Source organism: Paenibacillus doosanensis (genome assembly GCF_025060755.1).
GTDB classification, from domain to species: domain Bacteria; phylum Bacillota; class Bacilli; order Paenibacillales; family NBRC-103111; genus Paenibacillus_S; species Paenibacillus_S doosanensis.
In genome coordinates this window covers 57672-115342 of sequence record NZ_JANYUY010000019.1, presented here as the reverse complement: position 1 = coordinate 115342, position 57671 = coordinate 57672, and the positions used below count along the sequence as shown (strand labels likewise).

46 protein-coding genes (1 of these 46 only partly in view) are annotated in these 57671 nt (G+C 53.2%); 32 read left to right on the top strand and 14 right to left on the bottom strand.

Annotated features, from left to right (window positions below; genetic code table 11):
• The first annotated feature begins 10 nt into the window (after positions 1-10).
• The 7 genes from N0M98_RS15495 (at position 11) to N0M98_RS15465 (ending at position 9315) form a co-directional block, all read left to right on the top strand.
• Complete coding sequence (locus N0M98_RS15495) at positions 11-1021, top strand: response regulator transcription factor (RefSeq protein WP_259618474.1); 1011 nt, start codon at positions 11-13, stop codon at positions 1019-1021.
• Positions 1018-2802, top strand: a complete 1785-nt coding sequence (locus tag N0M98_RS15490) for a sensor histidine kinase (protein ID WP_259618473.1) — start codon at positions 1018-1020, stop codon at positions 2800-2802. Before N0M98_RS15495 ends, N0M98_RS15490 begins: the two co-directional genes overlap by 4 nt.
• A 93-nt stretch (positions 2803-2895) precedes the next feature.
• Entirely contained in the window at positions 2896-4392 is a 1497-nt protein-coding gene (locus N0M98_RS15485; protein WP_259618472.1) for an extracellular solute-binding protein, read from the top strand.
• Positions 4393-4463: 71 nt separating this feature from the next.
• A complete protein-coding gene (locus N0M98_RS15480; protein ID WP_259618471.1) occupies positions 4464-5360 on the top strand; it encodes an ABC transporter permease in 897 nt (298 codons plus the stop codon).
• Position 5361: 1 nt separating this feature from the next.
• Positions 5362-6231 (top strand): carbohydrate ABC transporter permease, encoded by an 870-nt coding sequence (locus N0M98_RS15475; RefSeq protein WP_259618470.1) that lies wholly within the window; start codon positions 5362-5364, stop codon positions 6229-6231.
• 29 nt (positions 6232-6260) lie between these two features.
• Entirely contained in the window at positions 6261-7745 is a 1485-nt protein-coding gene (locus N0M98_RS15470) for a sulfatase (RefSeq protein WP_259618469.1), read from the top strand.
• A gap of 25 nt (positions 7746-7770) precedes the next feature.
• Positions 7771-9315, top strand: coding sequence for a sulfatase family protein (locus N0M98_RS15465; protein ID WP_259618468.1), 1545 nt, complete (start codon positions 7771-7773; stop codon positions 9313-9315).
• Between the two features lie 115 nt (positions 9316-9430).
• Here N0M98_RS15465 and N0M98_RS15460 read toward each other — a convergent pair whose 3' ends face one another.
• Entirely contained in the window at positions 9431-10432 is a 1002-nt protein-coding gene (locus N0M98_RS15460) for a hydroxyacid dehydrogenase (protein ID WP_259618467.1), read from the bottom strand.
• Positions 10433-10836: 404 nt separating this feature from the next.
• Complete coding sequence (locus tag N0M98_RS15455) at positions 10837-11127, bottom strand: hypothetical protein (protein ID WP_259618466.1); 291 nt, start codon at positions 11125-11127, stop codon at positions 10837-10839.
• A gap of 148 nt (positions 11128-11275) precedes the next feature.
• On the opposite strand from N0M98_RS15455, the gene N0M98_RS15450 reads away from it, so the two are divergent.
• Positions 11276-12967: a M3 family oligoendopeptidase gene (locus N0M98_RS15450; protein WP_259618465.1), complete on the top strand. Its 1692-nt coding sequence runs from the start codon at positions 11276-11278 to the stop codon at positions 12965-12967.
• Between the two features lie 87 nt (positions 12968-13054).
• Here N0M98_RS15450 and N0M98_RS15445 read toward each other — a convergent pair whose 3' ends face one another.
• A complete protein-coding gene (locus N0M98_RS15445; protein WP_259618464.1) occupies positions 13055-13552 on the bottom strand; it encodes a metal-dependent hydrolase in 498 nt (165 codons plus the stop codon).
• A 503-nt stretch (positions 13553-14055) separates the two neighbouring features.
• On the opposite strand from N0M98_RS15445, the gene N0M98_RS15440 reads away from it, so the two are divergent.
• The 3 genes from N0M98_RS15440 (at position 14056) to N0M98_RS15430 (ending at position 18195) form a co-directional block, all read left to right on the top strand.
• Positions 14056-15819 carry an ABC transporter ATP-binding protein gene (locus N0M98_RS15440; RefSeq protein ID WP_259618463.1) on the top strand — a complete coding sequence of 588 codons (1764 nt, stop codon included), beginning with the start codon at positions 14056-14058 and terminating at the stop codon, positions 15817-15819.
• 128 nt (positions 15820-15947) lie between these two features.
• Entirely contained in the window at positions 15948-17900 is a 1953-nt protein-coding gene (locus N0M98_RS15435; RefSeq protein ID WP_375295490.1) for an ABC transporter ATP-binding protein, read from the top strand.
• A gap of 85 nt (positions 17901-17985) precedes the next feature.
• Entirely contained in the window at positions 17986-18195 is a 210-nt protein-coding gene (locus N0M98_RS15430; protein WP_259618461.1) for a CLC_0170 family protein, read from the top strand.
• Here the strand turns inward: N0M98_RS15430 and N0M98_RS15425 are convergent.
• The 5 genes from N0M98_RS15425 to N0M98_RS15405 all read right to left on the bottom strand — a co-directional run bounded on the left by N0M98_RS15425 (position 18188) and on the right by N0M98_RS15405 (position 23520).
• Positions 18188-19333, bottom strand: coding sequence for a Ger(x)C family spore germination protein (locus N0M98_RS15425; protein WP_259618478.1), 1146 nt, complete (start codon positions 19331-19333; stop codon positions 18188-18190). The two genes, N0M98_RS15430 and N0M98_RS15425, sit on opposite strands and share 8 nt — an antisense overlap.
• A gap of 5 nt (positions 19334-19338) precedes the next feature.
• Entirely contained in the window at positions 19339-20427 is a 1089-nt protein-coding gene (locus N0M98_RS15420) for a GerAB/ArcD/ProY family transporter (RefSeq protein WP_259618460.1), read from the bottom strand.
• Between the two features lie 6 nt (positions 20428-20433).
• Positions 20434-21843 (bottom strand): spore germination protein, encoded by a 1410-nt coding sequence (locus N0M98_RS15415; protein WP_259618459.1) that lies wholly within the window; start codon positions 21841-21843, stop codon positions 20434-20436.
• A 591-nt stretch (positions 21844-22434) separates the two neighbouring features.
• Positions 22435-23133, bottom strand: a complete 699-nt coding sequence (locus tag N0M98_RS15410; RefSeq protein ID WP_259618458.1) for a class I SAM-dependent methyltransferase — start codon at positions 23131-23133, stop codon at positions 22435-22437.
• A gap of 165 nt (positions 23134-23298) precedes the next feature.
• Positions 23299-23520 carry a hypothetical protein gene (locus N0M98_RS15405; protein ID WP_259618457.1) on the bottom strand — a complete coding sequence of 74 codons (222 nt, stop codon included), beginning with the start codon at positions 23518-23520 and terminating at the stop codon, positions 23299-23301.
• A 201-nt stretch (positions 23521-23721) separates the two neighbouring features.
• Here N0M98_RS15405 and N0M98_RS15400 point away from each other — a divergent pair, with 201 nt between their 5' ends.
• From N0M98_RS15400 to N0M98_RS15390, 3 genes are all read left to right on the top strand, one after another.
• Positions 23722-24783, top strand: coding sequence for an FUSC family protein (locus N0M98_RS15400; RefSeq protein ID WP_249863224.1), 1062 nt, complete (start codon positions 23722-23724; stop codon positions 24781-24783).
• Between the two features lie 82 nt (positions 24784-24865).
• Positions 24866-25678 carry an adenosylmethionine decarboxylase gene (gene speD, locus N0M98_RS15395; RefSeq protein WP_249863225.1) on the top strand — a complete coding sequence of 271 codons (813 nt, stop codon included), beginning with the start codon at positions 24866-24868 and terminating at the stop codon, positions 25676-25678.
• A gap of 171 nt (positions 25679-25849) precedes the next feature.
• Positions 25850-26653: an AAC(3) family N-acetyltransferase gene (locus N0M98_RS15390; protein ID WP_249863226.1), complete on the top strand. Its 804-nt coding sequence runs from the start codon at positions 25850-25852 to the stop codon at positions 26651-26653.
• A gap of 85 nt (positions 26654-26738) precedes the next feature.
• Here the strand turns inward: N0M98_RS15390 and N0M98_RS15385 are convergent, their stop codons facing one another.
• Positions 26739-26915 carry a YjfB family protein gene (locus N0M98_RS15385; RefSeq protein ID WP_249863227.1) on the bottom strand — a complete coding sequence of 59 codons (177 nt, stop codon included), beginning with the start codon at positions 26913-26915 and terminating at the stop codon, positions 26739-26741.
• A gap of 282 nt (positions 26916-27197) precedes the next feature.
• Here N0M98_RS15385 and N0M98_RS15380 point away from each other — a divergent pair, with 282 nt between their 5' ends.
• The 5 genes from N0M98_RS15380 to N0M98_RS15360 all read left to right on the top strand — a co-directional run bounded on the left by N0M98_RS15380 (position 27198) and on the right by N0M98_RS15360 (position 34868).
• Positions 27198-29546 (top strand): ATP-dependent DNA helicase, encoded by a 2349-nt coding sequence (locus N0M98_RS15380; protein ID WP_249866134.1) that lies wholly within the window; start codon positions 27198-27200, stop codon positions 29544-29546.
• 174 nt (positions 29547-29720) lie between these two features.
• Positions 29721-31196: an amidase family protein gene (locus tag N0M98_RS15375; RefSeq protein WP_259618456.1), complete on the top strand. Its 1476-nt coding sequence runs from the start codon at positions 29721-29723 to the stop codon at positions 31194-31196.
• Positions 31197-31322: 126 nt separating this feature from the next.
• Positions 31323-32633: a stage II sporulation protein P gene (spoIIP, locus tag N0M98_RS15370; RefSeq protein WP_259618455.1), complete on the top strand. Its 1311-nt coding sequence runs from the start codon at positions 31323-31325 to the stop codon at positions 32631-32633.
• An 18-nt stretch (positions 32634-32651) separates the two neighbouring features.
• Entirely contained in the window at positions 32652-33368 is a 717-nt protein-coding gene (locus tag N0M98_RS15365; RefSeq protein WP_259618454.1) for a GNAT family N-acetyltransferase, read from the top strand.
• Positions 33369-33944: 576 nt separating this feature from the next.
• Complete coding sequence (locus N0M98_RS15360; RefSeq protein WP_259618453.1) at positions 33945-34868, top strand: tyrosine-type recombinase/integrase; 924 nt, start codon at positions 33945-33947, stop codon at positions 34866-34868.
• Positions 34869-35057: 189 nt separating this feature from the next.
• Here N0M98_RS15360 and N0M98_RS15355 read toward each other — a convergent pair whose 3' ends face one another.
• The gene (locus N0M98_RS15355; RefSeq protein WP_259618452.1) at positions 35058-36653 is read right to left on the bottom strand and encodes a sensor domain-containing diguanylate cyclase; all 1596 of its coding nucleotides are present in this window, start codon (positions 36651-36653) and stop codon (positions 35058-35060) included.
• A gap of 303 nt (positions 36654-36956) precedes the next feature.
• On the opposite strand from N0M98_RS15355, the gene N0M98_RS15350 reads away from it, so the two are divergent.
• Positions 36957-37205 carry a hypothetical protein gene (locus tag N0M98_RS15350; protein WP_249863233.1) on the top strand — a complete coding sequence of 83 codons (249 nt, stop codon included), beginning with the start codon at positions 36957-36959 and terminating at the stop codon, positions 37203-37205.
• A gap of 219 nt (positions 37206-37424) precedes the next feature.
• On the opposite strand, the gene N0M98_RS15345 is transcribed toward N0M98_RS15350, so the two are convergent.
• Positions 37425-37718: a hypothetical protein gene (locus N0M98_RS15345; RefSeq protein ID WP_259618451.1), complete on the bottom strand. Its 294-nt coding sequence runs from the start codon at positions 37716-37718 to the stop codon at positions 37425-37427.
• A gap of 322 nt (positions 37719-38040) precedes the next feature.
• Entirely contained in the window at positions 38041-39684 is a 1644-nt protein-coding gene (locus N0M98_RS15340; RefSeq protein ID WP_259618450.1) for an S-layer homology domain-containing protein, read from the bottom strand.
• Between the two features lie 265 nt (positions 39685-39949).
• Here N0M98_RS15340 and N0M98_RS15335 point away from each other — a divergent pair, with 265 nt between their 5' ends.
• The gene (locus tag N0M98_RS15335; protein ID WP_259618449.1) at positions 39950-43261 is read left to right on the top strand and encodes a DEAD/DEAH box helicase; all 3312 of its coding nucleotides are present in this window, start codon (positions 39950-39952) and stop codon (positions 43259-43261) included.
• An 8-nt stretch (positions 43262-43269) separates the two neighbouring features.
• Here the strand turns inward: N0M98_RS15335 and N0M98_RS15330 are convergent, their stop codons facing one another.
• Complete coding sequence (locus N0M98_RS15330) at positions 43270-44163, bottom strand: cation diffusion facilitator family transporter (protein WP_375295489.1); 894 nt, start codon at positions 44161-44163, stop codon at positions 43270-43272.
• A gap of 281 nt (positions 44164-44444) precedes the next feature.
• On the opposite strand from N0M98_RS15330, the gene N0M98_RS15325 reads away from it, so the two are divergent.
• From N0M98_RS15325 to N0M98_RS15295, 7 genes are all read left to right on the top strand, one after another.
• Positions 44445-46016: an FMN-binding glutamate synthase family protein gene (locus tag N0M98_RS15325; protein ID WP_259618448.1), complete on the top strand. Its 1572-nt coding sequence runs from the start codon at positions 44445-44447 to the stop codon at positions 46014-46016.
• 235 nt (positions 46017-46251) lie between these two features.
• Complete coding sequence (locus tag N0M98_RS15320) at positions 46252-47682, top strand: S1C family serine protease (RefSeq protein WP_259618447.1); 1431 nt, start codon at positions 46252-46254, stop codon at positions 47680-47682.
• Positions 47683-47881: 199 nt separating this feature from the next.
• On the top strand, positions 47882-48457 hold the full coding sequence (locus N0M98_RS15315) for a PadR family transcriptional regulator (RefSeq protein WP_249863240.1): 576 nt from the start codon (positions 47882-47884) through the stop codon (positions 48455-48457).
• Positions 48458-48533: 76 nt separating this feature from the next.
• Positions 48534-49745, top strand: a complete 1212-nt coding sequence (locus N0M98_RS15310) for a macrolide family glycosyltransferase (RefSeq protein ID WP_259618446.1) — start codon at positions 48534-48536, stop codon at positions 49743-49745.
• A gap of 29 nt (positions 49746-49774) precedes the next feature.
• A complete protein-coding gene (locus N0M98_RS15305) occupies positions 49775-50032 on the top strand; it encodes a VOC family protein (protein WP_249863242.1) in 258 nt (85 codons plus the stop codon).
• 283 nt (positions 50033-50315) lie between these two features.
• Complete coding sequence (locus N0M98_RS15300) at positions 50316-51632, top strand: glycosyltransferase (RefSeq protein WP_259618445.1); 1317 nt, start codon at positions 50316-50318, stop codon at positions 51630-51632.
• A gap of 196 nt (positions 51633-51828) precedes the next feature.
• Positions 51829-52476: a hypothetical protein gene (locus N0M98_RS15295; RefSeq protein WP_249863245.1), complete on the top strand. Its 648-nt coding sequence runs from the start codon at positions 51829-51831 to the stop codon at positions 52474-52476.
• Positions 52477-52580: 104 nt separating this feature from the next.
• Here the strand turns inward: N0M98_RS15295 and N0M98_RS15290 are convergent, their stop codons facing one another.
• Complete coding sequence (locus tag N0M98_RS15290; protein ID WP_259618444.1) at positions 52581-53270, bottom strand: glycosyltransferase family 2 protein; 690 nt, start codon at positions 53268-53270, stop codon at positions 52581-52583.
• Positions 53271-53473: 203 nt separating this feature from the next.
• On the opposite strand from N0M98_RS15290, the gene N0M98_RS15285 reads away from it, so the two are divergent.
• The 4 genes from N0M98_RS15285 to moaA all read left to right on the top strand — a co-directional run.
• Positions 53474-54469, top strand: coding sequence for a CgeB family protein (locus tag N0M98_RS15285; protein ID WP_259618443.1), 996 nt, complete (start codon positions 53474-53476; stop codon positions 54467-54469).
• A 154-nt stretch (positions 54470-54623) separates the two neighbouring features.
• On the top strand, positions 54624-55601 hold the full coding sequence (locus N0M98_RS15280) for a phosphotransferase family protein (RefSeq protein ID WP_259618442.1): 978 nt from the start codon (positions 54624-54626) through the stop codon (positions 55599-55601).
• 328 nt (positions 55602-55929) lie between these two features.
• Complete coding sequence (locus N0M98_RS15275) at positions 55930-56955, top strand: molybdopterin-binding protein (protein WP_259618441.1); 1026 nt, start codon at positions 55930-55932, stop codon at positions 56953-56955.
• Positions 56921-57671 carry the 5' portion of a GTP 3',8-cyclase MoaA gene (moaA, locus tag N0M98_RS15270; protein ID WP_259618440.1) on the top strand. Its footprint extends 275 nt past the window's final position, so the window shows 751 of its 1026 coding nt (coding positions 1-751); the start codon lies at positions 56921-56923; its stop codon lies off the right edge, out of view. Before N0M98_RS15275 ends, moaA begins: the two co-directional genes overlap by 35 nt.

Sequence of the window (57671 nt, the reverse complement as noted above, 5' to 3'; positions counted from 1 at the left end):
GGGTGAATCCATGTACCATGTGCTGGTAGCGGAAGACGAAGTTTGGATTCGGAACGCGATTGTGGAGATGATCGAGCGTTTCGATCTCGGCTTTAAGGTGGTAGCTCAAGCGAGCGACGGTATGGAGGCTTGGAACTTGATTAACCAGTGTTGGCCGAACGTTGTCATTACGGACATCGTGATGCCGCAATTGGACGGGTTGTCGCTGCTGCAAAAATGCGATGAATATCATATATCCATGGTTCCGATCGTGATCAGCGGCTATGAAAATTTCAAATACGCTCAGCAAGCGATGCGGTACGGCGCGACGGAATACTTGCTGAAGCCGGTGCCGGCCGAAGATTTGAAGCGGGCGCTGACGCGTTCCGTGGAACGGCTGCAGCAGTTTCATTCCAATCATGAGCGTCTGCATAAAATTCAGCATTTTATAGAAACGATGGAGGTTATGGATCATCAGCAGCTGGTGAAGGATGCGGTGCAGCTGATCTTTTATATCTCCAAAATGAAAGCGGATACAGGGGTGAAGTCGGGGCTATATTGCATTTTTGCTAACAAATTGAACGATCAGCTCGACAGCGTCATCCCGAATTACCGGAAATTGCCGCTGGAAAACGATAAGGACGTAGAGGCGATTCAAAGCTACTTTGTAAAGCTGCTGGAAGAGTGGTCGCGTCACCAGCATCGGGATGAGCAGAAAAACCGCTCGCTGCTGAAAAAAGTAAACGAATACGTGCAGAAAAATTATCATAAGGACATTACTTTGTCGCAAATTGCCGACTATACCGATCTGAGTATTTCCAGATTTTGTGTGCTTTTTAAAATGAACAGCGGCGATTCCTTTATCAATTATTTGAATATGTTCCGCATTGAGAAGGCCAAGCATTTGCTGCTGGATTCGGATCTTAAAGTATACGAAGTCGCGGATATGGTCGGATTTTCTTCGCTGCCGTATTTCAACCGCCTCTTCAAAAGCGTCGCGAATCAAACGCCGAATGAATACAGAAGGAGCTTAGGGCTATGAAGCTTCCGAGGTTGCAGGTCAACTCCATCAAGCACAGAATGATTTTTTTATTTTTGGCGCTAAGCTTATTGTCTATCGGATTAATTACCTTATTTTCCCATCATTACTATAGCAAGGCGGTCAAGGAAGATTTCAATCTGATCACGACGGAAGCGACGAACCGGTTGAACCATCATATGGAGTTTTATTTTAAACAAATGAAAAATTCGACGAATACGCTGATCAACACCGCTTTGACGCAGCAATGGCTCAGGCAGGAATACGTCCCCGGACCGGAGGACATCAACGAAATCGAGATGGAGATGAAGACGTACGTTTCCTTCAATTTCCCGGAAATCGTCAATATGTATTTGGTGTCCAACGACAAGCGGGTCCTTCCTTTATTTAACAATAAAAGCCGCAATCAGACGTATGCCAACGAGTCATGGTATTCGGCCGTGCCGTTGTCCGAGGTCACCGTTCTGCCGACACAGAGGCTGGACGACACCGGGCCTCTCGTATTAAGCATGGTCATCCCCATCTACAGTACGATCAATCTGGAGATGATAGGCAACCTGGTCGTTCAGTTCTCGTTATCGGAGATCGAAGCGACGTTCGCCAAGTCGAAACTCGGCAAGACGGGCTTCTTCTTCATCCTCTCCGGCGATAACACATTCGTCTATCATCCAAACAAAGAGTGGATCGGCAAGCGGATCGCGGATACGCCTCTTAAGGAGCTGGCTGGGGAGGAGGACAACGGGAAAAATATGTACGACGTGAACGGCACCGCGTATCTGGTCTTTTATGGCGTATCCGGCTATACGGGCTGGAAGATCGTTTCGATCGTTCCGTATGCGGAGATGGCCCACAGCCTGCAATCGGCCGTTCAATCGACGCTCATTACGTTCGCCGTCATATCGCTCCTCATCATGATCTTGATTCCGCTGCTGCTGCGCCAATTTATTCATCCGATCAAGCAGCTCAAATCGCTGATGGAGGCGGTGTCGATGGGGAACTTGAGCGTCAGAGCGCATAAAGTATCGACCATTAACGAATTTCAAATATTGAATAACAGCTTCAATAAAATGGTCAAGCAGTTAATCATCTTAATGGACGAGGTATCGTATTACAAGGTCAAGGAAGTGGAGCTGCAATTGAAGCAGAGCGAAGCGACGATACGCGCGCTGCAAAACCAGATTAATCCGCATTTGCTCTACAACACGCTGGATATTATCAAGAGCATCGCTTTCCTGGAGGATGTCCCTCTGATCGAGAAAATTACCCAAAATTTGGCCGACGTCTACCGCTATGCGTCGAAGTGGTCTTACGATGAAGTAACGCTGGAGGAAGAATTAAGCTCGCTGACCAAATATTTGGACATCATTCATATCCGTTATCCGAAGAAATTCGAAAGCGGCGTCCGCGTCAACGAAAAACTGCTGAGCTGCCCGATCATCAAGCTGAGCATTCAACCCGTCGTCGAAAATGCGGTCAAATACGCCGTCGAACCGAAGGGAGGCGAAGCGGCGATCATCGTAACGGCCTATAAGGAGGGACAAGATTTAATTATCGAGATTGCCGACAACGGACCCGGCATATCGGACGAGAAGCTGGCCAGTCTGGAGGAGCAGTTCTCCAGCCAATCGTCGAATGAAGAATCGCTGATGAGCGGGGCGATCGGCCTGGCCAACGTACACGCGCGCCTATCGCTGAAATACGGGCAAGGCTACGGCGTCTTCGTGCATACCTTCCCCGGACGCGGCAGCGTTATCAGCATCCGCATTCCTTATCGCAGCCCGTAAAAAAATCCGATTATAAATAAAAAGATTGTGTAAGGAAAAAAAGTCCGGCTGGCTGTATTGTTATTGGTGAAAGAAGACAAAGGGGGATTAGCCATGAAGACATGGACGCCATTATTGCTTGCCGGGGCGCTTGCGGCGGGAGCGGCCGGCTGCTCGCAAGGAAACAGCGCATCCGGCGATGCGCCGAGCGGAAGCAAAGAACCGCTGACGATCAATATGATGACGACGAGCTACGCCGGGGGCGGCTGGCCGGAAGATCATCCGATTATTAAGGAAATCGACAAGAAGCTGAATATTAATTTGAAGGTGCAGTGGGTTCCTTCAGACACCTACTCCCAGAAGCTGAACGTGATGGCGGCTTCCAACGATTTTCCCGACGTATTCTACGTTCCGGAGGCGGAGTTCAACAAGTGGCGGGATAAGGGCGTCTTTATGGACGTGAAGCCTGAGCTCGGCAACTATGCGAATTTGACGAAGTACATTCCGGCCGACGCGATGGCTAAGATGAATCCGAAAGACAAATATTACGGGTTTCCTTATTATGTAACCGATACGCGGGACACACTCGCCATCCGCAAAGACTGGCTCGATAAGCTGGGGCTGAAGATGCCGACGACGACGGAAGAATTTTACGAGGTGGCCAAGGCGTTCGCGACGAAAGATCCGGACGGCAACGGCCAGGCGGATACGCCTGGATTCTCGTTCGGCATCGTCAATAACAAGTTCTCGCAAATCGAACCGATTATGGGCGCCTTCGGGCTGGGCAATGATTGGGCCGAGATCAACGGCCAACTGGTGCCGATGCAGGTGCAGACGGAGGAATTGAAGCAGTTCGCCGCTTTCATGCAAAAAGCTTACGCCGAAGGCGTCATGGACAAGGATTTTCCGGCCAATAAGCTGAAGGACAGCGTAGCCAAGCTGGAAGCGGGCAAAACGGGCATCGCCATGATCGTCACCAACGAATTTTTTAACGGGACGCTGCCGACGCTGAAGAAGCTGACCCCGAGCGCCGAGCTCGTGCAGCTGCTTCCTCCCAAAGGCCCGGCCGGAAAGCAGACGAGCCAGACGCTGCAGATGACCAATAAGATCGTCGTCAACGCCAAAATCGATGCAGCTAAGAAGCAGCGTATTTTGCAAATGCTGGACTATATGCTGTCCGACGAGGGCTATGATTTGATCAAGAACGGGATCGAAGGCGTGCATTATACGAAAAGCGGCGACGGCAAGTTCCAGAAGCTGGAGGCGTTCGATAAAGACCGTCCGCAGCTGTTGTCCACCTGGTTTTTCCGCAGATTCGACCCCGGCATTCAAATTCGCAAATGGGACGATCAGGAAGTCGCGCAAAAAATCAATGCGATTATCGACGCCAACGCGAAATTCCGCTGGACCAATCCCGCCGAAGGGCTCTTTAGCGATACGATGACCAAAAAAGGCGCCGGTCTGCAGCAAAAGTGGATGGAAACGATGACCAAGGTCATTGTCGGCCAAGCTCCGCTCACGGCGATCGACGATGCGGCGGCAGCCTGGAAGCGGGACGGCGGCGATGAGATTATTAAGGAAATCAACGCGCAATACCAGACGCTGAAATAACCGGTTGCGCGATGCGAAGGGCAGGCGGCGTGCCAAACCCGCCGGCCCTTATGAATGAGGGAGTGATCGACATGCAGAAGGCCATCAAACAGGGAATCCCTTTATATATTATGATTTTGCCCGGCCTGCTCTACTTTCTTCTGTTCCGTTATGCGCCGATGGGGGGCATCATTCTGGCCTTTAAGGACTTTGATCCTTTCGAAGGCATATGGGCGAGCCCATGGGTAGGCTTCAAGCATTTCCACGTTTTGTTTACCGAGCCCGACTTTTGGCGGCTGCTTACCAATACGCTGATGTTAAGCGCTCTCAATTTATTTCTGTATTTTCCCGTGCCGATTCTTATTGCGGTGTTATTGAACGAAGCTAGGGTCAAATGGTTTGCCAAAACCGTTCAGACGGTCGTCTACATCCCGCATTTCGTATCATGGGTGGTCGTCGTCGGCATTACGGTCGTGCTATTCGCTTCGCAAGACGGCGGTGTCAACAAGCTGCTCGCCGAATACGGATGGTCCCGCATCGATCTGCTGACCGATCCGGGCTACTTCAGAGCTCTGTATGTGCTGCAAAGCATCTGGAAAGAGACGGGCTGGGGAACGATCATCTTCCTGGCGGCGCTGGCTTCCGTAGACCCTACCTTGTATGAAGCGGCCGTTATGGACGGAGCGGGAAGATGGAGGCAGATGTGGCATATCACGCTGCCTGCACTCAGGACGATAGCCGTACTGCTGTTCATTCTCAGGCTCGGACAGGTGATGGATTCCGGCTTCGAGCATATTTATTTGCTGCAAAATTCGTTGAACCTGGCCGTTTCGGACGTTTTCGACACATATGTATACCGCCAAGGCGTTCTACAGGGGGAATACAGCTTCACTACGGCGATCGGGTTGTTCAAATCGATTGTCGGGTTAATCTTCGTACTTGCGGCCAACAAGCTGGCCAAACGATTCGGCGAGGAGGGCGTCTACTGACATGAATAAACTAGTGGCCGGAAAACGCGACATATTGTTCAATCTGCTCATCTACGGGCTGCTTGCCTTTTCGCTGCTTGTTGTCCTTTTACCGTTTCTTTACGTGCTGTTCAGCTCGTTTTCCACGAAGGCGGAATATTTATCGCGAGGATTTTATTTGTTCCCCCGGGAATGGACGTTCAACTCGTATGGGTATTTGGCCAATAATAAAGGCTTCTTATCGTCCTATGCGAATACGCTGTACATTACGGTCGTAGGCACCGCGATCAATGTTTTCGTCACTTGCTTAATGGCCTACGGCTTGTCCAAAAGCTGGCTGAGAGGAAGAAGCTGGCTCAACTTTATGGTGCTGTTCACGATGATTTTTAACGGAGGGATGATTCCTACGTACCTGGTATTGAAGGAGCTTTCGCTGATCAACACCTACTGGGCTCTGTTTCTGAGCGGGGCGGTCGCTCCGTTCGTGCTCATCATCATGAGAAGCTTCTTCTCCACCATCCCGGCGGAGCTGGAAGAGTCGGCGCGCATCGACGGATGCAGCGAATGGCGGCTGTTATTCAGCATCGTCATCCCGCTGTCGCTTCCATCGATCGTCACGGTGACGCTGCTCTACGGGGTCGCCCATTGGAACGCTTATTTCCAGGCGATCTTATACTTGAACGATTCCGCCAAATGGCCGGTGCAGGTGTTTTTGCGCCAGCTGCTGCTGGAAACCGACTCTTCGATGGAGCTGAATATCGGCGACTACGAGTACGGACCTCCCGTCCGCATGGCCGCCGTGATTGCTACGGCATTGCCGCTGCTGCTATGTTACCCGTTTCTGCAGAAATATTTTAACAAAGGCATGTTCGTCGGTTCGGTCAAAGGATAAAGCTTGGGGGAGAAAGGGGCGCATTAGCGATGAAAGCGATCGTTATATTAATGGATACGTTAAACCGGCAATTGCTTGAGATGTATGACCCGGCGAGTTGGGTACGGACGCCGAACTTGTCGAGACTGGCGGAGAAATGCGCGGTCTTCGACCAGCATTGGTCCGGCTCTCTGCCGTGCATGCCGGCGCGTAGGGATATGTTCACAGGGCGGCTCGGGTTTCTGGAACGCGGCTGGGGCGGTCTGGAGCCGTTCGATGTGACGCTGCCGCAGGTGCTGAAGCGCCATCGCATATTCTCTCATATAGTGACTGATCACTATCATTATTTTAAAACGGGCGGGGAAAATTACTGCCAAGCCTTCAGCAGCTGGGATTTGCACCGGGGGCAGGAAAGCGATCCCTGGGTTTCCCGGGTTGGCGATCCGGCATCCCTGCAAGAGCCGCACTATGGCAGAGTGGAGCCGCAATACGAGAAAAACCGCGCCGCCTTCCGGCGCGAGGAGGATTATCCGGGGCCGAGAACGATGAGCGCGGCATGCCGCTGGCTGGAAGATAATAAAGAGGCGGAGTCGTTCTTCCTGATGGTGGAAGCCTTCGATCCGCACGAGCCGTTCGATTGCCCGCAGCATTATTTGGCTATGTACGGCGACGGCTATACGGGTCCGAGGATGGAGTGGCCCAAGTATTCCAGAGTAAGCGAGCCGCCGGAAGCGATAGAGCATCTGCGGAAGCGTTATGCGGCCAATCTGACGATGATCGATCATTGGCTCGGGAAACTGCTCGACACGATGGATCAGAACGGCCTGTGGGACGATACGCTGCTGATTATGACGACGGATCACGGCTTTCTGTTAGGCGAACATGACTGGACGGGCAAAAATGTCATGCATGTGTACAACGAAATCGCCCATCTGCCGCTGATGGTTCACGTGCCGGGAACGGCTGTCGCCGGCACGCGGATTTCGGCGATAACGCAAAACATCGATATAATGCCGACGATCCTCGATTACTTCGGCATCGAGATTCCGCCGGAGGTCAGAGGCAAGTCCTGGCTGCCGCTGCTTGACGGAACCGCGCGGACGCTGCGCGATTGCGCGCTCTACGGCATGTTCGGCATGACGGTGAATATAACGGACGGAGCCTACACCTACCTGCGCGCTCCCGTCCGCGAGGATAACGTCCCGTGCTATGCGTATACGGCCATGCCGACGACGTTCGGTTCCTTTCTCGGCGCTTCCGTCCCTGAGCAGATCGAGACCGGCAGATTTCTATCTTACACGGCGTTTCCGGTTTACCGGATTCCCGTCAGCCAAGCCGGGTCGCCCTTCAAGATCGCGCAGCACGGGCAGCGTTCTCTGCTGTATCATATCGAAGCCGATTACCGGCAAGCCGCGCCCGTCGAGGACGAAGAACGAATCCGCTCGTATACGGAGCTGCTGATTCGCGCCATGGAGCTCGAACAAGCTCCCGAAGAGCAGTATGAGCGACTCGGATTGAAGCCGGATAACCGGTAAAAACGATGAATACGGAGGATGAACGATGAGAATGTTATTTCTGGATTTGGATTCCACCAGCCCCGACCATTTGGGATGTTACGGTTATCACCGCAATACGTCGCCTAACATTGACAAAATTGCGGCCGAGGGTATCCGCTTTACGAATTATTACACTTCCGACGCGCCCTGCGCTCCGTCGAGAACGGCGCTGATGACCGGCCAGTTCGGCATCCGCAACGGTCTGGTCGGCCACGGCGGCACCGCCGGCGACATGAAGCTGGAAGGGGAGAAGCGCGAGCTGATGGGCAGACTGACGCGAGGCGGCGCCCTGCCTTCGTATTTGAATTTGGCCGGCAATCTGAACACGGTGCTGATCAGCCCGTTCGCCCAGCGCCATTCGACCTTCAACTTCTATGCGGGTTTTAACGAGATTCTCAATACCGGCAAATATGGCAATGAATCCGCCGAGCATGTAACGCCTGTGGCGCTGGACTGGATCGAGCGCAACGCGAAGAAGGACGATTGGTTTCTCTACATCAACTATTGGGACCCGCATACGCCTTACCGTGTGCCAATGGAGTACGGCAATCCGTTCGAGAACGAACCGCTGCCGGAATGGCTGACCGAGGAGGTGCTGGCAAGCCATCAGGAAATGGTCGGCTCGCACTGCGTGCATGAGCTAAATATCGATTTCGTCAATAAAACGTACGATAACCGGACGCATCCGAACTTCCCGCGCCATCCCGGCGACATTCGGGATATGGACGGGCTCCGGACGATGATAGACGGCTACGACTGCGGAATCCGCTATATGGACGAGCATCTCGGACGATTGTTCGCCTCGTTGGAGCGGCAGGGCGTGATGGACGAGCTGATCATTATTATTTCGGCGGATCACGGCGAAAATATGGGGCAGCTCGGCATCTACGGCGAGCATGCGACCGCCGATCAAGGCACTTGCCGCCTGCCGATGATTATCCGCTGGCCGGGAATGAAGCAGGGCGTCGTTAACGACGATCTCCATCTGCATCTGGATTTGCTGCCGACGCTGGCCGAGATGATCGGCGGACCGTTGCTGCCGGACTGGGACGGCGTGAGCTATGCGCCGGTTCTCAAGGAAGGAGCGAGCTGCGGGCGCGATTACGTCGTCGTATCGCAATGCGCTCACGTCGCCCAGCGAAGCGTCCGCTTCGGCGACTGGTTGTATATCCGCACGTACCATGACGGGTTCCATTTGTTTGACGAGGAGATGCTCTTTAACCTGATCTCCGATCCCAAGGAGCAGCGTAACGTCGCCGCCGACAACCGCGCCGTTTGCATGGAGGCCGTCTATTACTTGAATCAGTGGCATGACGAGATGATGCGCCGGTCCGGCGACGACCGCGACCCGCTCTGGACCGTCATGAAGGAGGGAGGCCCGTTCCATGCGAGGGGCTACCTGAAGGAATACAGCAAGCGGCTGGAGGAAACGGGCAGAGGCGAGTCCGCGAAGGAGCTGGTTCGCAGACATCCGCGCGAGTTTCCGCAGCAGCCGCATCCGGCCGCCGTCATGCTTCAGCAGCGGCTGTCGAAGAACATGCAAGGATAAGCCGGCGTCTCGCATTTCGCCGCTTCTCCAAGAAGAAGGACGGAGCGGGCCGGCTCCGTCCATGAAGACAGGCCGCCCTCAGGCGGCCTGTTTGTCTGTCGTTATCCGTGGCGGGTTACGCCATCGTCTCCAGCATCTTTAACGATACCTGATACTGCAAAGCTTCCTCGCGCAGGTAGCGGCGAAATTCATCGACGACGTACCCGGCCATTCGCGCCGCCTCAACCGGATTGCTTCCGGCGATATGCGGTGTCAGAATGACGTTATCGAGCTGCAGCAGCTCGCTGTCTTCCGGGACCGGCTCGGGGTAAGTCACGTCGAGAACCGCCGTTCTCGTAGGTACGGCGCGCAGCGCTTCGACCAAATCCCGCTCCACGAACTGCCGGCCCCGGCCGGTGTTAATGAGAGTCGCATAAGGAAGCATCCGGCTGAAATGCTCCTTGTTCACTAATCCCACCGTTGCCGGGAGATTGGCCAAATGGTTCGAGATGGTGTGGCATTGGGAGAAAATGTCGACCAGACCGGCTTTCTTCACCTGCATTTGTTCGGCGGCAGCATCGGGCAAAAAGGGATCGAACACATAGATGTCCAGCTGATACGGCTTCAACAGCTCAATCACCTTCTTACCGATCATGCCGGCTCCGAGAATGCCGACCTTGGCGTTGTAATTGCCGGGAAACGCCCTTGCGTGCTGCACGGCCTCATTGCGCCGCTCCTTGCACAGCAGCGCGCTCTGATAGAAGCCTTTGTTCGCCAGCACAATCTGGGCTGCGGTATACTCCGCCACCGGAACCGCGTTGGCCGCCCAGGCGCTCACCACGATGACATTGTTGTACAAGAACGGCTTGGCGAAGTTCTGCACGCTGCCGGCAGCATAAAAAAGCGCTCTCAAATTGGGAAAAAAGCGCTTAATTTCCTCTTCCGTCAGCGCAGGCATTCCCCAAGTAGAGAAGATAATTTCGGCGGTCTGAAGGAAGGGGGCGTGCTGCTGCATACGGTCTTTGTTCACAATTTCCGGATACATATCGGCAAGCGTTTGCAATTCCTGACGAAGATGAGGCTGGTACACATTGCGGACCCGCTGCGGATCTCCCAAAAATACGGCTCGTTTTTTCATTTAACCCATCACCCCGGCGATTGTTAGGTTCACAGAGCATCGTCTCAGCTGTCTCGTTCCCATCCATTATACGACAGATTTTCTGGCGGCGGGTGTAAAAAATGAGACGATCGGGGCGACGCTTGAACGACGTTTTCATCATACTTAAAAACAATGATGAAAACGCGGCCGTAGGGCCGATAGAGAGTCGGCACGGCGAGCGACACTTCTATCCTTCTATCTGCAGACGCAGGCCGCGGAGCAAGTCTGAAGAAGCCTTGTGCCCGGATTTCCGTTATTCTACGGGCAAACCATTCAAGAAATCCGGGAACAAGAGCGAGCGGAAGATGTTTGCGAAACGGCGCCGGCGCTCTTTCAATGGGAACGCTAAACGCGGCCGATCGTTACGGTTCGGACAAACAGCTTCAGGAGGAGCTCATTTCCTGAGAGGAGTCGCCGCCTTGCCCGCCTCCGGATTGCGACTGGCTGGTCGACTGCTCGGCTTGCTTCACCAAATCCTGCGCCTGCTGAAGCTGCTGCTGAGCGTCCTGAAGCTGGTTGGCGGCGGCAGTCGTCTGAACCTGCTGAGCGATTTGCTTCGTTTCTTCCGCCGTCTTTTGCGCTTCTTGCGCCGCCTGTTGAACCTGCTGCAGCAGATCCTCCTGATTGCCGCTTTGATCACCGTTATGATTTCCGTTTTGGTTTTGTTGTGCCAAAGGTGAAACCTCCCTGGGTAATAAGTTAATTCCTTCCTCAGTATGCCCCGATCCCCATCGATTATGAACTGAAAATGATAGGACTTCCTGCGCCCGTTTCCTGATATACTATTACAGAACCCCAATCCATAGAGAGAGAAGGCTGCCGATGAAGTTTCCAGATTATGTTTACGAACGCCCCGATATGGAGCAATTCCGGCGCGATTTCACCGCGCTGCTGGACCGTTTCGTTTCCGCGGCCACGCTGGAGGAGCAGGACGCCGCGATGGAAGCGATCAATGCGGCCCGGACGAAGGTTTCGTCGATGTTCACCATAGCCCGTATCCGTTACTCGATCAATACGGCGGATGCAGGCTGCAAAGCGGAGCAGGATTATATCGACGAGCAATCGCCCGTCTATCAAGGGCTTATTACGGATTATTACAAGGCGCTGGCCGGATCGCCGTTCCGCAAGGAGCTGGAAGCCAAGTGGGGGCGGCAGCTATTCGCTGGGGCAGAGCTGTCCGTCAAAACCTTCTCGCCGGATATCGTCGGCGATCTGAAGGAAGAGAACAAAAAAACAAGCGAATACATAAAGCTCGTAGCGTCGGCCAAAATCGAATTTGACGGGCAGGAGAGGACGCTGTCCCAGCTCGCTCCTTATATGCAGTCGACCGACCGGGAGACCCGCAAGCGGGCGACGGATGCGCGCTATTCCTTTTTCGAAGCGAACGAGCATACGATCGACGCCATCTACGATCATCTCGTTCATCTGCGCACGCGCATCGCCCGGAAGCTCGGCTACCGCAGCTTCGTCGAGCTCGCGTACGACCGGATGGACCGCACCGATTACGGCCCGAGCCAAGTCGCCGAATTCCGCAAGCAGGTGATTGAGCATATCGTTCCGGCGGCCTCGGAGCTGAGCGAGCGGAGGCGAGCTCGTCTCGGCCTCGACTCGCTCAAATATTACGATAATTTGTCGTATTTGACCGGCAATCCGAAACCGAAGGGAGGACCGGAGTGGATCGTCGGCAAAGCGAAGACGATGTACGCGGAGATGTCGCCGGAGACGGATGCATTTTTCCGGTTTATGCTGGATAACGGCTTGATGGATTTGGAGAGCAAGCCGGGCAAGCGCGTGGGCGGGTACTGCTCTTATATTTCGGCGTATAAAGCCCCGTTCATCTTTTCCAATTTCAACGGCACCTCGCATGATGTCGACGTGCTGACCCACGAGGCGGGGCATGCGTTCCAAGCTTATATGAGCCGGGATTTCGCGGTACCGGAATACATTCATCCGACGCTTGACGCCTGTGAGATTCATTCGATGAGCATGGAGTTTTTCGCTTGGCCCTGGATCGATTCGTTCTTCGAGGAGGATGCGGATAAATATAAATTTTCGCATCTTAGCGGAGCGATTACGTTCATTCCGTACGGCGTGGCCGTCGACGAATTCCAGCACCGGATTTATGAAGAGCCCGACATGACTCCGTCCGAGCGCAAGCAAGTATGGCGAGACATCGAACGCAAATATATACCGACCCGCGTGTACGACGATATGCCGTTCCTGGAACGGGGCGGCTTCTGGCATCAGCAGCAGCATATTTTCAAAAGCCCGTTCTACTATATCGACTACACGCTTGCGCAGATTTGCGCGCTGCAGTATTGGAAGTACGCCCGGGACGACCGCGCGGCCGCTTGGGCGAGCTATCTGAAGCTGTGCCGGGCCGGGGGCAGCGGATCGTTCACCGAGCTTGTGAAGCTGGCGGGGCTGCGCTCTCCGTTCGAGGACGGCTGCGTCTCCGCCATTATCGGGGATATTCGCGGCTGGCTTAACGCCATCGACGATACCAAGCTGTAACCATAGGCTGCACGCAAACAAGCACCGCGTTCGCAGGGAATGTCCCGGGAATGCGGTGCTTGTCCTGCCGTCCGATCCTCTTATGCATCATCCGGCCAGCGCGTATCGAACGAGCAGCCATACGCCTATAACGACAAGCGCAATGTGAAAGGCGTCTTCGGCTCGTGAGCCCGTATCGATCGCAAGAAATTTGGGCAGCAGCCGGAATTTCCTGCGGATCGGCCACAGCAGCGCGACACCCTGCTCATTAAGCAGGTCGATCAGCGGATGCGAGGCGTACGCCCATACAAACGTCCACCCGTATAACGGGGGAAGCGGACTTAACGCTCCCGCGATCAGAGCGGTGAATACGATGGAATGCGTCATCGTGCGATGATGAATGCCCAGCAGCTTCAGCAAAGCCGATAACGGAAAAAACAATTTGGCCATCACCGAGCCCGGCTTGTCGATATCCGCAAGCGGTCCGGCAAAGCAGCCGAGCAGAATAGCCCCGGCCGTCTCCCAGGACCAAACGGGCACTTGAAAATGCTGCAGCACGAGCTCCGCCGCCACGACTCCCGCCAGCCCATGCGTTCGTTGGAGCATAATCCTCTAACCTCCGATTGTTCTAAGATGCCTTCGCTATAACAACGCACATATGTTCGTGTTCGGGCGATTTCATCAGATTACCATAAATCCGGGCTTGGCGCATCGTTCTAAAGGCTTAAATTTTACTAGGCGGAGGGGGAATTTGATTATAACCAAATAATCGACTGTAATTCATTGACAGCGCGGGCGGAGGCGTGCTAACGTTCTGATGTACCCTCATCGACCGGACCGGAAAGGAGAGCAAACTTATGCCTAATATGGAAAGCGAATTCGTCCAAGCGCCGCAGCTTGACATACGTTTTTCGAAAAAGCATCCCGTTTGTCTTTGCTCCTGCCCCCGGATAACGGATGGGAGAGCGCGTTAGGCGCTTCCGGGCCGCCGTATATCGTGGCGCAGGACACTTGCCCCCCAGGTGGCGTGCGCTTATAGAGACCCTATAGAAGCACATTGCCTTCGGGCTGTGTGTTTTTTTGTGTATACAGAGAGGAGTGAAGAAACCGTGTTAACCGTTATGCGCAAGCTGAGCTGGTTTTTCCGCGAGGAATGGAAGCGGTATTCGCTCGCCGTCGTTTTACTTGTCGCGGCGGGCATTCTGGAAATATTCCCGCCGATGCTGGTAGGCCGTTCTATCGATGCGATCGCCTTGGGACATTTAACCTTCGGTTACGTGGCGAAAACGATTGCCGCTCTGGCCGCGATTACCGTGACCGTCTATTTTATTTCGTACTTGTGGGGGTATAGACTGTTCGGGGGCGCTTTCGTTATGGAGCGCACGATGCGCAGCCGGCTGATGCGCCATTTTTTGAACATGACGCCGTCTTTTTACGAGAAAAACCGGACCGGAGATTTGATGGCGAGGGCAACGAACGATTTGCAGGCCGTGGCGCAAACCGCCGGCTTCGGCATATTGACGCTGCTCGATTCCACCTTGTGGATGGCGACGCTGCTCGTTACGATGATTTTCTTCGTCTCGTGGAAGCTGACGCTTGCGGCGATCCTGCCGCTGCCGGTGATGGCGGTGCTGGTCAGCTGCTACGGCAAATGGATTCACAAGCGATATATGGCTGCTCAGGACGCATTCGGCGATATGAACGAGGGGGTGCTGGAGACGATCTCCGGCATCCGGGTCATTCGCGCCTATACTCAGGAGCGGTCCGCCGAGCGCCAGTTCGCCGCGGTGACTCAGGATGTGCTGGATAAAAATCTGGCGGTCGTGCGAATCGACTCGCTGTTCGAGCCGACGATCAAAATTTTGGTAGGGCTCAGCTACATCATCGGTCTGAGCTACGGCGCTTATCTCGTATTTCATAACGAATTGACCATCGGCGGGCTCGTATCGTTCAACGTCTATCTCGGGATGATGATTTGGCCGATGTTCGCGATCGGGGAGCTCATCAATATCATGCAGCGGGGCAACGCCTCGCTGGATCGGGTCAACGAGACGCTGCAGCACGCCCCGGACGTTCCTGACCCCGAGGATGCCGTAAGCCCCGCGCTGCCGGGCGGCATTGAGTTCAGGAACGTGACGTTCCGCTACCCGTCTTCGGCGGTAGACAATCTTAAGGAAGTGACGTTCAGGCTCGAATCCGGCCAAACGCTGGGTATCGTCGGCCGGACGGGATCGGGCAAGTCGACGCTGATCAAGCAGCTGCTGCGCGAGTATCCGGCAGGCCGGGGAGAGGTGACGCTGTCCGGCGTTCCCGTCGGGGAGATCGATATGGACCGGCTGAAATCATGGCTCGGCTATGTGCCGCAGGAAGCGTTCCTGTTCTCCCAGACGATTCGCGACAATATCCGTTTCGGCAATGAACGCGCCTCGGACGAAGAGCTGGATCAAGCGGTGCGCTTAGCCGCATTTCACAAAGATTTGCCGATGCTGCCGGACGGCATGAAGACGCTGGTCGGCGAAAAGGGAGTCGCCCTCTCGGGAGGGCAGAAGCAGCGCGTATCGATGGCGCGGGCGCTGATCGCCGATCCGCACATCCTGCTGCTTGACGATTCCATGTCCGCCGTCGACGCCCGTACGGAGGCCGAGATTATCGCCAACATCTATAAGGCGCGCGCCGGCAAAACCACCGTGATCGCCACGCATCGTCTGTCGGCCGTGCAGCATGCCGATCTGATTCTCGTACTGGACGAAGGGGCCGTAACGGAGCGGGGAACTCATGAAGAGCTGCTGCGCTCCGGCGGTTGGTACCGGGAGCAGTTCGACCGCCAGCAGCTGGAGGCGCAGCGAACGGAAGGAGATGTGCAGAACCGATGAGCGAATATGAAGAAGAATACGGCAATGAGCTCGGCCTCGATCAGGCTCCGGGGAGCAAGGAACGGATTATTAAGCGGCTGATCGGCTACGCGGCCCGGTTCAAGCGGCTGTTTCTGGTCGCTCTGCTGATGCTGGCGATCGCCGTATGCACGGATCTGGCCGGTCCGTTGATCGCCAAAAGAATTATCGACGTCCATATCTCCGGTATCGAGAAGCCGTGGTACGAAACGAGCGATAGCGGGAGCTATTCCGTTCCTTACGAAGGCAAGCGGTATAAGAGGGAGGATCATTGGACGCCCGGAGAAACGCGGGGCGACGAAGTCCGCGTGCTCCAGATCGACCGCGCTTATTATTTCATCGCATCGCCCGTCGCCTGGGACGGAGAACGCACCGTGAAGGACGGCAGCGTTCGAATCACCAAGGGCGGGCAGAGGGCGTCTTATCCGGCCGAGCGGCTGCAGCTGGAGGAGTTGTTCGGCTTCTATAAGCCGGAGCTGGACGGAATGCTTAAGCTGTGCTTGTATTATTTGGGGCTTGTCGCCGTGTCGGCCGTGTTCACCTACGGACAGCATTACTACCTGCAGTCGACCGCCAACCGGATCATCCGCTTGATGCGAACGGATGTATTCGCGCAGCTGAACCGTCTGCCGATCCGCTATTTCGACAACTTGCCGGCCGGCAAGGTCGTCTCCCGGGTGACGAACGATACGGAGACGATCCGCGATCTGTACGTCAACGTGCTGGCCAATTTTTTTACCGGGACGATTCATATGCTGGGGATATATATCGCTTTATTCGTGCTTGACGCCAGACTGGCGGCAATCTGCCTGTTCATCATTCCGGCGTTGGCCGGCTGGATCTACGTTTACGGACGGATCGCCAAGAAGTATAACCGGATGATCCGCAAGACGGTCAGCGACATTAACGGCATGATCAACGAATCGATTCAGGGAATGACGATCATCAAAGCATTCCGCAAGGAAAAGCGGGTGCAGGAGCAGTTCGAGATACACAATACGCATTTGTTCGCCTACCAAAACAAGCTGCTGAGCCTGAACTCGTGGACCGGACACAATCTGGTCGGGGTGATCCGGAATACGGCTCTGGCGGCGCTGATCTGGTATTTCGGCGGAGCCTCCTTGAACGGGGGAGAGGGCATGGTGACGCTCGGGGTGCTGTACGCTTTCGTCGATTATCTCAACAGACTGTTCCAACCGATGGTAAATATTGTCAATCAGCTGCCCAATCTGGAGCGTGCCCTCGTATCCGCCGAGCGGGTGTTCGCGCTGGTCGACCAGGAAGGCGAGGACGTATCGGACCGGCGCATAGCGCGCTATAAAGGCGATGTCACCTTCGAAGACGTCTTTTTCTCCTACAAGGTCAACGAACCGGTGCTCAAAGGAGTGACATTCGCCGCGCGTCAAGGACAGACGATAGCTCTCGTGGGCCATACCGGCTCCGGCAAGAGCTCGATTCTCAATCTGTTGTTCCGCTTCTATGACCCGGATCGGGGGCGCATTACGATCGACGGCACGGATACGCGGACATTGCCGCGGCAAACGATCCGGCAGCATATGGGGATCGTTCTGCAGGACCCGTTCCTGTTCACCGGCACGATCGGCTCCAATGTTTCGCTAGGCGATCCTGCGATCAGCCGGGAGCGGATCGAACAGGTGCTGGCCGACGTAGGTGCAGGCGCTCTGCTCAAAGACTTGCCCCGCGGCATCGACGAGCCGGTTATCGAGAAGGGCAGCACGCTGTCCGCCGGCCAGCGGCAATTGATCTCGTTCGCGCGGGCGCTGGCCTACGATCCGGCGATTCTTATTCTGGATGAAGCGACGTCGAATATCGATACGGAGACGGAAGCGGTCATTCAGCAGGCGCTCGATGTGGTGAAGCAGGGGAGAACGACGTTCGTGATCGCTCACCGGCTCTCGACGGTAAAGAACGCCGATCTGATTCTGGTGCTGGACCGCGGAGAAATCGTCGAGAGGGGCAACCACGAGCAGCTGATGAAGCTGGAAGGCAAGTACAGGCAAATGTACGAAATTCAGCAGGGCAAGCTTGCCGCGAGCAAATAGAAAGGCCGGGCGGGTGTAAGCCCGCACCGGGTGGGGAAGGCTAGGAGCATACCATGCCGTGCGCTGCGAAGGGAAGGAGCATCGGATGACCATTGTCATAGGCTTCGTAGAATCGCTTTCGTCCTATTATCTCGTCGCCTTGTTCGTTTGTATCGGTCTGTTTCTAAGGCTGCGTTATTATATCAGCTATAAGGACCGCAAGCTGCCGAAGGACGCCGCATTCGCCAAATACGGAGGATACTGCTGCCTTCTGCTATCCTGCGTCGTTCTGGTCGCCCATTTCATAATTATCTGACATGCCCGATGCGGCGGACGGAGGTATCTACCCGGATATCGACCTCCGCCGTTTTAAATACCTCGTCCCACTCCTTTTCATGCTTCTTCCAATACGCGTGCTCATGACGCCTCATTTGCTCCCCGAAGCCGAAGATGTCCAGCCCGAATTGCTTCTGCATCTTCCGCACGATTCGTTCTATATCCTTTTTTATTTGCAGGTTCAGCAAGTGCTCGACATTCTTCACTTCTTCGTTGGTCGGGCTCGACGTCAGACCGTCTTCGCCTATATGCCCTTCCGAACGGATTTGCACGGTGAAGCAGGGTTTGCCGTTTCTGAGACCGGGCTTAATGATGGATCGCATATTTTTTACTTCATAGGTCGTATGATTGATGGGATGCTCCTGCTTTCCGTTCTCCTCATTGTTAACGACCACATAATTTCCCGCCTGAACCGACCCTACCACCCAGCGGTAGCCTCTGACGTCCGCATCTTCAAGCCAGCCTGCGAATTTATCCTTGTTCAGAACGGCGCCTCCCGCCATTTTCACTTGATTCTTACGCGGCTCTACCCTGGTCAGCACACTATTGCGATTGGCGCGGTAATTGGAGGAAAAGGTGCCGATGGTAGAATGACGCGGCATTTTCGCCGTTTTCCGGATCGATTCCTTGGTTAGTCGGCTAAGATACAGACCGGTTACCGGTAGGAGCTTATGGTGAACCTCCAGCACATCCTTAGCTTTTCCTTGGGTAATGATCAGGGAGGTTTTGCGGCGGAGCTCATGATCGCGGAGAAACAGATCCATAGGCCGTTCCACTCCTTCTTTGGCCAGCTCCTCGCTAATAATCACTACTTGCAAATGCTCGTAGAACGGTACTCTCGCCACTCTCGTCGCCAAGGTTCGCATACAGTCGAACAGGGAGGGGCCCGTTACGCTGACATTCCATACCGGCTCTACATGGTTGGAAGGCGTTTTGCCGGATAATGCTTTGGGCTCGGCCAACTGGACGGTAAGATCGTAATCCGACAGTCCTTGATGACGGGTCTTGCCTTTATCGACGGAAACGGCGAGGACGAAGATCCTCTCCTCGATCTCCAGACGGTCCCAGCAGCCGGTCAGCACGAGCAGCAGCAGCAACGCGGTTCCTGCCGCTATCATACGGTTCACAGCCTCCTCCTCCTTTTGTTCCAGGCATAACCAAGCCATAAGCCGATAAGGGAGACGATATTCAGAAGCATTCCGCTCATCCCGACAATCTGGCTCCACATATCCACCTGCAATACGTTGCGGGGCAATACCGAGAGCAAGAATACAAAAGGAATGAACAGCAAAGAGATGACGCGGTGCTCCTGCAGCCCCAATAATTTGGCAGTGACGAAGCTCGCGCCGTAGTGGTACAGCACCATCGTCGTGAGCGCAAACGGAATCCAGCTGAGCATCATAATCGACTCCAGTCTTTCGACGAAAGCGCCGGGTAGCTCGATGTTTTTGGCGATGGCCAGCGTAGGATAATTCACATAAGCGACCTCCTTGGCTCCTAATACGCTTACACACGTGATCATAATGAACACATAGATGAAAATGACTGCACTGAAAGCGGCGATAATCGTTCCCGCAGCCTGCTTGGGATATTTCATAAATGGCAGCAGAAACAGGATCATCTCGAACCCGAGAAAGGAAAAGAAGGTGGTCGGCAGGCTCCTCAGCACGGGCTCGATTCCTTCTCCTAACACCGGCAAATTATTGCCCAAGTCCGAATCGCTGTAAGTGAGAAACAGTACCGCTATAAGCAGCATAGCGGCAATCGGCTGCACGAATTGATTGAAGCGGGCGATCGGATTGATGCCGTGCTGGATCACATATATGCTGGTTAAAAAGGTGCTCAGAATGATCACTTCCACCGGCGTATTATCAAGCAGGAACAGCTTGGTGACATCGGCGGATACCCGGACCACAATGCTGACGAAGGCGAGAAAATATAGAATAAATAGAATACATAGCAGCTTACCCGGAATTTTTCCGATCAGCTGCGGGCCGTATTCGATCAGGCTTTTCTCCGGAAACCGCACGCCGAGCTTGGCCATAAGCAGCGTGGAGCCGGCGGCAAGCAGACCGCCCAGTAAGATTGCGATCCATCCGTCAACCCCTGCTTTGCTGGCAACGGCCTGCGGCAAGGATAAGATGCCTACGCCGATCATGATGGAGAATAGCAGAGAACCCATTTGCGAGTTTGTGATTTTATCTTTGATCACCGTGATTTACCACCCTTTTTTACGCTTGTCTCTCCATAAGCGCTTTTTTTTCAAAGGCTGAAGAACCGACGGACGGGTTTCCAGCAGGGGAAGCGGAGCACGAATGACGGTATCCTTCCAATCTTTTCCGTGATAAGGGGCAAAAGGGGAGAAGTAATTAATACCGAACGACTTTAGCGAAACGAGATGCGCCACGATAATCAGCACGCCCAGAATCAGGCCGAGCAAGCCCAGCACGCCGACAAGGATCATTAGCGGAAAGCGCAGCAGCCGGATGGCAATGGCCCCGTTATAAGCGGGAATCAGGAAGGAGCAGATGGCTGTGAGCGCTACGACGATGACCATGATCGGGCTTACGATCCCCGCTTCGACGGCGGCTTGGCCGATCACAAGCCCTCCGACGATCCCGATCGTCTGGCCGATAAACCGCGGCAGGCGCAGCCCCGCCTCGCGCAGCATTTCCAAAGTCGTCTCCATCAGAAGTGCTTCCATAATGGTGGGAAACGGAACTTCGGCACGCGTCGCCGCAATGGACAGCGTAAGCTGAGTCGGCACCATGCCGGGATGGTAAGACAGCAGCGCGATATATAGCGACGGCAGCACCAGGGCGATGACGGCGGCAATCATGCGGATGAAGCGAATCGCGGTACCGACCATCCAGCGCTCCGAATAGTCGTCCATCGCCTGAAACAGCATGGCGAAGGTGACCGGGACGAGCAGCACGATGGGAGAGCCGTCCACGACGATAGCGATGCGGCCTTCCGACAAGGCGGAGACGGCGCGCACCGGCTGTTCGGTATATTGGACCTGAGGGAACGGCGAGTACCAGCTGTCCTCAATCCATTGCTCGATCGTTCCGCTGTCCAGCACTTCGTCGATTTGGATGGAATCGACCCGCTCCTTGACTTCCTCCAAGGTTTCGGGGTTGACGATGCCGTCGATATACACCAGAGCGACCTGCGTTCTGGTGCGGGCGCCGATCTTGGAGGTGCGGACCTGCAGGCTCGTATCGGGATAGCGTCTGCGGATGAGCGACAGATTGGTCGTGATCGATTCGACGAATCCGTCCCGCGGGCCGCGAACCGTATTTTCACTGCTAGGCTCCTCGATGGAACGCTTCTCGAGACCTTTGCCCGGGAACGGGTAGGCCAGCTCATTTCGCTGTGTTATAACGAGAGTATGTCCGTAGAAGATAGCCTCGATCGCTTCTTCCAGCTGCTCGAAACGATACGCTTGCAAGGTGTTGAACGTCGTCTCATGAAACAAAGAAGGAATGATTTGCTCCTGCACATACACGTCGTCGACGAGTCCGGCGATATATACGATTACCAAGGTTTCGTTATTGGCTACGATCGAACGAAAGTTCACATCGGAGTTTTGCGCAAGCCTGTTACGCAATTTTACTTCCCACTTCATGCCTCATCCCCCATAAATTATGATGGGGTTTAGTATGGCGAATGCCATTTCGTTTTATGTAGACAATCGCGATGAACAATTCCGCGGCCCGGATGCATATCTTAGAAGCTCCCGGACATAATAACTTCAGCGGTGAAAAGAGAGGTGTGGTTCCGTTGGGCGATCTGACGAGAAATACCGGTGATGGTTTAGAATCTAGATAGAAGCGAGGGGATGTGCCGCAGAGACGTTATTGTAGTACCCCATACTGCATTAGTGTTGTTTGTGGATAAACCTAAGGTTCAAAAGAGGTTCAAGACATAACCAAAAATCAATTCACCGCAAAAAGGACTCCTAGCGAGTCCTTTTTTCATTGTTTAGGAAATTGATGCGCAGCCATATCCTGTGGAAATCCGGGGTTCCCCCCCGAAAGTAATGTCTACCCCTAGAACGATCCTAGCGGAATGGTTAGACGCCGATCCAGCTTAGGCTGGATGCAGACGGAATAAGCTTCAGCGCATCACGTCACTACCCTGGAAATTACTCTTGGTACCCCATTTCCATTGTCTGTGGTGCCGCGTAGCGGCATGGATGGCTTTTGAGGGATTTGTTCTACGATCGGCCGGGCTGCCAATGAATCAGCGCGACGTCGTGAACCATGCCGTTTTTGCGCTGGACCGGAAATAACTCGCAGCGGTGCTCCAAACCAAGCTCCGTCAATATATCGCTTAGTACCGACGCCCGCGTGCGTTCTTCGGTCCGTCCCTCCAGCGTAACTGCGAGCGGTCCTGCGAACGGCCTGCCAACGCTTTGTACGAGAAATACGCGGCGGCTTGCCGTACGGTTCATTCGGAGCAGGCTGTCTTTCATATCGCGAATGCGGTACATCGCGTTGGCGGCAAAGACGATATCCGCGGAAGCACCCTGCAGCTCTTCCCATTTCTCCGGATACACATGCGGAAGAGGGTAGGGGAGGCGGGCCCAGTTATTCTTGAACACGGCGTACATCGCAGCGGACGGCTCGACAATGGAGATGCTGCCGACATGGGGGGCCATCAGCCGGGTAAATCCTCCCGTGCCCGCCCCGATCTCCAGGAGGTGGTCGCCAGGCGACAAATGTTCGAATACGGCGTTCATTAATGGCTCCGTATAGGGAGCAAGCGGATGACGCTCATCGAAGGAAGCCGCATTATCCAGCCAAAACCGCTCTTCTGCTGTGTCGTCTCCGGTACGCCGATCGGTAAAAAAGGCCTGCTCCCAGGCAAGCATCCAAAATTCGGATGGCTTCAAATGTTCGAACGGATTATTCACTGGCGTCACTCTTTCTTAAAATAAAATAATCGTTGAAAATAAGGCATATTTCTGCCGTTTCATAACGGTTTCGGCTTGACCCCATATTATACAGGGCTCGGGCCGCCGAAGCAATCGTGGCGCTCCAAACGTCCGCATCTGTGTACGCATATTTAAAATAAATCTTTATTTTTCTTGTAAAAAATCCATCCCGCAATAACCATCCCTATCATTAATACATGAACTCCGATCAGCATTGTCCATATTCCAAACGGACTTCCCATGGCTCTCATCCTTTTCTTGATCTGTCAAATGTGATTCTGCAAAGAACGTTTCAATAATGTATAGCATAATGGCGCCGCTGTAACCATCCAATTGTCCGCCTAACGCACCATCCAATTTCCTCATATACCGCGAAGCCCTCCCGCAACCGCTATTTGTGCGGATTACACGAAGCTGCTGTCACAAAAACGATATTTTTGGCCTGCGTCTTAGGCCGGGCAAATCTTCGTTGAGCGAATCGATTTACTCCCTCAAACTTTCTTTTTGCATCCGGGGGCGGTCCCGTGTAAGATAGGACATGAAAACAATGAGAAAAGGAGGGGCCTTGTGGTTTTTGGAGCCCGCGTCTGGAAGACAGGAATAGCAGTAACCTTGGCATTATACATCAGCGCTTTTTTGAATTTTACCCCTCCGGTCATCGCGGCGGTGGCGGCGATCTTTGCAATGCAGCCTTCCATTTACCGCTCTTGGCGTTATTTTCTGGAACAGCTGCAGACGAATGTGCTCGGAGCGGTCTTGGCGCTGCTGGCGGGCATGTTCTTCTCGAACAATGTGATAGCGATCGGCATCGTCTGCATTCTCGTCATCATCATCTGCTTAAGAATGGGCATGGAGCAAACGATCGGTTTGACGCTGGTTACCGTCGTGGCGGTGATGGAGGCGTCGGCCGAATGGCAGTTCGCCGTCAACCGTTTCTTGTTGAGCTTGATCGGCATCGGCTGCGCTTTCCTCATCAACATCTTGTTTTTCCCGCCGAAGCCGAAGGAGCAGCTCGGAATGCAGATTCACTCCGTATTCAGCCGAATGTCGCTGCTCTTGCGCACCGTCATCTCCGACGAAATGAAAGAAACCGTGTTTCGCGTGGAGAAGAAGGCGCTGCAAACCGCGCTGCAGACATTGTCGGAGAAATACAAGCTGATGGAGGAAGAGGTGCGCAAGGTACGGAAGGCCGGCTTCAGCCGAATTCGCCATCTGGTCATTTACAAGCAGATGCTGCACGCTCTGTATAAAGGAATGCAAGTGCTGGATGCTGTGGAGGAGCATTATTTTCAGGCGACCCGCAGCTCGCAAACCGACGATTATTTCGATCAGCATCTGGAGAGGCTGATTAAATTCCATGAGCATGTGCTGCTGAAATTTGAAGATAAGCTGAAGGCGGATAGTTCCGATGGCCTCGGTATCGAAGCGGAAAACGAGCGTTTTATGACGACGCTTATCGACCGCTATAACGAGAAACCAAGCGGAATGCTGCGGCTCTCCGTCGTTGCGGCGGCGATGTTCGACTACGGGCACCAGGTGGCCCGGCTGGATAAGCTCGTAGACCACTATCATCGCGGGGAAGAGAAGGAGCCGCTTGACGCTCTCATGAAGAAGCTGGGATGGAAGTAGCGGCGGAGGCGGAAATGCCCCGGCAAGAATCAAGACGGCGGAAGAAGGAAAGATTAGTAACGGAACCAGGAGGAGGATGCTTATGAAACTGACGCCGGAACAGCGTATTACCCTGCACGGGTTTAACAATTTGACCAAGTCGCTGAGCTTTAATATGTACGACATATGCTATACCAAGACCAAGCAAGAGCGGGAAGCCTATATCGAATATATCGACGAGCAGTATAACGCCGACCGGCTGACCAAGATTCTCAAGCATGTATCGGATATTATCGGCGCCCATGTGCTCAATGTTGCCAAGCAGGATTACGAGCCGCAAGGGTCGAGCGTAACGATGCTCGTGTCGGAAGGACCCGTCGCCGGGGCTCCGACCGAATCGTTCGAGGAATCGCCGGGTCCGCTTCCCGACTCCGTCGTTATGCATCTGGATAAAAGCCATATTACGGTTCATACGTATCCCGAATATCATCCGGACGAAGGGATCAGCACGTTTCGCGCGGATATCGACGTATCGACCTGCGGGGAAATCTCTCCCCTCAAGGCGTTGAATTACATGATCCGTTCCTTCGATACGGACATCATGACGATGGATTACCGGGTCCGCGGCTTCACAAGGGATATTAGCGGTCATAAGCTTTTCATCGATCATGAGATCAGCTCGATCCAAAATTACATACCGGCAGAAATCAAAGACCTGTACGATATGATCGATGTGAATGTATATCAGGAAAATATTTTTCATACGAAATGCAAGCTTCGCGAGTTCGATCTGAACAATTACTTGTTCGGATATACGAAGGACAAGCTGAGCGCCAAAGAACAGAAGGATATTACCGAAAGCCTCAAGTGGGAAATGGATGAAATATTTTACGGAAAAAATATTGTCTATTCCTGATGACGGCGATCACAAGCGAGCCTTCGGGGTATGGCCTTAAGCCGCGCCTGCCGGGGCTTTTTTTTGTCCCGTCAGGAAGATCCGGCCAAAATGATTGTCGTACGAATCCGACTTGTCTGCTAGAATAGAGCTTGCAGCAGTCACTTAAGTATATTGGCAGGAGGTTTCGTTTTGCATACCAAGCTTAGTTTGATTCGGCAATTGGAACAACTGGGACTGAACCCGAAGGGGACGGTTCTGATGCACTCGTCCATGAAAAGCATCGGGGAAGTCGACGGAGCAGCGGATACGGTGCTGGATGCGCTCTCCGAGTATATGAAGGAAGGTCTTCTCGTTCTTCCGACCCATACGTGGTCTTATATTCGCGCGGATAATCCGAAGTTTTACGTCGAATCCTCGCCTTCGTGCGTGGGCATTTTGCCGGAGCTGTTCCGCCGGCGCGAGGGCGTGATCCGGTCGCTGCATCCGACGCATTCCGTCGCCGCGTTGGGAACGGATGCGGCCGAATTTACGGCAGGGGACGAGCGGTTCGATACGCCTTGCCACCGCGGCTCGGCTTGGGGCAAGCTGCTGGACCGGCGGGCCCAAATTTTGCTGGTGGGCGTGGATTTGCGCAGAAACACGTTCATTCACGGAATCGAGGAATGGCTGGACATTCCGGGAAGGCTAACCGACGGTCACGAGGAGCTGTTTACCGTGCTTCCGGACGGCACGCAGATTCGGGTTCCTTCCCGGCGGCACTGCGGTTTATCCTGGTCCATGCATTTTTGGAAAGTCGAGAAGGTGCTGGAGCGGGGAGGCGCGATTGCTCAGGGCAAGTTCGGGGACGCCAAGGCTTGGGTATGCGATACCGTGCGGATGTACGAGATTTTATCCGTTATGCTGAGCGCTGACCCGGATCTGTTCTCGGATAACGAGCCGCTGACGGAAGCGCAGGCCGGAATTATTAATGGCGTTAACAAAGAATATGTTTAATGTGATTAACTATTATGTTTAATGCCATTAACTAATTGCTTGAAACAAACTCTTCTGATCCGGTCAGAAGAGTTTGCCGTGTTTCTTAGATTTTGATATCCAGCCGTTGTCCCAGATGAGGCTGAGCGCTCTGCTGCATCGCCTGGATCAAACCTTCGCTTTGCTGTACAGCGCCTTCTTGAGCTATTTTCAATACGCTGATCCCGACGGATTGGGCGAGCTTGGCTTGCGACATATTCATAGAAAGCATGGCAATATCCATAGTAGTACACCTCCAATCCTATGTACTATATCGGCGCGTATCATCCGGATTGTTAGGTTCAGGAATCCGGACCGCCTGCCAAAGGGGTCCGGTTTTTTGATGGAGAAAATGAATCCCGAAATTAGTTTACATAATAAATATTATGTAAACTAATAAGCGTACTTTTTTTATTTTCTAATTTATCCCAAAGTTTACCTTTCTTTATAGCTTGTGATATAATAGGAACATATGTTTGATATTATGGGGTGTGAAACTTCAACTAAGCCGTAAAGCAGGTGCATGATGACTTATATCGTTAAAGTATCCGTAAGATCTTTAGTAGAATATGCGCACCGTGCCGGGAGTATCGACGCAGAGTTTCGGACTAACGTATCTTTGCAGGAAGGAACCAAGGCGCATCAGCAGATTCAGAAATCGTACGCCGAGCATGACCTGAAGGAAGTTCATCTGGCAGGCATACTGCGCTGCGGCGAGCTGGAGCTGCATATGGAGGGCCGATGCGACGGGATTCTGCAGGATTCGGACGGGGTGACGATAGATGAAATCAAGTCTACGGCGGGCAGCCTTGAACGCATTGACGAAAATACATCTCCTGTTCATTGGTCGCAGGCTTATTGCTACGCCTACCTGTATGTTAAGCGGGAGGGATTGCAGCGGCTAAGCGTGCGTCTTACTTATGTTCAGGTCGATACCGGACAGCAAAAACGGTTCCTGAAAACCGTATCGGCAGCGGAGCTTGAGTCTATCATGCAGTCGCTGGCTGCCAAGTACGCACCTTACGCCAAGCTGCAGCTAGAGCATGAGGAGAGACGAAACCGCAGCATACGCGAGCTGTCGTTCCCGTTCGACGAATATCGCCAAGGACAGAGAAAATTGGCCGGAGCCGTCTACCAGGCGATTATCGAGCGGCAAAAGCTATTCGTTAAAGCGCCGACGGGAACGGGAAAGACGATATCGACCTTATTCCCGGCGGTTAAAGCGATCGGGGAGGGCAAGCTTCTGCGCGTGTTTTATTTAACAGCTAAGACAATTGCGCGGACAGCGGCTGAACAAGCCGTCGGCTTCATGCAATCGAGGGGGCTGCATCTGCGCTGCGCAACGCTCACCGCCAAGGAGAAAATTTGTTTCAAAGAAGAAACCCGCTGCCGGAAAGAGTATTGCGAGTACGCAAACGGATATTACGACCGGATTAATGCGGCCGTCCTGGATCTGTTGAACAATGAAACGATGTTAACGCGCGGCACGTTCGAGACGTATGCCCGCAAGCATACGGTATGTCCTTTTGAATTTTCGCTCGACGTTTCGTACATAGCGGATGCGATCGTTTGCGATTACAATTATGTGTTTGATCCGCGCACTTCGCTCAAGCGGCTGTACGAGGAGCAGAAGAAGCAGACGGTTCTTCTGGTCGACGAGGCGCATAATTTGGTCGACCGCGGCAGGGAGATGTTCTCGGCCGAGCTCGGCAAGGCTTCTTTCCTGCAGCTGAAGAAGGAGTACAAGGGGCGCAGCCGTTCCGTCGCCGACGCGGCCAAAGCCGTGAACGATTATTTCATCGGCTGGCGCAAAGCGCATGCCGAACGCAAGACATTCGTTCAGCCTGCCTTGCCGGAACAGCTGCTTCCTCTGGTGGAAGCGTTCGCTGCCGCTGCGGAGGAGGAGCTGGCTTCCGCCGAGTCCGCAATTCCGGCCGGCCCTTCTTCCGGCGGGGAAGCGCAGCGGGTGCTTCTGGAGACGTATTTCGCCGCGCAAAGCTTTATTCGCATCGCCGGTTATTATAACGATGCTTATGTCACCTACGGAGAGACGACCGGAAGCGATGTGCGGATCAAGCTGTTTTGTCTCGATCCGTCGGCGCTGCTGAACCAAATAAGCAAAGGCTACGGCTCTCAGGTATTCTTTTCGGCGACACTTTCGCCGTTATCCTATTACCGTGATATGCTGGGCGGGACAACGGAAGACTACGCGTTGACGCTTCCGTCTCCTTTTCGCAAGGAACAGCTCGACGTGCTGCTGCTCCCGCTGTCCACCCGCTATCGCGACCGGGAGCTGACCAAAGGCCGGATTGCCGACGGGATTCATCGGCTGCTGCGGGAGAAGGAAGGCAATTATTTGCTTTTCTTCCCGTCCTACGAATATATGAACGAAGTATACGAACGGTTTATGGAGCGCAGTCCTTGTGCGGAGGTGCTTGTCCAGCAGCCGGTTATGGCGGAGGAGGAGAGGGAAGCGTTTCTGGAAGCGTTCCAGCCGAGACGTGACCGGCGGTGCGTAGGATTCGCCGTCATGGGAGGGATTTTCTCCGAAGGGATCGATTTGACGGGCGAGCGGTTGACGGGAACCGTTGTGGTCGGAGTCGGCCTGCCTCAGGTCGGGCTGGAGCGGGACATCATCAAAGACTATTTTGACGCAAAAGGACGCAACGGCTTTGACTACGCCTATGTGTATCCGGGAATCAACAAAGTGCTGCAGGCCGGCGGCCGGTTGATCCGAACGGAAGCCGATCGCGGAACGCTGCTGCTCGTCGATGACCGCTTCGCCCAGGCGAAGTACGGACAGCTGCTGCCGGAAGAGTGGAAGCCGCTGCGGCTTATGGAGCTTACAGGCGAGCAGCGGGAAACGGCGCGGTGACGCTGTAAAGTCTGGCTGAATCCTTAGGGCGGCGGTTTATTTCTCCCATCAAACGGGGTTATTAGCCTCTACGGTTCGTTTAGACAAAATACGGTTATAGTCAAACTCTCCGTGTCGGGCCGCAAACGGATTATGATAAGCTAGCCTTAACATATAAAAAAAGGGGAGCGTTCAGTGACCATCGAACTTCGAAAGTGGATTATTGAAGCGGATATAACAGCAATGCAGGACGCCATGGAGGCAGGGAGCCTGACTTCGGAGCAGCTGGTTCAAGCTTATCTGGAGCGTATCGAGCAATACGATTCAAAATTGAATTCCATATTGGAAGTCAACCCGGACGCAATCCGGATCGCAAGAGAGTTAGACCGGGAACGTCGAGAGCAAGGCAGCCGAGGCAAACTGCACGGGATTCCGATCCTGCTTAAGGATAATATCGATACGCGCGACAGCCTGCATACGAGCGGAGGCTCCGTCGCTTTGGCCGGATCGATCGCCGAAGCGGATTCCTTCGTTGCTGCGAAGCTGCGCTCGGCCGGCGTCGTTATTCTGGGTAAGGCGAATATGGTGGAATGGTCCAATTTCATGTCCAGCACGATGCCGGCGGGCTACAGCTCCCGGGGAGGAACGGTTCTGAATCCGTACGGGCCCGGCGAGCTGTTCGTAAACGGCTCCAGTTCCGGCTCGGCCGCCGCGGTTGCGGCCAATTTGGCGGCGGCGGCAATCGGAACGGAGACGGCAGGGTCCATTGTAGGTCCGGCCTGTTCAAACTTTCTCGTCGGGATCAAACCTACCGTTGGACTCGTTAGCCGTTCGGGAGTAATTCCTATCTCTTGGAGCCAAGATACGCCGGGGCCTTTGGCGAGAACGGTGGCCGACGCCGCAATTTTGCTGGGTGCATTAACCGGGATCGATCCCGACGATTCCGCTACGTTAGCGAGCGAGAATCGTTCTTTTGCCGACTACACCCCGTTTTTGGATCGCGGCTTTATCAAGCGTGCCAGAATCGGCGTGCCCAGACATTATTACAAGCATTTGGATGCTGAACGGCTTGCTATCATGGAAGAAGCTATCGCACTGTTGAAAAGCAGCGGCGCTGTCATCGTGGACCCTGTCAAGCTCTATGTGGAGCAGCAGGATTGGAACAACGATGCGATCTGCTATGAATTCAAGCACGGGCTGAACCGGTATTTGTCCCGGCTTCCGGCTTCGGCTCCGATTCATTCCTTAAAGGAATTGATCGAGTTCAATCTTGATCATGCCGAGGCCGCTTTGCGTTACGGACAGGACACCCTAATCCGATCCGAGGAAAACGGGCTTACGGAGCAAGTCTACCGTCAGAAGAAACAACAATACGATGAGCCGGCGCGTACGCAGGGCATCGATTACGTCATTGATCAATATGAATTGGACGCCTTGCTGCTGCCCGGAGACGTAGACGGGATGTATGTTGCGGCGCGTTTAGGCTATCCGTTGATTTGCGTTCCCGCCGGCTATTCGGCTCACGGGGTGATCGACCGGGACGGCGACTCGACCAAAGGTCCGTTCGGCGTCGTCTTCTCGGGCAAGGCGTTCAGCGAACCGACGCTGATCCGAATCGCGTACGGCTTCGAACAAGCTGCACAGCGCAGGTTTCCGCCTCCGCTAGATTAATCGCGTGTCGTTTCCTGTTTGTATTCTCGTCAGCACGAATGTCGCATTTCCTGGTAGAGGAAGGAAATTCGTCCGCCTATGTCGAATGGTATATATTACATTATTGACATAGGAGTTGTAGAGCCATTGTTACGTTATAAAATGATAAGCGCGGCCGCAAGCTCTTTTTTGCTTATCGGCGCGCTTCATGCGCCCGCTGCTTTCGGTCAGGAGGCGGCAGAGGGACAATCCGCAGGAGTTCGGATTTATAACGTCCAGCCCCATTCGGAAGCAGATGCGGTCGCAGCCACGTATGCCAGGAGTACGGTGGACCGGTTGAACGTTCGCACCGGAGCGGATCTGTCTTCGCCGGTCATCAGGATGATCGGGAAATCGGATCGGTACGAAATTTTAGGCGAGCAGGGCGATTGGGTACATATCAGGCTGACGGACAAACAGGACGGCTGGATTTTCCGGGAATATATCGAGTTGGAGAGCGTCGCCCCTCCCAAGGCCGAAGCGGATGCGCCGAAGCCCGAGGCGGAACGGCCGGATGAGCCTGATGCGGCTGATCTCAATCAGGCAACCGTCGTTCATATGGACGATATTACGAATTTGCGCAGCGGGCCGGGCATCGAGTACGATGTCATCGGCAAAGCGAAGCCCGGCGATTCCTACCCGATCCTCGATACCAAAGGAGATTGGTACGTCGTATCGCTTCCCGACAATAGCAAGGCCCATGTCGCAAGCTGGGTCGTGCAAACCGATGCTGCGAGCCAGCATTCGAATCCGGCATCATCGCTTCCTAATGGAATTGCGCCTGAATTATATATTTATCATACTCATAATCAGGAATCATGGAGCAATGTCGCTAGTCTGAGGGCCGGCACATCGGTCGACGATCCGAAAGTCAACATTACGCTGGTCGGAGATCGATTGGCGCAGCAGTTGCAGGCAAGCGGGATACCGGCGCTCGCCGGGGATGTGAATGTGGCGGAGAAGCTGAAGCAGCAGAAATTGAATTTCTCCGAATCGTACACCGTATCTCGACAAGCCGTCGACAAAGCGATTCAAACGTATCCTTCGCTTTCGTATTTCTTCGATATTCACCGCGACGCCGACGTGCCGAGGGAAAAAACGACGGCAAGCGTTAATGGAAAATCGTATGCGCGCGTGCTGTTTGTCGTCGGTACGGCCCATGCCGGTTACAAGGAAAATAAGGCGTTCGCCGAGGCGCTCAATAAGCTTCTGGACAAGAAGTATCCCGGATTATCGCGGGGGATTCTCACGAAAAGCGAGCATCAAGGAAACGGGGAATATAATCAATCCGTCTCTCCGGGCAGCTTGTTGATGGAAATAGGAGGCACGAATAATACGCTGCAGGAAAGCTTGAATACGGCGGAAGCGCTGGCCGACGTATTTGCGGAATATTACCGTTCGGTCCAAACAAAACCTTAAAGCGATGGGGGGGCGGCAATGAACGAGCAGAATGAAACGCTATCGGCTGCTCATCAGCTGATGGAGCTCCATGTCGAAGCTTTGTTTACGTATGACGAGCGGCTGCGGCTGCATACGATCAATGAACCATGGCCCGGGAGCGGTCCGGCTCCCCGCTTTTTCTTAGGCAGGACGATAGCGGGGCCGTCTCTCTGCCGGATTCGCCATGATGTCGACGATCATCTCGCGGAGCAACTGGAGCTGTGGTCCGCCGAGGAATCGATGGGGATGGACGTGGAGCGGAAGCCGCGGCATTTTGAGAACTATCGGCAGCTCCTCCAAGGGCAACGGTTTACGATGGGGCCCTGCTTTCTTGTTCGGGAAGGAGTCTCGCCGGCTGCGGACGCGGTTATCGTTACCCGCGACAACGCGGAACTGCTGCGCGGAGGCTTCGAATGGCTGCTCTCGGAAATCGACTATGCGCAGCCGTGCGCAGCAATCGTACGCGATAACCGCGCCGTATCGGTCTGCCGAAGCGTGCGCATCACCTCCCGGGCTCATGAAGCCGGGCTTGAAACTCTCGAAGCTTACCGGGGCAGAGGACTGGCTTCCGAAGCCGTGGCCGGATGGGCGAAGGCTGTGCGGAATAAGGGCTGTCTTCCGCTGTACAGTACGTCCTGGGAAAATCGATCTTCCCGCAGAGTGGCGAGCAAATTATCTTTAGCGTTATACGGAGCTCATTTCTCGATCGTTTGATCGTTCGAAGCGATTGCGGGGGATTAGCATAAAAAACAGTTTACATAATTAATATTATGTAAACTGTTTTCTCGCTGTTTAGGAAATGATGCGCAGCAATATCCTGAGGAAATCCGGTGGCTCCCCCGAAAGGAAAGTCTACCCATAGAACGATCCCAGAGGAATGGTTAGACGCCGATCCAGCTTAGGCTGGATGCGGACGGAATAAGCTTCAGCGCATCACGTCACTACCCTGGAAATTACTCTTGGTACCCCATTTCCATTGTCTGTGGTGCCGCGTAGCGGCATGGATGGCTTTTGGGGGATTTGTTTAAGAAGAAGCGGGCACAATTACACATCCTATTCCAATGCTTCCCAATGATCGCTTCGGCTGATATAATAATAAGCGTAATTTATGTTGGATATTTGTGACGAAGGACAGCTGAAATAGCCGTGTCCCTCAAAATGGAAAAAAAGGACATAATAGCAAGTCAACGGCGGCAAAATCATCGATTTTGCTCCTTTTTTTCAACCAAATAAATTACGCTAAATACATATTTAACGTAATTTCAGATATAAAGGACGGAGAGTGTGCGCATGCAGCCCAAGATAGCTACCGAAGATGAATGTTTGGACCTGTTTGACATATGGATGAAGGATCAGGGATTCACTCCTCGCACGCAAAAAGCGTATCTCGGCGATGTCCGGCTGTTTTTGGCCTCAGTGTATCCGAAATCGCTTGATGAGCTGGAGGCACTGGATGTGATGCGGTTTTTGACCAAGGTGCGCCAAGGAGGAGCGGGGGACTCGACAAGGAATCGGTATTTGTCTTCCATCCGAACTTTTTTCACTGCGCTGATCGAGCATAAATATGCGCAGCACAATCCTGCGCTTCATCTCAAAAAGTCGAAGGTGGAGAAAAATCCGCTGCCCTCGTATTTGAATGAATCGTTATTGACGGCATTTCTGGAGTCAATCGAAGGCAAATACCAAATCCGCAATGTCGCGATGTTTCTTCTGATGAGCTATGCGGGATTGCGGGTAAGCGAGCTGCATCAGCTGAATGTAACGGATTATCAGAGGCAGAACAAGCTGCTGCAGGTGTACGGGAAAGGGCGTAAATGGAGGACGGTGCCGTTGCCGGATTCGCTGACGCATATTCTGGATATGGCGTTGAACGAGCGGATTGCTCCGCGGAAGCCATCGGAGCAGGCTTTCTTCGTATCCCAGTTCGGACGGCGCATTTCAGCGCGGATGATTCAGAAAATAGCCGAGGCGCATTTTGCCGAGTTAAAGGAGAAGTACAGCGAACTGCGCGGCCAAGCGCTGTCCAGCCATAAGCTGCGCCACACGTTTGCGACGATGCAGGTTATAGCGGGGACCGATATACGTACGCTGCAGGAGCTGCTCGGCCATTCGAGCATTCAAACGACGCAAATTTATACGCATGTCGGGGACAAGCAGAAGCAAGAAGCCATGAACCGGGTGGTGCCGTACTTGCCGAAGGCCGTGAAGCGATAGGATGATGAACAGGGGAGGGGCGAAAAACGGACTAACAACGCAAAAGCCCCTGAGCGGCCGGCGCATGCCGGTGCAGAGGGGCGTGGGAATTCGAAGCTTGACTAAACGGGCTTACCGCCGTCAGAAAGCCGACTAGCTCCCGCAGCGGCGTTGCGGGATTGTCAGGCAGGAAGGGCGCAAATACGGGAATTATTTGCTCCCGGCGATGACGGTTTTGTTGCGCCCAGTCTCTTTGGCTTTGTACAGCGCTTGGTCTGCCAATTGGAACAAGGCTTCCGCCGTCGCGGCCTGGGAAGGGAAACAGGAGATGCCGAGCGATACGGTAACAGGACGATCGATAGGCGCCTTGCTTTGCTCTATCGTTGTGCGAATGCGCTCGGCGCAAATGCCGGCATCCGTCAAGCTCGAATGAGGGAGCAGCACGACGAATTCCTCGCCTCCGAAACGACAGCAAATGTCTACGTTTCTTACGGATTGGCCGACCATCCGCGCTACATGCTTCAGAACCTCGTCTCCCGTTTGATGGCCGTACGAATCGTTGATCGTTTTGAAGCGGTCGATGTCCAATAAAACGAGACAGAACGGGCATTGCTCGGAAGTCCACTGCTGCAAGATCGCTTCGAGCGTTCTCCGGTTCGTCAGCCCTGTCAGCGCGTCGGTCATGGCGGCATGCGTGAGCTGATCGGTTTGCTTTTGCAAATCCTGGAACGTGCTCGCCACAGCCCGTGCCAGCAAATCGGCCTCGCGGTTCCAATGTCCCGTCAAATCGGGGATCGGCGTTCGGACACCCCGCCCTAGCCGGTTGACAAGATCGGCCAGGGAGACGAAGGGACCGGCCAGCTTGCGAGCGAGCCATATTGCAGCGGCCAGCAGCAGTACAAATGGTGCCAGCGTATACAGTACGATCGAACGGATCAGCCGGTGCAGCTGTTCGTACACAACGCTGATCGGAGAGTTGACGATCACTCCCCAGCCGACTTCCGTGACCGGCGAATAGCCGGCGAGCAGCGGAACGCCCAGCGTATTGACGACGAGCTCATGCCCGCTTTGTCCGCGAAGAACTTTCTGGACGACCGAATTGGCGCCTACATCTTCCCCTAAACGGCCGGGGATCGGGTGAAATAACAGTTGCCCCGTCGTGTCGACGACATAAAAATAAGAGCCGGATTCATCGATATCGTTTTTGCCGAAGATCATATTGAGTACATTGTTATCGCCAAGATAGAGCGTGCCGCCGACAAAACCGCGGTAATCCCCGTTCTCGTCGTACAGCGGCTCGCTCATTAACACGATGAGGCGGCCGGTTGGGGAAGTGAACGGCTTGGAAATATACGATTTTTGCGAATCCAGCGCTTCCCGGGTCACGGGCGATGCGATCGGCTGACCGGCCGCTGCGATGCTTGCAGGCGCGATGCTGCGGAACATTCCGTCCTGATCTACGACCATAATAGAGTTGAAATAGCTGCTGTTATGACGAAGCAGGTCCAGCTGCTTCTGCACCTCCGTCTCGCTCATATGGCAGTTTTCCGATAAATAGGCGGCGGTATATTGGAGACTGCTGCGCATCGATTTGAACAGGGAATCCATCGTCTGGCTCATTTTTTCGGCGGTTGAATAATTCAACGCTAGCGTCGTTGTAAAGAGCGATTGCTTATTGGATTGATATGAGGCAATGAGCAGGATCGTTAAAGTCAATAAAACCGAGACGGAAACCAGCCCGGTTAACAGCGTGGCAAGGCTAATTTGCTTCTTCCCGGTTGGTAGGTCGTTATGAAGTTTAGACATGGCGGACCCTCTTTTTATCTATAAAATCATCTTTGTCGATACATTTCGACATAATTCCCTAAAATCCTCTTCATTCTCTTTGAGAATTGGTTTTTTTTGCTAAATACTTGAAAAAATAAATATTAGTATTGTTGAATATTAATATCATTAATTAAAAGAAATGAAAAGGATGTCCTTTATTTGCATTTGAGCCCAAAAGGTACTAATTTAAATATAGACGGGGCAGGATAGTGAGAGTGCAGCGGGGTGCCGCAGAGAGACTGGAATGCGCCGGCATGATTATACGACGAGGAGGTTGATCCGATGGATTCCAAACAATTGGAGGAACAACTGGCCAAAAATTTGACCGAAGGTGAGATGGAGCAAACCGATACGGAAGAAGCGGCGCGCAAGCGTTTGCCGATCAAAACCGAGATTCGCATTCAGGCCCAGATTGATCCGATCATGGAAGAAACCCGCAAATACCGGCAAATGGCCGAAGAGGTTGACGATCGTTACGCCAAGTACGACCGCACGCTTGAGAACCGTGAATCGGAGAAAAAAGATTCGTGAAAAACAAGGTCTCGCTCGAGGTCAGGCAGAAGCTAATGCGGATGGAGTAAATCTGCGTTAGCTTTTTTTCATTAGGACGGGAGTGGAAAAAGCCTATTTTATAGTTTACATAAAATATATTATGTAAATATAAATAATAAGAAGCTGCAAGGAGAACCGGCAGGAGAGGGCGGGAGAGAGACGCCGCAGCATCTTCTCCCTGCCGGGGTTTCCAACCGGTTATTTCACATAGTACGCTCCGATAGGGAGAGCGGTGGCGGAGTTAACGACAACCAGACCCACGCCTCCGGGAATAAAAGCGGCTTTGGAATCTTTGGTTACGAGATAATAACCGGGCACATAGATGCCGTTCACATTCGTCTGCGGTACCGATCCTACGAAGATGATATCCGGTTTGTCCGGCGCTGCGCCCGATGTCGTCGAAGCGGAGGTTGGCGCGGCACCTGCAGCTGCCGGAACCATCAAAGCTGCGGCCATAGCCAATACGGATACTTTGGTTTTGAACATGTTCATCCGTCATCACTCCTCATGCTTTGGAATTGGAAGTAACGCTGCCATCCCTTAGTAAACGTATGTGATACCTCCGCAATCTATTCATCCGATGTCAGATTATCTGTAATTTTGCGTTTAGGGCCACCGCCGATGACGTCGGCTCGTGCGACGATACCGGACTCCAAATCGCCCTTGGACGCGTAAGCGATGCCTCCAAGCTGGCTTGCGCCAGCGCTCTGCGGACCGATAGCGGCTCCCTCACCTGCTTCAGATGCTCTTCGTATAAACCCGAATAAAAACACCCCGGAACGATCCCGTTCCGGGGTGCTGGCGTACATCAGCGTTATGATTTTTTACGGACGGTGACGTAAACGGAAGCTTCCTTGCCGTTCGGCAGGGCGGCCGTCAGTAAGAAGGAGGTAATGTCACCGGTAATTTGCACGATACCCGCGCTGTTCACCGTCACGGTCCCGCTGCCGTCGTCGCTTGCGCCTCGGACGATATCCTTCGGATTAAAGAAGACGTTCAAAGCAAAGTTATAGCTTTGCACTTCGCCCCGTTTGTATTCGATACCGAAGTTGTCGGTTACTTTCATGTCCATCTTCTCGTAAGCGTTAAACGAGCCCGAATAGACGCCATTCGTTACCGTCGTATCGCAAGTGATACCCGTGTCTCTTACTTCGATCAGCTGCGCGGCGACCGCTTCGTGCTTGACCGTAACGGGGATCGTGAGTTGCTTCATATCTCCGTTCAGAGCTTCGTAGATGACGTTGACCGTGGCCGTCCCCGCTTGGTTTCCGAGGATAAACCCTTTATGGTTGGCGGAAACGCCCGCTTTCACGACGCTCGGATTGGAGGAGCTGACGGATTGCACGATGCCCGATGTCGCCACTTCTTCTCCGGCAGAGTTGGTGACGGTAATTTCAATTTCCTTGGCAAATTTGCTGAATATCGGATCTTCCGCTTCGGCTCTCGAAGCGTTGCCGTACGTTCCGCTGGCTCCTCCGGTCAGCCCGCTGTCGATCACATCGCTCAGTTCAAAGGAGCTGTCGGTCGTGTAGTTGTACTTGCCGATCGCTACCGTAGCGCCTATGTTCAAGGTGCCGGTTACCGATTGCGCTGCGGAGCCGTCCGGGCCGCTCAATGTGACGAGATAGCTTCCGGTAGCTAGCTTTTCGTCGGATAGCAGCGTTAGCGTAGCGGATGTTTTATCGTCGGACCAGATGGTACTCGTGTCGATGACTTTGCCGTTTCTGCTCAGCGTCAGCACGGGTTTGGCCGTATCGATCGCGCGGCTCAGTTTCACCTCGACGGTCTGGTCTCCGGATGCCTGCACGGAGGATATGGAGACGGGTTCCTGCGCTTGTCCCTGCTCCTTCTCCGAATGGGCGGCCTGCCAGGCGGCATAAGCGGCTTGCACGAGATCTGCGCGCGTTGCAGGAGCGTCCCCGGCCTTGCCGGAAGGATGGATGCCAAGCCCGGTTGCCTGCTTGACCGCATCTTCATACCAAGGCGTTGCCGATACATTGACCGTTTTGCCGAGTCCTTTGACGAGCACGGCGTCGAGCTGACCGATCGTAACCGGGTCGCCCGGGGCGAAGGTCGTGTCCGTCATTCCGTCGATCATACCGGCTTTCTTGGCCGCCTCGATATAAGGAATGGCCCAGCCGTTAGCCGGATCGTCGGATGTGACGTCGGCAAAGCCGGAAGTTTGAAGCGAAGCGTCCGCCTGAAGGCCGAACACTAAAGAAGCTACCTTGGCGAACTGAGCCCGGGTCATGTTCTGCGCAATGCCGAAGCTGTCGTCGGATACGCCTTCGAAAATGCCTTTGGCCAGCAAGCTGTCAATTTGCGTTTGCAGCTCGGGCGACAAATTCGTCAAATCTTGGTAATCGGCCGCCGTTTTGGGCGATTCCGCCAGTGCGGACGGCGCTATCATCGATAGAGCCAGAACTGTGGCGGCGATGAGCGATATGCTTTTATTCATAGGTTCGGTTCCCCCAAGAAAAATGGATTTCATCCTAAACTATCCTATAACGATTATAGATAGATTCTTCTAAATGATACTATTAGTCCGTTGAAATGCCAAGTCTAATGAATAGGCGTAAAATTTAACAGCGCTAAAGATCAAGGCGGTCTGTCCGGGCCGCCCTCGGAACATTTGTTCTTTTTTGCCGTGATCTGGTATGATTAAAGGTACAGACGAGCGATCCTAAGCGATTGCAAAAGGAAATATGGAAAGGAGCCGGGGCATGGATGTTGCATTGACCGCCAAGGTCATTAAATCGTTATGCGGCCAGCTTGCTTACGAGAAGGGCGAGGCGTTATGGAGGTCCGGCAAAGTGTCGGTTACTCATTACGACCCTATCGGCATGAAGTACGAGGCGAGCGTCATTGCCGACCGCAAGAGCCGGTACGACGTCACCGCGTCCTTTGATACCGGCGGAAACATCAGTGCGGAGTGCGCCTGTCCGAGGCTCTCTTCCTACGATAAATATTGCAAGCATATTGCCGCGTCGCTGCTCGCCGTCCACCGGCTGCAGCAGGAGTTCGCGGGGAACCGCCAGGAGGATGCGGCCGCTCTGCCCGACGAGCGAGGAGAAGAGTACGCTGCCGCTGCAAAGGGGGATTACTCCGGGCGCACGGAAGATGCGAAGCTGACGAGAGGCATGCTGCGCCTGTTCGGCGAGCGGACGATTCGCACAAGCCCGAGCCGGGTTGTGCCGGAAGCGAGAAGCCTGCTCGAGGTCGAGGTTATATGTCGGCTGCTTCCTTACGGATACCGCAAACATATGTTTGGAGTCGAACTGAAAATCGGCCCCAAGCGGTTGTATATCGTGCAGCAGATTCGAGATTTTTTGGAGCGGGTGGATCGCGGGGAAGCTTATGCTTTGACCAAGCAGTTTACGTACGATCCCGTGCTGCACTATTTCCAGAAGGAGAACGACGATCTTTTGCGTCAATGCATCCGGCTGTATCGCAACGAGCAAATGTACCGGGAAAGCGCCCGGACGTTTTCAACGGCAGCCGCCCCTGTAGGCGGAGAACGGATACTGCTCATCCCTCCTTACGGATGGGATTCGCTGCTTCCGCTGCTGCTCCAAGCCCCTTCTGTCCGGCTTGAACTCGGAGAAGCCTTCTACTATAAACTGGAAGCGGCGGAGGGGCCGCTCCCGCTTCGCTTTGCCTTCGACACGGCGGGCAGCCGAAGCTACCGGCTAGAGGTCGACGGGCTGGAGCGGATGGTCGTTCTGGATGCGTACGGCGCTGTTTTGGCAGGCGGCAAGCTGCTCAAGGTGCCGCATGAAGAGGCCAAGCGCCTTGCGGAGCTGAAACTGATGCTCGAAGGAGCGGAGGGACGGCAAGTGACCATTTCCCGGGATGAGATGGAGCCGTTCATGGAAAAGGTCGTGCCCGGACTGATGAAGCTGGGCAGCGTTCATCTATCCGAGGCCGTATCGGAGAGAATGTCGAAATACCCGCTGAAGGCGAGGCTGTACTTGGACCGGGTGCGGGACCGTCTGCTCGCGGGGCTTGAATTTCAATACGGCGATGTGATCATTAATCCGCTCGCCGGAGGCGGACGGGATCGAAAAAGCACGGAACGTATTCTGGTTCGGGACGGAGAGCAGGAACGGCGCATTCTGGAGCTGATGGAGCAAAGCGCCTTCATCAGAACGGAGGAAGGCTACTTCCTGGATGAAGAAGACGGCGAATACGAGTTTCTGTACCGCATCGTCCCTGAGCTGGAGAAGCTGGTAACGATCTATGCGACCTCCAGCGTAAAACCGCGGCTGGCCGCCGGGCCCATTGCTCCGAAAATCACGGTGGAGGTTGATGAGAGGACGGATTGGCTGGATTTCCGCTTCGATATCGCCGGGATTCCCGAAGCGGAAATCCGCAAGGTGCTTCAGTCGCTTTCGGAGAAGCGCAAGTATCACCGGATGCCGGGAGGCGCTTTCGTGCCGCTGGAGAGCGAAGCGTTTCAGGAGATCGTCCGATTTATTAACGAGATCGGCATCCGAATTAACGATCTGCCGGGGACGCAGTTTCGGCTGCCCGCCGCGCAAGCCGCGCGTCTGCTCGATTCGCCTTCACACGGCCATGCGGTCAGGCTGGGCAAATCGCTGCGCCGCCTGCTTGAGCATATCCGGAATCCGGACGATCTCGAATTCCCGGTGCCCGCCTCGCTGTCGCCCGTGCTTCGCGATTATCAGAAATACGGATTCGGCTGGCTCAAGACGCTGGCGCATTACCATTTTGGCGGGATTCTTGCGGATGATATGGGACTCGGCAAGACGGTGCAAAGCATCGCCTTCCTCGTATCCTCGCTGGCGGACATCCGCGAAATGCAGCTGCCGGCGCTGATCGTATGTCCCGCTTCGCTGATGTACAATTGGCAGCAGGAGATCGCCCGGTTCGCTCCGGAGCTGAAGGCGGAGATCGTCGACGGCTCGCGGTCGGAACGCAGTCAAACGCTGAAGCGGCTAACCGAAGCGGACGTGTTGATCACCTCCTACCCGCTGCTTCGCCGAGATGTGCTTCTGTATGCGCAGTATGCATTCCATACGCTGATTTTGGACGAGGCGCAAGCGTTCAAAAATCATGCGACTCAAACGGCCCAAGCCGTAAAGACGCTGCAAGCCAGACACCGGTTCGCGCTGACCGGGACGCCGATAGAGAATCGGCTCGACGAATTATGGTCGATTTTCCACGTTGTCTTTCCGGAGCTGTTTCCGGGCAGGCAGGCGTTCGGCGAATTGACGCGCGAAGCCGTCGCGAGAAGAGCAAGGCCGTTTCTGCTCCGCAGGCTGAAAAGCGACGTGCTGAAGGAATTGCCGGAGAAGATCGAGACGCTGCATCCGTCCGAGCTGCTGCCGGAGCAGAAGAAGCTGTACGCCGCCTATCTCGCCGAGCTGCGCCAGGAGACGCTGAAGCATTTGAACGCGGACAGCTTCAACAAGAACAGGATCAAAATATTGGCTGGCTTGACGCGGCTTAGGCAGCTGTGCTGCCACCCGGCTTTGTTCGTCGAAGATTACGCGGGCGGCTCGGCGAAGTTCGAACAGCTGCTGGAGATTATCGAGGAATGCCGGGGGGCGGGCAAGAGGATGCTCGTCTTCTCCCAGTTTACCGAGATGCTTGGGCTGATAAGCAGGGAGCTCTCCGACCAGGGAATCCCCTACTTCTATCTGGACGGACATACGCCGGCGGCCGACCGCGTGGCGCAGTGCACCCGGTTTAACGAGGGGGAGCGGGACGTGTTTCTCGTTTCCTTGAAGGCCGGCGGCACCGGTCTCAATCTGACCGGAGCCGATACCGTCATACTCTACGATCTATGGTGGAATCCTGCGGTGGAGCAGCAGGCGGCCGACAGGGCCTACCGCATCGGACAGAAAAAAGTGGTTCAGGTGATTCGGCTATTGGCCCAGGGGACGATCGAGGATAAAATCTACGAGCTTCAGCATAAAAAGAAGCATTTGATCGACGAAGTGCTTCAGCCGGGGGAGACAGCCACGTCCGCTTTAAGCGAACAAGATATTCGCGACATATTGATGATCTGATTCATGCTCTATTCGCCGGGGTACCACGGATTAATATGAATCAAGACCTCGCCCACGTCGGAATGGCGGGACATGATCGTTTGCTTGATCCGGCGGGAGATGTCATGTCCTTGCTGAATCGTCATATGGCCGGGAATGCTGAGCCGGATGTCGACCAATATGTAATGGCCGTGTTCGCGCGCGCGAATCCGGTCGATGCGCTTCACTTCGGGAGCCGTCCATACCAGAGCCGTATATTCGCTTAGCTTCTCCTGGTCGACGGCTTTTTCCATCAGGACATCGAACGCTTCCTGGCCCATATGGTAGGCAAGTCTGAGCACAAGCACCGAGACGATGATCCCGGCTACCGGATCTCCGTAAGCGAGCATATGCCATCCGTAAGCCTCCCCGATCAGGGAAAGGCCGATGCCGAGAACGGCGGCGATCGAGGCATAGACGTCGGCGAGATGATCGTATGCGGTAGCGAGCAGCCCTTTGCTGTTCATCTTTTTGCCGATGCGAACGGTGTAAATATAGAGCGCCTGCTTCCAGACGAGCGATACGAAGGCCGCGCCCAAGGCGACGAAGCTGGCCTGATGCGGCTCCTCGAAGAACGCGTTGACCGCTTCGTATGCGATATACAGCGCCGCGATGGTCAGAATGACCGAGACGACGGCTGCGCTCAGCACCTCGGCTTTGCCGTGCCCGTACGGATGGTCTTCATCGGCGGGCCGCTTGGAAATATGCATTGAGGTTAACGATGCCGCGGTAGCTATGACGTCGCCGGCATTATGAATGCCGTCGGCCAGCAGCACCTGGCTGTGAAATAGAAAGCCGACGGCGATTTTAAGAACCGTCAGCGCGACGTTGCTGATCAAGCTTACCCATGCCGCCATCATGGAAGAACGGTTATCCGAATTCATCATTTATGACCCCCGCCAGAACTTTTTCCCCAAGGAAACAAAAACCCTTGACCCGCTCCGGTCAAGGGAATGCTATTATGCAGTATGGACAATCCGCTCATTATTATCACCACTTGTCAAAAAATAACATGGTTTATTATAGCATTAGGCTGCATCGGATGCAAAGGGAACGGATCTTTGCCGGCAGTGTGCATCCTGCATTGGAGAAGGGCATGTCTTCAGGCAAATTGTGGTATGATAGTATTGTTTTTTAATACACTGCCGCTGAAGGAGGCCGCACTATGGTGCCTGTCATTTTACTGATCATTTTGCTCGTTATCGTCGTCGTTCCGCTGCTTGTTTTTTTCGGTTACATGTACGCTTTGTCCAAAAAGCCCAAACATTCCATTATCCGCTCGCATCCGTTTCTCGGGTGGCTGCGATATTTGCTTGAGAAGCTCGGACCGGAGTTTCGCCAATACTGGTTCGACAACGATACGGAAGGCAAGCCGTTCTCGAGAGCCGATTTTATCGGTCTGGTCTATGCGGCGAAATATCGGACGGATCTGATTTCGTTCGGGGGCAGACGAGATTACGAGAAGCCCGGCTTCTATTTATCCAATGCCATGTTCCCGAAATTAACGAGCGAGCTTAAGGTCGATAATGAGGCGCCGGTGCCCGGGAAAAAATATGTTATCACCGACGAAGGATTGTTTACTAGAAAGGAAAAGCTGGTCGAGGAGCGGGTCAAGCCTTGGCTGCTGCATGACGAGGATGCGATCGTCGTTGGCGAGGGACGTAAGTTTCCTTGGCGGCTTAAGGGCATGTTCGGCGCTTCGGCCACCTCCTTCGGAGCCGTCGGCGAGCGCTATATTCAATCGACGGGAAGCGGCGCCTGTATGGCGGGCGGGTCGTGGATCAATACGGGCGAAGGCGGGGTTGCGGATGTGCACCTTGCGTCGGGCGCCGAGGTGATCTCGCAGATCGGTCCCGGTCTGTTCGGCTTCCGCGATGAGGAGGGCCGTTTTTCCATCGAGGAATACAAGCGCAAAGCCGCTCATCCGAATATTAAAGCGTTCGAGCTGAAATTTCATCAAGGCGCCAAAATTCGCGGCGGCCATCTCGAAGGCGCTAAGGTGACGGCACCGGTCGCAGCGGCACGCCTAGTCCCGATAGGGAAGACAGTCAACTCCCCGAACCGCTTCGAATTTCTCACCAATCCGGAAGAAGCGCTGCGCTTCATCGCTACCTTGCAGGAAGAGGGCGGCAAGCCGGTGGGAGTGAAGATCGTCGTCGGCGATCCGAAACGGTTGGAGCCGTTTTTCCGGGCGATGCTCGAGCTGGACATTTACCCGGATTTCATTACCGTCGACGGCTCCGAAGGCGGTTCCGGGGCGACGTTTAAAGCAATGGCGGACGGCATGGGGCTGCCGCTCTTTACCGCCTTGCTGATTCTCGACGATACGGCAAGAAAATTCGGCGTGCGGGACCGGTTCCGCATTTTTGCTTCCGGCAAGCTCGTTACTCCGGATAAAGTGGCGATCGCGCTTGCGCTCGGTGCGGATTGCGTCAACTCGGCCCGCGGCTTTATGATGGCCAACGGCTGCATTATGGCGATGCAGTGTCATACCGGCAAATGCCCGACCGGGATTACGACGACGGATTCCAAATTCCAGGAAGCGCTGGTGCCGGAAGAGAAACAGTGGCGCGTAATGAACTATATTTTGCAAATGAGGGAAGGCTTGTTTTCGCTGGCGGCCGCTTGCGGTCTGGAAAGTCCTCGCGGGCTAAGGCGGGAGCATGTCGTGTTTACAAATGACAGCGGGCAAAGCATCCGCATTGCCGATTTGTTTCCTTATCCGAACCTAGATTAGCCAACATCATATTTTCCAGGACGAGTCGCCTTTCTGTATCAGAAGCGGCTCGTCCTTTTTGGCGCGTCCCGATGAAACCTTAAATGAACCTTAGTTTTTGCGCCCAAATCTTTTAGATTGCTTTTATACTATTTTAAAGTGATTTTAAGGTTGAAGCCTCATGATTAAAGCATGAACAACAGCAATAATTACATCGCTAATCCAACCAAATTTCATTCATAGGAGGGCTTTTATTATGGAAAACAACAACAACAATAAAAATCAATATGATGGTTATAAAACTGATGCCGAGCGCGAAGAGACTGCACAACATCGGATGGACGATGAAATCGAGGTCGTTTCGACGCCTCCAAGACGAAGCGGGTCGTTCTTCAAATATTCCGGCAGAGTATCTCTGAACACACCTGAGAACATGGATATGAAGAAGGGCAGTTCCATGAAAAGCACGTTTGCCGCTTTTATGGCCGGGGCTTTGGTAGTAGGGAGCCTGATGTTCGCTTCGGACAAATACAATTTGTTTACGGGTCCGCAGCTCGCGGCGGCACCGCAAACTTCCTCGGTTTCCGGCAATAACGGTGCCAAAACCGCATCGTTGAACAACGTAGTGTCATCGACCAAAAGCGTTGCGGATATCGCTAAGGAGGCAGGACCGGCTGTCGTGAAAATCGAAACGAAAGTAAAGAGCAGCAAAAACGGCAATTCAATGTACAACGATCCGTTTTTCCAACAGTTTTTCGGTAGTCAAGGCCGGGGAAGCGGGAAAGGCTCCACGCAAAATCAGGATGACGGAGCTTTGCAATCGAGCGGATTGGGCTCCGGATTTATTTTCCAATCGTCCGGTTACATTCTAACCAACGAACACGTCATTGACGGCGCCGACGAAATCGATGTTACCGTTCAAGGATACGATACGCCTTTTAAAGCCACGCTACTCGGTAACAGCTACGATCTGGACTTGGCCGTGCTGAAAATAGAAGGGGACAAAGACTTCCCGACGCTGCCTATCGGCGATTCCGATAATACGCAAGTGGGCGACTGGGTTGTCGCCATCGGTAACCCGTACGATTTCGACTACACCGTAACCTCCGGCGTGATCAGCGCCAAGGAGCGTCCGATCAGTATCCCGGATGACAAGGGGACAAGAGAATACAAACATCTGTTCCAAACCGATGCGGCTATTAACCCGGGGAACTCCGGCGGCCCGCTGCTGAACATGAACGGTGAAGTGATCGGGATCAATACGGCGGTAAGCTCCGAAGCGCAAGGTATCGGGTTCGCCATTCCTACAAGCACGATCAGCTCAGTGCTGGAAAATCTGAAAAACAACGTTGAAATTCCGAAGGAACCGTCTCCGTACATTGGTGTTAGTGTTGCCAATATTACCGAAGATATGTTAGGCGATCTGAACTTAAGCAGCACTAAAGGCGCGGTTGTCGCCGATATTCAACCTAAAACGCCGGCCTTTGAAGCCGGGTTGCGCGAATATGACGCCATTGTCGCCGTAGACGGCGCAGAAATCTCCACGGCGGACGAATTAACCAAAAAAATTCAGGCGCTAAAAGTCGGCGACAAAGTGAAGCTGACGATTGTGCGCAACGGCAATAAACAAGACATTACAGTCACCGTCGGCGACCGCAACGCGGCGCAATCGACTTCGAAAAAATAATAGATACCGTGTTACAGCGGGCATGGTTGGGTCTTTCGTAAAGACGCAGCCATGTCCGTTTTTTTATGATCCCGCCAAAACTAACGATTGCGATTTCCAGCAGCTTTTATTGAGATTTATATATCAAAAAAAATATATTGAATAAATATATCTTTTTGATATAATATAAATGAATCAACCTTTAAGGGGGGACTTATGCTTGACCGAATTATTTATACTCGGCGAATTGACGGGTGCTCCGATGCACGGCTATTTGCTGCACACGATCTTGAACGGAGCTATTGGACCTACGCGAAAAATCAGCTGGGGGGTGCTTTATCCGCTCATTCATAGCCTGCTTGCAGATGGGCTGATCGAGCAGGTCCCCGATGAACAACAGGAGGGTTCCCGGCAAGGAAGAGGAAAGAAGAAAAAAATGTACAGAATAACCGAGGATGGTAAGCGTCGTTTTTTTCGTCTGATGGAAGAACCGATTCCATACTCGCCGGACTATGATCTGCACTTTTACGCCAAGCTTTCGAATTTTGACATTATCAGCAGAGAATTGCAATTTCTGATTTTGCACCAGTACAAGGATTACTTGCGGTTTGAGCTTCGCCATGAGGAAGAACGGGTGGAGTATATAAGCAAAGACGAAATGATGCCCGATGAGGAACGACAGTACAATCTGATCTGGTTCCGGCATCGGTTGGACAAGCTTCGTTTGGACGAGGCTTGGATTTTGCAGTTAATTCATAATCTTCAAATGAATGGAGAAGGGACGGTGTATGAGTAAGTTTGCGATTGCCGAAGTAACGGCCGCTAGCGGCGGACGCTTGGAACGGCGTACTTAATAATATGAGGTGATGATTATGGCGCGTGTATTACTGATCAACGGAGGTTCCGAAGGACATATCAATCCAACGCTTGGCGTTGTTCAAGAACTGATCCGCCGCGGCGAACAGGTGGTTTACTGTACAGCGGATCAGTATCGTGATCGCGTAGAGTCAACGGGCGCAGAGGTGATCACGTTCGATAGCGGCAAATTTGTGGAGGCGTTCCTGGCCGGAGGAAGAAATCCTTGGGCACGGGCGGGCGGACTTTTGCGGACCGCCGACATTATCATTCCCAGTGTCCTCGATCAAATCAAAGGAAAGCATTTTGACTACATCATTCATGATTCGATGTTCGGCTGCGGACGCTTGCTTGCGCAAATACTCGACTTGCCGGCAATCAATTCATACACAAGCTTTGCACTTCAGCAAAACAGCTTTGACATGATGCACGATCACCTCTTGCGCCAGTTTCCGGCCGACGTGAACGAACAAGCGCAGCAGGAGTTTCAACGCCTTGTCAGTCAAGTGGAAGCGAAATACGATGTACGAGTGGGCTCCGCTTACGAGGTATCCTGTAATCCTGCGCCGTTGAGCCTTGTCTACACGTCGAAAAGCTTTCAGCCCGATGGTGAAAGTTTCGACGAGACGTTCAAGTTTGTTGGACCGTCTGTAGTGCCGCGTTCGCACAGTCATTTTGATTTCTCTCATGTGGACACGGATCGATTGGTTTACATTTCTTTCGGTACCGTTATCAATCAAGCGGCGGAATTTTACAAGCTCTGTTTTGCGGCGTTTGCCGAAACGAAGTACACCGTGATTGTATCCGTAGGCAGACAAACCCAGATTGCGGAATTGGGAGACATTCCCGATAATTTTATCGTTCGTAACTATGTACCGCAACTCGAAGTATTGCAACGCGCCAAATTGTTTATCACGCACGGCGGCATGAACAGCGCCAGCGAAGGATTATATTATGGGGTGCCGCTGATTGTGCTTCCCCAAGGCGCAGACCAGCCTATGGTGGCGCGGCGTGTGGCTGAAATCGGTGCAGGCATCCACCTGAAGCAAGAAGGGTTAACCGCTCGGGATCTTCGAGAGGCGGCGGAACATGTGTTCGAGGATGCATCGATTCGAGAGGCTTGTGTTGAAATTGGCGATTCGTTCCGAACTGCGGGCGGGTATCATCGAGCCGTGGAGGAGATCTTCGCATATAAACGAAATCTAGGATTGGGAGACAATTTTACGTAGAGACGCTCGGATTACAATTACAACACCAAGTGGAAGGGCATTTTGCGCAAGTTGCGGCACCGGGACTGACAATCGGGCTATTGCATCCCTCGGGTGAACAAGGTATTCAACCCGGAAAATCAGAGAGCATTTCTATTGGATTTGAAGTACAGGAATTAGAGCCGGCGATCGATGTGCTGAAATCTCGCGGCGTTGAATTCCAGCATATTACTGAAAACAATGGAACCCGGCTGGCACACTTCAATGATCCTGATGGAAATCCTCTTTATTTGATTTGCACTCGTTAAGCCGCGCGCATATTATCATGGTAGCAAGCAAACAAAAACCGATTATCCTGCCTCGGAGTAGGAAAGTCGGTTTTTTGCCTTTTGACCAACCTATGGTAACAAATGTGCATTAATAGGTTAGTCAAAGTTTTTTCCAAAAAAACAAGCGAATATACCTTACCCAAACGTCCCTCTGCACATAGCATTATCTATAAGGGAATACGAAGCGTTGCTTTGTGCTCAAGACCGCTTGCTTCCGTTCGGTGCACAGCATACGTGAATTCAGATAAGGAGATGGTCGAAGGTGGCTTTGAAACGAGCGGGGAAATCGAAACCGGAAAAGAAGAAATCCCTCAGGAAAGAGCCCTTAAAAGTTATCATTCAGGGTCCTTTAGTACCGCAGGATAAAAGAAAGCATGAATTTCATTTCAATTGCCCGCTCCATCCCAGAATCGGAAAAACCGCTCACCCTTATAAGCAAAAAGAGACCGCCGACGCCCGAGTTCTGATGGTTCTGGATCAATTTAATATCGGAGGTACGGAAACCCACTGTTTATCGCTCGCGCGAGAGCTGATAAAGAAAGGAATCTATGTTGCGGTTGCCGGCAAAAACGGGCGCATGCTGGAGACGTTTTTAGCGCTGGGCTGTCCGGTGTACGAAATCGATTTCGTAACCGATTCCTACAGATCGAACGAAGAGAACAAGGATGAAATTATCCGACAAGTAAAAAAAATTATACAAAACGAAAATATATCCGTTGTTCACGGTCATCAGGTTCCTTCCGGAAGTTTCGCAGCTAAGGCGGCAAGCCAGGTGAAGGTACCTTTTGTCTATACGGTACACGGTCTTTATTACGGCAACGACTTACTGCCTGTTCTTGATATGGCTTCGGTTGTCATTACCGTTACGCCTCCCGTTCAGCAATTCGTCAAAAATTATTATAACTCCCCGATATTGATTCCGAACGGTATCAATCCCACGGAGTATGCGAACCGCCCATCGCTCAAATCCGACTTTAGAGCCAGATACGGTATACCGGAGGATGCGCCTCTCGTGCTTTACGTAGGACGTTTAACATGGGAAAAGGCGGATATTTGCTTAAATATTGTCGAAGCATGCCAGCAGTTGAGAGAACAAGCGTTTGCTTCTCTGCGCCTTATGATTGTGGGAGCGGGGAGTGAAGCGGGCAAAATCGAAGCGTTGGTCGAACAAACCAACGCCGCGGCAGATGAACCGTTCATTCATTTACTTGGCGATTCATTGAATATGTGCGCTCTTTATTCCAGCAGCGATTGCGTGATCGGCACGGGCCGGGTTGCAGTAGAGGCGTTGGCTTGTAAAACGCCGGTTATCGCAGTAGGCACGCACGGTTATTTCGGCATCGTACAGCCGGAAAATTACGAGTCCGCCTGGCGGCTTTGGTTCGGAGATCACAAATCTAAGCATCCGTTATCGCAATGGATGCTGAAGGAGCATTTAAACGAGGTACTGAATTTGGCTCCCCAAACCAGGGAAGAGTGGGGCTGGGTTGGCCGCAAATATATCGAAAGTTATTATCATATTGAAGCTGCGGCTTCGAGCACATTGAATGTATACGATCAATTGCTTGCTAGCAAATAAAAAAGAGGGCGCCTGTAAGATTTTTTTAAAGGGGCCCTCTTTTCCCGTATTATGGTGTATCTCGTTAAGAGCCTGAATATAAGAATATACGAGTAACTAGCGTCATTCATCCAAGCTATTGCTATAGAGAAAGAATACTATGAAAGTATAATCACGGAACCAGCGTGATAATAAACAAAGGAGTGTGGTATTAGATATGCCGCTATCAAGATTAGCTTCCCTTACCAGCAATTCCGGTACGACCTGGTACTCGACGGCAAGCAGGACAGATGCGATTACTGCAGCCATCACGGGAACTGCAACCGCAACCAGCGGACTGGCTACGAATATCGGTCAAGCCGGCGCATTCTGGCCGAACCTGGAGTATTATGCCGCGGAAGGTTTGGCTAACCCAGAATATGTATGGAACGATGCGTCTCCTGCGGCATCGGAAACCGTCTATTTTGCTCAAGCCTATCAGTACACGGATCTCATCGTCGCCGGTATTACCCGTCTGGCCGTGGCCGATACATTCACGGATAATGCCCATACGCTATTTATTGAAGAATATTTGAACATTCCTCTTGTCGGGATTACGCTTGAAACCTCCGTTACGCCTGCCGGAGGCGCGCCGGACGGCAGCCTGAGCGATGCGGGACAGGCTGACTCTCCGCCGTTCGGATGGCAGAATATATCTAAGTTTTCCGGTATTTACGTCCCGACACTTCCGGTTACTATTCCTGCACTTACCACTTACTTCTTCGTCGTATCTTATGAAGTAGTGAACTACTCGACGAACGGTGACGTAAATCCGGCCGGTCTTCAATTCATCGTCGAGCTCTACAATGATCTGGTCGAAGTCTAATTCTAAAGGTTCAACCCGGTTTCATCTATGATGCCGAAAGGGCCGTTCCTCAGCCATGCTGCATGTGGCTGTTGGAATGGCCCTTATTTTCTTTCTTTTGGCGGCTAAGGATAAAATAGTCTCGAATGCTGCTTGGGATGCAGCCGGTAGAAATATAGCGGTTCCCGCAAATTGTCCATTTGAATTCCGGCAGCTGCGCACTTGGCGAAAAATTCGAAGTCTTCCGCTCCCGGGATTTTGCGAGTATGACCTCCGATCCGGTCAAACGTGCTTCCTCGGAGCATGACCGTCGGATTCGAAATACAATGAAGCCCCTCATCATACCTTTGCGGAATATCGCTTCCGTAAGCCAGCCACTGCGGGATAACGGTTTTATGGTAATTCTGGTCCTCGAAGGCAATGTAATTGGTGCCGACCAATCCGAACTCCGGATGCTCGCTCAGAAATTGCACCTGCTTCTCCAGCCGTTCGGGATGGGAAATATCGTCGCAGTCGTGAATAGCGATAAACTCGCCGCGAGCGAGAAACATGCCGATCGTATAACTGCCGGCTGTTCCAACATTGCTCGGAAGAGGGAGGAAAACGACTCTCGCCAATCGCTCCGTCTCGGAGCGGTAGTCATGAAGCCAGGAGTTTATCGTGTCCACCGTCGAATCGGAAGAAGCGTCATCCACTAAAATCCATTCCATTTGCGTATAGCTCTGCTTAAGTAAGCCGTCCAGGCAGCTCCTTATGAACGCAGATGCGTTATAGCACGGGACCACCACGCTAACCAAGCCGTTTACTCTGTTCAAATGTCATTGTCATCTCCTTTTCCAATGAGAGTTAAACTTGTTCGTTATACTATATGATGCTCGGGAAGGTTCAGTCAGAGGCATCTGGTTATGGCCCGGCAAAAGATAGGGGATTTGTTCCGTATCAATCGTATAGGATTTCTTCCCAAATCAACATATGATGAACTAACACTTGGAAATGAGTAGGAAAGGAAGATGCTCAGATGAAGGCTCCGCTGCACGTTCACTTCATAACCTCCGGCATGGGCTCGCCTTATCCGCCTCTGGAATCGGCGATCATTCATGCGCTGCGGGAGCAAGTACAGCAGGTAACGGTTGCGCATCCCAAAGAGGAATTGCCGGCTGGAAGCGGGAAGCCTGATCTGCTGCTTGTATTTCATGCGTTGTTTATGCCGAAACATCGGCTTTCCCAATTGAAACGAGCGGCTGCCCAAACAGCCGTCTGGTTTACAGACGACCCGTATTACTCCGATTGGTCGAAAGAAATCGCGGTCCATTTCGATTTTGTTTTTACGCAGGATCGCAATTCGGTACAGCGGTATGAGCGGCTTGGGTGCAAGCGCGTGTATCATTTGCCTTTAGCGGCGGACACGAGCGTGTTTCATCCCGTGAAGGTGCCGGATTCCTATGCCTCCGATCTTTGTTTCATCGGCAGCGCCTTTTGGAACCGGGTGCGTTTCTTCGAGCAAATAATAGCCAGGCTTGAGGATAAAAAGGTTACGATTCTGGGGCTTTGGTGGGATCGATTGAAAGCGCCAGAAGGCTCACATGTCATGCTAAGCCGCTCTCACGGGGACGAGGGATGGATATCGTCTGAGGAAGCGGTGCGCTATTACAATGGCGCAAAGATCGTTTTAAATATTCACCGGTCGATCGACGATCCGTTTAATCAGAACAGCTCCGCGCTGGATGCGCATTCCATCAACAATCGGACCTTTGAAATCGCTGCCTGCGGAGCGTTCCAATTGCTCGATATCCGCAAGGATCTTGGGGAGTACTATACTCCGGGGAAGGACATCATTCCGTTCGCCTCTGTGGAGGAGTGTGTCCGGCTGATTAACCTGTATTTGAACAAGGACCGGAAACGCCGGGCTATTGCGGAGCGGGCACGGAGGCGCACCTTGTCCGAACATACGTACGGGAAGCGGGTAGAAGCCTTGTTGAAGGCTATCGGCCTGGCCGCTGGAGAAGGAACGTGACGTGATGATGAGATTGTATAATAAGGGGCAAGCCGCTTAGAACGCGGCTTTTTCTATTGGCATAAAATTTTGTTATAGACAAAGTATCAAAGGCTTTTTGGCAGCTGTTTATGTATGATGATTGTAAATCCAAATTCAGGAAGGAAACAGGCTATTGAAAAAAAATGATGCGCCGCCTATTGATCTGGTCGAACAAATCGCAAGCGAAAGTCTCAATAAGACAGTAAAAACGATAGAACGAGAATTAAGGGGAGTTTCTACCTATGTTTATCGCGTGCAACTCGAAGATCGTACCGTTTATCTCCGAATTCTCCCGGAGGAAGACTGTAGTTTTGCGGTGGAAGTGCAGGTGCATTCTTTACTGAGGGAAAAGGGAGTCCTTGTACCCGAGGTCATCTTCTTCGCTCCCCATCAACATATCTCAGGGATGTCATTCATGATTGTCGGTGAAATCCCCGGAGAAAACGTTATGAATTGCGGCTCGAAAGACATTTATCATGGCATACTCGTTCAGGCGGGAAAACAAATTGCGGTTATCAATCAAGTAAGCGTGGACGGTTTTGGTTTCGTTAAGAGGGGGAGGGAAGAAGATGCGCGGCCCTTGCAGGGGCCAAAGAAATCGATGCATGATTACCTCTATGAAGTTCTTGAGGAAGGGCTCGTATTATTATCGGAGAATGGATTCAGTCGGAGGGATATCTTCCAAATCAGCAGCCTATTCGATGCGGGAGCTGATTTGATGGGAAGGCACGGTTCTTGTTTAGCTCACGGCGATTTTGACGATGATCATATTTTCCATTATAACGGAACATTTACGGGGATTATTGACTTTGGCGAAATCCAGGGAAGCAGTCCGCTGTATGATTTGGGGCATTTCAAATTGCATGATGGACAGTATAATCAGATTACTCAGGGATTCCCTTCCTTGGCAATGGGGTATAACGAAGTGGTAGAGCTTTCGGATGATGACTATACCGAAATTGACCTTTGGGCATTGTGGATCGGCGTCGGAAGGCTAGCGCGGAAATACAAGTACAATCGTCGAAATAGCAAGGGGAATTGGGGCCGTTATCATGACCATCTGTTGAAAACGGTAAAGATTGAAATGGAACTGCTCGCTAACAAAATATAGCAGGTGAATGACGACGATGTGGAGATTCGCTGCGGCCGCGGCGTCTTTGTCAGCAGGAACAATTCCCCTGATGCATACGCTATGATGAACTTTGTAATGGCTTGCGGTAAAAAACCACTTTGAAACTAATGATCACAAACTCAAAAGATTTCCTTAGCGAAATACCGGTTTAATGCAGGGATTCGTTATAAAAAGATAGACGATTAGGGAATAATTCGGTTATCTAATAAACTAAATATTCGCGGCAGTGACGAGGATCACATCTCTATCCGTTACAAAGCTTTATGATTCAATCAACGACATCGGGCTTACGAAAGGATCTATACCTATGATAAACAGAAGCGGCAGGTTTGCCCGAAGGGCGGTCAAGGTGGATCAGGCTCAGCATATGATCATGCAGCATGTACAGAGGCTAGGCAGCGAGTATGTGCCTCTGGAATCATGTCTGCTTCGAAGAACCTCGGAAGCGTTGTATGCGAAGGAATGCATGCCGCATTTTCGCAGATCGGGGCTGGACGGGTATGCGGTTATGAATGCAGACGCTGCAAGCGCAGCTCCGCAGCAGCCCGCGCGGCTGCGGGTAATAGATGAAGTTCCTGCCGGGAGCGTTTCGGATAAGCAGGTCGAATCCGGGACGGCCATTCGCGTAATGACGGGCTCGGCTGTGCCCGAAGGGGCTACTGCTGTGGTGATGTTTGAGCAGACTGAAGAATTTCAAGAGGATGGACAAGTTTTTATCCATATTAAACATAACGTTTCTTTTGGACAAAACATTGCCAACATTGGCGACGAGGTAGCGATCGGCCAACTGCTTATGGGGGCCGGCACCCGCATCGGGCCAGGACAGATTGCGCTGCTTGCTTCGCTGGGCCATGACAAAGTCCCTGTCATACGCCGGCCGCGTGTCGGCGTATTAACGACGGGAAGCGAGCTGAGCGATGTCGGTCAGCCGCTTCTGCCCGGGAAAATCCGCAACAGCAACGCCTATATGCTCGCGGCTCAAATCGGGCAGTACGGCGGACTTGCCGTTCATTATGGAACTGCCCCGGACCGCATCGATCAAGTTGCCCGCATCATTCGGGAGGCTGTACAGGAATGCGACATGCTGCTTGTCAGCGGCGGCGTGTCGGTCGGCGATTATGATGTTATGGCCGAATTTTTTACGGTTGGCAGCGGCAGCGGCGAATTGGAGCTGCTCTTCAATGCGAACTGTCAGATCCGAATCCCCTCAGGCTCCAAGGGAGTAAGCGCCGGCCAACAGGTGGGGGTTATCCCGCTTCCCTATGAAACGACGATATACGGAAAGGGAGGAGCCATCGATGGAACCGCGAGACTACCCGGCTGCACCGGTTGACGCTCTCGGAAGGCCGCTTCGGGACTTGCGCATATCCATAACGGATAGGTGTAATTATCGCTGCCGTTATTGTATGCCGGAAGAGATATTTGGAGCGGACTTTCGCTTTCTGTCTGAGGAGAAGCTGCTCAGCCTGCTGGAATTGGTAAGGCTGACGCAAATATTTGTCTCGCTGGGCGTCGAGAAAATCCGCATTACAGGCGGCGAGCCGCTGTTAAGGAAAAATATCGGCGACATCATCTCCCGAATCCGCAGCATCGAGGGCGTTAAGGACATTGCTGTTACAACTAATGGATCGCTGCTTAAGCAGAAAGCGCAGCAATTAAGGGAAGCGGGACTGGAACGCATCACCGTGAGCCTGGACAGCCTGAACGACGAACGATTCGGCAGGATGAACGGAAGGGGATTCCCGGTCCGGACCGTGCTTGAGGGCATCGATGCCGCGGCTTCAGCCGGGTTATCCGTAAAGATCAATATGGTCGTTCAAAAAGGCGTTAACGATCAAGACATCATTCCTATGGCCCGGTACTTCCGCGAGCGCGGGCACACGCTAAGATTCGTCGAATTTATGGACGTTGGGAACAGCAGCGGCTGGAATCAGCAGCAGGTCGTGCCCAGCAAGCGGATTATCGAAATCATTCATGCCGACATGCCGCTTGAACCGGTGGCGCCGAACTATTATGGCGAGGTCGCGACGCGTTACCGCTACCAAGGAA

Coding starts and splice junctions, on each gene's coding strand:
- N0M98_RS15495 (WP_259618474.1), top strand. CDS start 11: ATGTACCATGTGCTGGTAGCGGAAGACGAAGTTTGGATTCGGAACGCG.
- N0M98_RS15490 (WP_259618473.1), top strand. CDS start 1,018: ATGAAGCTTCCGAGGTTGCAGGTCAACTCCATCAAGCACAGAATGATT.
- N0M98_RS15485 (WP_259618472.1), top strand. CDS start 2,896: ATGAAGACATGGACGCCATTATTGCTTGCCGGGGCGCTTGCGGCGGGA.
- N0M98_RS15480 (WP_259618471.1), top strand. CDS start 4,464: ATGCAGAAGGCCATCAAACAGGGAATCCCTTTATATATTATGATTTTG.
- N0M98_RS15475 (WP_259618470.1), top strand. CDS start 5,362: ATGAATAAACTAGTGGCCGGAAAACGCGACATATTGTTCAATCTGCTC.
- N0M98_RS15470 (WP_259618469.1), top strand. CDS start 6,261: ATGAAAGCGATCGTTATATTAATGGATACGTTAAACCGGCAATTGCTT.
- N0M98_RS15465 (WP_259618468.1), top strand. CDS start 7,771: ATGAGAATGTTATTTCTGGATTTGGATTCCACCAGCCCCGACCATTTG.
- N0M98_RS15460 (WP_259618467.1), bottom strand. CDS start 10,432: ATGAAAAAACGAGCCGTATTTTTGGGAGATCCGCAGCGGGTCCGCAAT.
- N0M98_RS15450 (WP_259618465.1), top strand. CDS start 11,276: ATGAAGTTTCCAGATTATGTTTACGAACGCCCCGATATGGAGCAATTC.
- N0M98_RS15445 (WP_259618464.1), bottom strand. CDS start 13,552: ATGCTCCAACGAACGCATGGGCTGGCGGGAGTCGTGGCGGCGGAGCTC.
- N0M98_RS15435 (WP_375295490.1), top strand. CDS start 15,948: ATGCTGGCGATCGCCGTATGCACGGATCTGGCCGGTCCGTTGATCGCC.
- N0M98_RS15430 (WP_259618461.1), top strand. CDS start 17,986: ATGACCATTGTCATAGGCTTCGTAGAATCGCTTTCGTCCTATTATCTC.
- N0M98_RS15425 (WP_259618478.1), bottom strand. CDS start 19,333: ATGATAGCGGCAGGAACCGCGTTGCTGCTGCTGCTCGTGCTGACCGGC.
- N0M98_RS15415 (WP_259618459.1), bottom strand. CDS start 21,843: ATGAAGTGGGAAGTAAAATTGCGTAACAGGCTTGCGCAAAACTCCGAT.
- N0M98_RS15405 (WP_259618457.1), bottom strand. CDS start 23,520: ATGAGGAAATTGGATGGTGCGTTAGGCGGACAATTGGATGGTTACAGC.
- speD (WP_249863225.1), top strand. CDS start 24,866: ATGAAACTGACGCCGGAACAGCGTATTACCCTGCACGGGTTTAACAAT.
- N0M98_RS15385 (WP_249863227.1), bottom strand. CDS start 26,915: ATGGATATTGCCATGCTTTCTATGAATATGTCGCAAGCCAAGCTCGCC.
- N0M98_RS15380 (WP_249866134.1), top strand. CDS start 27,198: ATGACTTATATCGTTAAAGTATCCGTAAGATCTTTAGTAGAATATGCG.
- N0M98_RS15365 (WP_259618454.1), top strand. CDS start 32,652: ATGAACGAGCAGAATGAAACGCTATCGGCTGCTCATCAGCTGATGGAG.
- N0M98_RS15360 (WP_259618453.1), top strand. CDS start 33,945: ATGCAGCCCAAGATAGCTACCGAAGATGAATGTTTGGACCTGTTTGAC.
- N0M98_RS15355 (WP_259618452.1), bottom strand. CDS start 36,653: ATGTCTAAACTTCATAACGACCTACCAACCGGGAAGAAGCAAATTAGC.
- N0M98_RS15350 (WP_249863233.1), top strand. CDS start 36,957: ATGGATTCCAAACAATTGGAGGAACAACTGGCCAAAAATTTGACCGAA.
- N0M98_RS15345 (WP_259618451.1), bottom strand. CDS start 37,718: ATGAACATGTTCAAAACCAAAGTATCCGTATTGGCTATGGCCGCAGCT.
- N0M98_RS15340 (WP_259618450.1), bottom strand. CDS start 39,684: ATGAATAAAAGCATATCGCTCATCGCCGCCACAGTTCTGGCTCTATCG.
- N0M98_RS15335 (WP_259618449.1), top strand. CDS start 39,950: ATGGATGTTGCATTGACCGCCAAGGTCATTAAATCGTTATGCGGCCAG.
- N0M98_RS15330 (WP_375295489.1), bottom strand. CDS start 44,163: ATGAATTCGGATAACCGTTCTTCCATGATGGCGGCATGGGTAAGCTTG.
- N0M98_RS15325 (WP_259618448.1), top strand. CDS start 44,445: ATGGTGCCTGTCATTTTACTGATCATTTTGCTCGTTATCGTCGTCGTT.
- N0M98_RS15320 (WP_259618447.1), top strand. CDS start 46,252: ATGGAAAACAACAACAACAATAAAAATCAATATGATGGTTATAAAACT.
- N0M98_RS15310 (WP_259618446.1), top strand. CDS start 48,534: ATGGCGCGTGTATTACTGATCAACGGAGGTTCCGAAGGACATATCAAT.
- N0M98_RS15295 (WP_249863245.1), top strand. CDS start 51,829: ATGCCGCTATCAAGATTAGCTTCCCTTACCAGCAATTCCGGTACGACC.
- N0M98_RS15285 (WP_259618443.1), top strand. CDS start 53,474: ATGAAGGCTCCGCTGCACGTTCACTTCATAACCTCCGGCATGGGCTCG.
- N0M98_RS15275 (WP_259618441.1), top strand. CDS start 55,930: ATGATAAACAGAAGCGGCAGGTTTGCCCGAAGGGCGGTCAAGGTGGAT.